Genomic DNA, 56,391 nt, shown 5'->3' on the forward strand with positions numbered 1-56,391 from the left:
CAACGTTCCCACATCAGCGCTTTCTGCGTCTCGCTGTAATAAATCCGGCGTCGCTGTTTCATCTGCAACACTCCCACTGCTTGCGCAGTCTCTAGTGTGTTGCATCCACCGGTTGAATCCGCATCCCTAACCGGCCATTCGGCGATCGACACGTCTAACGGCTGCTTGGGGTCGAACTGAGCCCCTCAAAGTCACTTTGCCGGATCTTCTTTGAGCAGCGATAGTTCAGGGGGTGGAATGACAGGTGCAAGGCCTGTTAGATATGGGCTTCTACCATTGCTGTAGCAATTTTGTAGCAAGTGATTGGCCCCGCACTGGGCAGAAGAATATTGACGCATTGCAGCCCCAGGGCCGACGCGACTGTGCAACAATCGATTGACTCCCGTCTCGACCAGCAAAGTGATCGCTATGACTGCGTCTAACCCAAAGCTCACGCCACCTATCTTTGTCACGAATTCGGCGGTCTTGTTTTCCGCCTACGAATTCGGCTGGGGATATTGCTCGTTCGCAATCGACCCTGACGCGGTTTGCGAAGCGCTCGGTGCCGCAGACAAGACGCAAAAACAGCTGCTACTTGCTTTCGAGCTCAACAAGCGTCGCCTGTTGGAAGCTGTCGAAAAAAAGGCCATCCATGGAACAGGGGAACGAATAAGCCTGTCGGCGACCGATCTCTAGACACTACAAGAACTGAAGACTCGGCTAGACGCCGATGATGCAGCAGTATTTGCTGCCTTCCCGCAAGGAAACGTCACTAGAGAAAAGCCCCGACAAGTCGGGGCTTTTCTCTTCATCAACTACTGGAGGCGCGAGCCGGAGTCGAATCGGCCTAAACGGCTTTGCGGGCCGAATCCACCCATTTAAATTCAATAACTTATAAATATTAACCACTCCGATTAACCACTTCGGGACGCACTGCCTAGGCGCCTATATTAACCAAGCGGCCAATTCAGTATTACAAGCCCGTCGTTGTAGTCGTTGTCAGTCCCATCCTCAGACGCTACGAGCCCGAAATAAGCCTTCTGGAAAATATCGACCTGCCTTGATCCAAGCTTGGACTGCTTCCCGTTAGCTTCGACGATAACCCGGACGTGCCCCTTCCCCGAGTTCAGAATCTGCGTCTGGAGGTTTCGGTCATTCGTGCCCGAACCTGTGAATGTAGCACTGGGCTTGGAGGCGTCATCCACAAAAACGCTAACCGTCTGCACGGCAGCAGAATTCACGAGCACCGTTACACCAAACGCTGTGTTTGGGGGCAGATTGAATATACCGTTGCGCTCACCGCCCGTTCCGTCACCACCCGCCTGTGCTGACGCGATGATGACCTTCCAGGAGGTGGTATGGTAATTACCAACGTATGTTCTCGGGAGCGTCGACGAGGTGAAAACGCAATAAGCCTCGCCCTCAACACCAGCGCGGTCATATGAGTCGAGGTATCCATTGTCCCCACAGTTGAGCAGGTAAATGGTGTCGCCGTCGTTCAGCGGTGTGCCCTCATCATTCAGCGCAGAGCCATCGGCTTTTGTATGTCCGATTTTCCACTTCGATTTCGCATCGATCGAAGTTCCATTTTTTTGAACTGCGCCTACGGGATGGATTTCATTTATTGGAGCATTGCCATCAATAGCGGCAAGGACGACCGCCTCATTGTCTTCCAGCATGCTTCGCAAAATTATTGTGTCGCCCGATTTTACCGGCTTTCCGTTTTTCGTTTGGTCAACAGGCTCTATTTTCCAGGTGACAGATTTTCCGCTTCGCTTCGTGGGTTGCGCGGCGTATACAGCGCCGACTCCGCCATTGGATGGCAGGGGCCCATACACGTCCAAATAATAGCCGGGGGCGTTCGGGTCGTCAAAGGTGGTTTGGTTTGATACATACAGCGTGTCGCCATATAAGAGATTGCCAGACATGTTTGCACCCACAAGGTTGTTAAATGAAGAATGATGTGAACGTTATGGCCTGGTTGATGTTCCTTTCGGACGCCTGTAACTTAGCGTATCGATGCCAATGCCTTGAAAGAAATAGTGCTCGAATCCATATCCATCTCCTGATAAGTGAATACGCGCGGAGGCTGAATTTTTGAGTTGAAAGGAGCTACCGTGCGGTTGCCGTGACGCCATGAATGAAGTTGCAGCCCTTTGATCGCGGAGATTATCGTATTCGTCTGACAAAAAGAGCCTATCTAAATTGATCGCTTGTAATTGCCCAAAAGAGGTATATGGAACCCTCGACAGGGTTCCTGTGATCGTCGTGGCTTAGAAAAGTCCTGCCGGTTGCGCCGCATCATCCCAACTGAAAATAATCACTTCCTTTCGCGACGCATCCCTTCCGCCGCCTCCGACCGTGTACTTGATGTCCACCGCCTCGATGTGAAAACCTTCGAACGCCCGTCGGATGTCCGGATGATCGTTGAGGCTTACGATCGCCCTGCCCTTCAGCGATCGCAGGCGAGCCGCCATCCCGACATATTCGGAAAACGGAAACGGCACGCCATAGCCTTCCGTCTGCCAGTACGGCGGGTCAAGGTAGAACAGCGTGTGCGGCCGGTCGTACTTGTCGATATATGACTTCCAGTCGAGCCGCTCGACGAACGTGTTGGACAGGCGCAGGTGCGCGGCCGACAGCGTCTCCTCGAGCCGCAGCAGGTTCAGGCCCGGCGGTGTTGTCGTCGCCGTGCCGAACGACTGCCCCTCGATCTTGCCGCCAAAGCAGTTCTGCTGCAGGTAGTAGAAGCGGGCCGCTCGCTGGATGTCGGTGAGCGTTTCCGGGATCGTGTCCTGCAGCCACTTGAACACCTGCCGGCTTGTGAGCGCCCATTTGAACTGGCGCACGAACTCCTCGAGGTGGTGCTGCACGACACGGTACAGGTTCACCAGTTCACCGTTGATGTCGTTAATCACCTCGACCTTCGCCGGCGGTCGCATGAAATACAACGCGGCCCCGCCCGCGAAGACCTCGACGTAACAGTCATGTTCAGGAAACCGCGGAATGAGATGGTCCGCGAGCCGACGCTTGCCGCCGATCCAGGGAACGATGGGAGTTGCCATATTTGGAATTGCCTTTTCTTTTTCAGTTAGAATTCGGCCCGCCTACCGGTAGGTGTCAGGGCCTTGGCTAATTCACTGGTGTGTCAGTGGAAAGGCGGCCGGGAGAATGCGCGAACATGCTCCCGGTCGCCCTGTCTTTTCCCGCGCCGCGAAGCACGGTCAAAGTGACTTTGGTGCCGTCCGCAATGGACAGCGATTGATGGCTGGCGCGATCAGCGCCTGGCCGTCGTCAGCGGGTCATGCCGCCATCCGATGCTCGTAGTAAGGTCGCACCCGGTCATCAAGAATGGCGTATTGTTCCGCCAGACTGGAAGGATCAGGGTTAAGCCACGCGTCGACGTTCTCCGGCTTGATCGGAACGATGCAACGGTTGTGGCCGGCCGCTGCGACTTCTGGCGGCGGCTCGTCAGTGATTGCGGCAAATGACCATAGGTCGGGTTCATCCGGTATCGTCGTTCGCGCCCACAGGCGGGCGACCAGCATCGGCTGCGGCGGCGTCGGATCGAACTGCAAAACAACGTTCTTCCCGTTGCGGTCAACGTTCTCGTAGAAACGATTCCCTAACGTTTCGGCCTGTCTGTTGTGACGGGGCCGTTTTTTTGTTAGCCCATTCCGCCAATACGTTGTCCTGCGAAGCAGTTCCCCGTCTGACCGACTATCCATGCCCTATATTCAGTTCACCTCGGACTATGAGGGAACGTGCTGGCGAACTCCCTTTCCCTCAAAAGTCTTTCGGCCCGCCGATCCTCGTACGGCGGGCTTCTTTTTCACTTCCTCAAACTCACACACGCGGCCACCAGCGCCTCAAGCTGCCCCTCCCATTGCTTGCGCTGCAGATGATCCCTCCACACCCGGTCGACAGCCGAGCCGTTTGACGGGGCCAGCAACTCGGTATCGGACAGAAAGGCAGGCGCAATCGGCACTGAATCGATACACGGCACCGGCACCTCAATTTTCGCCTCAACGGTTTCCGTATGAACGACCGGCGAAACTGGCGCCGGCGGCGACGTCCCGCATCCTGGAATAACGAGCAGTGCGCTAGAGAGCGCTACGCAAACGATCGAGTGCCGCATCGCATGTCTCCGACTGATTGGATGGATCCTGAATACGCCTGGAAAGCGCGTCGATCTGATACTGGTACGCCTGCGCCTGCGTTGCGGCCTTCGCCTGCGCGGCGATCGCGGCGGCCCTGACCGCACTCGCCTCGGACGCCGCCTCCGCCACCGAAGCCGAACACGCTCGTGCGCCCGACGCCGCCTGCGCAAGATCCGCCTGCGACGTCGCGAGCTGCGTACGAAGCGTGCCGATCGACTGATCGTCCGCATGCGCCTTCAGCTGAGCCGACGCGTAGTCCGAGCGGACGCTGCGCAGCTCGAAGAACTGCACGGTGCACGCGATCGCGAGCACGACGGCGATGAAGCCCGCGACCACGGTCGCGATACGACTGGTGATTTCTGTCATTGCTTTTCCCCTTGAATGCGGCGCAAGCCAGCATCGAGCGCCTGATCCAGCACGCGCTTGCCGCCCCAGCTCGCCAACGTGATCACGAGCGCGGTAAGCGGCGCTGGCCACCCCCGCCACTCGCAAAAAAAGAACGCCGACAACCCGGCGACGATCGACGCGGTGATCACACTGCCGATCTCGATCGCCGCCGAACGCGCCGGCGGATCACTCGACGCAAAACGCTGGAACGTGCTGGCCGTGCCTCCGATCAACGCCAGGAACACCGCCAGCACCAGCGACGCGGCCGGAATGCCCGCCAGACCCTCGGCAAGCGCAGTCTCGGTCTGTCGCACCATCGCGTACGCCGCTGCGGCCCACAGCAGCGCGCACACTCCCCAACCCCATTGAATCAATCGGCGCACGTTATCCCCCGTTTTGCCTGCGTTTCCCGATAACCGAGCAGCAGCCCGAATAGCGCCATGCCCATGTAAAAAACCAGTTGCGCCGCGTTGATGAAATACGCGCTTGCCGCGAAAATGGGCGTCACGTAACAGGCCGCCGACGTCACATAGAGCCAGTGCCGACGCGACTGCGCCCAATGAAATACATATCTGTCCGGCAACCAGTCGTTGATCGCGACGTCTGCGGCCACGACAAGGGCAAGCGCGGCCGTCCCTGCCGTGACGGCATACCCCCAGAATCCATCGCGCGTGAGCATCACCGACGTCGCCGAGCACGGCGCAGCGAATGCCGATACCGCGATGTAGATCGCCATGTACGCGTAAATGAGCCGGGCGAGAGCATCGTTTTTCATGCGGCGACCCTCGCGTGATTCGCACCGATCTGGAACAGCGCGCGTTCGGCCTCGCGTCGTTTGACGAGTCCCGCCAGCACGACACCTCCCGCCATGTTCCATCGGGCGAATTCAGCAATCGCGCCATCGGTGTCACCGGCATTCAGCTTGCGCAACAGCGTCGACGTGTCGAAGTTGCCACTGCCGATGTTGAACACCAGGTCGACGAGCGCGTCGTATTCCTCCTGGTTCAAAGCAACTTTGACGTCGCGTTTGACCACGGCTTCCGCGCCACGCACATCGGCCCGTAACCAGTCGACCGCCATGTCGCGCGTAATGACCATCCCGTAATGCACATCGGGGCCGGTGTGCCCCCAGCCCCCAGTCCACGGCGCCCCACTCAACGAAAGAAGATCCGCCGGGATCGGCGATCCCTGCAGCGTCCTCTGCCACAGGCCTCTCGACTGCAATGACTTCGCGAGCGGCGACGCGGGATCCGGGTACGCGAACAGCACGAGCGTCTCCGCGTTCTCGGTGAGCGACATGCCCTGGTCCGAATATTTAAGGTTCTCGTTCAAACGATGCCCCCAATAAGAAAGGCCGCGCCGATACGCAATCAGAGCGGCCAAAAAGAAAAAGGGCCGCGATAACGCGGCCCCATGAAGGAGAGAAAAACCTGCACTCAGGTGAATCGGGCACTGTTCACGGCGTAGTCGGCCTGCAGGATCGCCAGGGGATCGACGCCCGTCGAACCCGTATCGTCCAGCCACGTGCGATAGATACTGCCGACCCACCCTTGCCCGGCACCCGCCAGAAAGCCCAGCTCCGGGCATGCCATCTGTGCGGATGCCACCTGATTGAGTGAGAACGTCGAAGCCGCTCCCAGCCCAACATCTGCTCCGTATTGCGCGCCATTCATGTAGGCGCGCAATACCATGTTCGACCCGACCTTCACGACAGCGACTGCGAGCTGCAAGATCGCGCCGTTGGCCGGAAACGGGACCGAAACAGATTGCCCATTCGCGTACATCCGGTAAGTGTTCGATGAATTCTGGCCGATGATTGCATACTGATTGCTTGTGCCGAGCTGATACGAATAGCCGCCCACCGCGCTGACACTCGTCTGATCTGCCTGGGCCAGGTGCTTTAACCATATGCAAAACACGAAGCCCTGGTTATTGGCCGGCAAATTGCCCGAGTTTGGAAGGAGAATCCCTTCGTTTGTTTCAGTATCGAAGCCAATGCCACCTGTTGCGAAAGTCATCGTTGATGGAGCCGCGAGGAACGTAACCGCCGCTGCACCGCCGCTCACCAAATTCGTGAACTGGTCGTTGTTGACGGGTGCCGCCTGCTTCGGCCAGCAATACGGGTCGGCGAAATCAAACAGGAACTTCATGCCCGCGTCGACCAGGCCATCGCGCTGGAGAACCGGGAGGGTTGCATCGGTGAAAGTTGTGTCGGTGATTTTGAGAATCAGACTCATTTTTTACCATCCCTTCGGGGTGATGATGCTGTTGATAATCAGGTTTGCGGTCGCCTGTTTGCCGACCGTTGTTTCATGGATGCCATCGTTCGACCACACGTTATTAAGAACGGTGTACTGGCTTCCGTTGACGGTAGCCGTTTGCCCATACCCCTGCGCGATCATCGCAGCCTGCACGTCGACGAAGTTCGCTCCGTACCTGGCGGCAAGCGCTGCATTGAGCGCCGCGATCTGATCCATAAGCGTCTGTGACGCCGCATCAGTCGCCTGATTCCCACCCTGGCTAATCGGTAGGTCACCGTAGGAACTCGTCACGCCCATGACGAAAAACCATTTGTGATAGGACGCTATCTTTTGCGGGATTGAATCGATGTTCGCAAGCGTAGTCGCCTGGTTGTATCCGACCTTGCCAACATCGTTACGACCAACGCGAATGCTGTGAATGCGCTGCCTTGTAGTGGCGAGCGGCACCGATGCGATCGTGGCCGAATAGAACGTCGTGGTCGGCGTAACCGCTACCGGATTCGTCACGTTGACGGCAGGACCGGTGTAGCTCGCGGCCGGTGTGAACGTGAAGGTGTTGTCGACGTTCGCTTGCGTGTAGTGCTCGGTGATCGTCCCCGGCACGCCGGCAATCACAACATCGACACTGAATTTCGTGTTCAGGATGAAATTGCTAAGGCCGGTGATGGATACCGGGCCGCTCGCCGGAATCTGGCCGCCCGCCACATTACAAGTCAGGTTGAAGCCCGCGGCGCGCGCAGCAATCTGATACGACTGCTGGCCGCCAATGCCCTGGTTAGTGCCCATCCTGCCGGGCAGCAGACCCACGAGCGTGTCGAAGTAGCCAGAGCCTACCGCCGTCATCGAGTCGCCCCAGCCGATCAGGTCAGCATAGGGAATCACGCGATTGGCCGCACCACCTGTCACCGGTGAAAAATACTGCTCAGATGCGCCATTCCTGTCCGTCGAAAAGAGGACGTTTGACTGGTCATTGCTCCACGCCGGATTCACGTTATTCCCGGTGCTCGTCAACTGCACCAGTGCGCCTGTCGCCTTGTTCACTGAAAATAGCTGCGTATGGCTGCTGACCTGCCTGATGAAGACGCCATAGGCCGCGCCGTCGAGCTGCTGCGGAGAGAAGGTGACAGTAGGCGTCGCCGTTTCCAGCGCCGCGATGCGCGCGTTGAGATTGGTGCCCTTGCTGATGAGATTGCCGGAGAAATCGAGGCCAAGCGGAACGCGTCCACTGCTACCGATCACCGCCCATGCATAACCACTGCGCGCGTAAGTCGACGTGAGGGAAACAACGCTGGACAGCCCGGCCGCCGCGACGAGGTTGGCAACGCCTGCGGCATTGATCGCAGTAATGACGCTCGTAACGTTAAGCCCCTTCGACCACAAATTGCCCGCGAAATCGAGGCCGCCCGCGACACGGCTTTGCGAATCCGTCCACGGCCACGCATAGTTCGATCGTCCCTGCGTGAGCATCACGTTCGAAGGGGCGGCCTGCAGCGCGGTCACATCGGCCGTTAGCCTCGGATTCGTTCGTGCGGATCCATTGGCGGTAGCGACTACCGATGATGCGCCCGAGGCCGGCCCCGTTGAGATGCTCGTGTTCTGCGCAACCTTGCCGCCCACATCCTGCACATTGCCGATGTCGATCTTGCCACTCGCCCTCACGCCAAGTGCGATGCGTTTCAGCGAATCAACGATGCCCCCGACGTATCCGCTTCGGGAATAGCTGCTGAAGTCGAAACCCGTATCCAGGTAGCTCTGCGTCGCGAACCGCAACTGCTCGACGGCGGCGCCTGCCTGCCGCTGATACACGATCAGGAAATGATCGTCCGCCGACAACGTGCTGAACGACTGGCCGTCCGCACTTCCCGCGACGCCCGCTGCGACCGTCGCAAAGTAGCGGCCGGACGCGGCCGAGGCGTTCGCGCCCGTCTGTGCGCTCGACGCCGCGGCGGCCGCGCTCAACGCACTTCCCGCAGCAGTGCCTGCATCCGCATTTACATCGGCCGCGACCGCCTGCGTCTGCGCGAGGATGCCATCTGCCGCCTGATTGATCTCGCTACCCTTCTGCGCAATCAGGTCCGTCTTTGCCTGCTCGAACATATTCTGCGCATCGGCGACGACCTTTGCCATCACCGGCAGGGTTCCCGAATCGGTGTCGACAGTGTCCGTTGAACCGCCGTTCGCGAATTTCCGGATGATCGGCCAGTTCACGACGATGCCCGAAATCGCATCCTTCAGATTGTCGATTGCACTCATTGAATCTCCGTCAGGTGTTGATTGCAGTGTCAAGCTGAGCGGACAGCGGCACGAAACTGTCGCCGTAGCTCTGCGCGATGTAGTCAGTGATTTCGGCCCACTCGTCGGGCGTGGCGTACGCGGCGATCTCCGCCGCGCTCGCGGCTTTACCGACATAGCCGAACGAAACCAGCCTGCTATCGAGTTGCCGCACCGCTGCCGTCGTTTCGCCAAGCCGCACGTCGGTGATGCGCTGCGTGCGCGCGGCAGACAACTGGACGACGGCACCGTTACGCGCCGCACGGATGCCGTCCTGTCCATAGCCCAGCACGACCTGCGTGACGACACCCGGCACCGCCGTATCGAGCGCAAATCGGTCTGTGCCGAGATAGGCGAACACGTCACCGTCGACCACTTCAATGCCAAAGCCGACGCCGCCCGCATTGACCTCGATGACCGTGTGCTGACCCGCGCCCGGATACTCGAAGGCAACGATCCAGACCCCTTGCGTCGGGTTGAACCAGTCCGCGTTCAAAGTCACTTTGGTGTCGTCCGCTGCGCGCGCGGAACTGTCCGGATTGGAGCCGGCCGACTCGATCAGCAGGCCGCGCGGCGACTTCGTCGCCGGGTCGTAATCGAAACGCGGCGCGTCGGCTGTTACCTGTTCGGGCTGTCCGTCCGCGTTCGTACGCCACGCAGTGCTAGCTCGCGTAAATGCCACGAGATCGCTGAATGTGGGATCTGCCATCTTTTTGTCCTTGAACCGCCCATAAAAAAACCCGCACGAGGCGGGTCAGGTTTGCGGGATCGACGGCTGCGCGTCGGCAGGATCGGGCCATGAGATCGCGTTGGGCCAGCCTTCACGTTGTGGGAGATCGCGCAACGACTGACGATAGGAGCGTGCCGACGTTTCCAGCGCGGCATTGCCGGTATCGATCGCCATCTCGACCAGATTGTCGGCATCAACAAGTAGCGCGTTGCGTTTTGCGCGCCCATCGGCATCGGCAGCCATCGCCCGGTATTCATCGCCGTGCGCCGTCCAGTGCGCTTCGATTTGTTCTTCAGTGGGTTGAGGCTGATCCAGTTTCCATTCGACGACAAAAGCCGGTCCACTCTGCTGCAGACTCGCGTCAACAGGATGGGCAACCCAATAGTCACTTCCCTGGCGGGTGCCCGGATAGACCTTCTGGATGCAAAAGATCATCTGTTCAAGACTGAGCATTTACTGGTTCCTCAGTTGCATGCCATAGACGCGGATGGCGTTGGCTGTCGCCGCACCACCTCCCGATAGACCACAAACCACGTACGGAGCGGGCAAGGGGTTCGCTCCATTGTCTGAAACGACCCCGAAATCGACGACGCCTGAATCCCACTGCACACGCGCACCGGCGTTTGCCTTGCCTGCAACAGTGTTGTTCGTTACGTTCAGCGCGTCCTGGCTCGCCTTCGTCGCCATCGCCTGGTTGGTGTTGTTCAGATCGCTCTGGTTCGCCTTCGTGTTGAGCGCGTTCGTTGTCGCCGCAGCATCGGCCTTCGTGTTGATGGCGTTCTGTAACGCCGTGGCCTGAGCGCCGAGAGCCGTGTTCAGGTCCGTGTCCGTCACGACCAGGCCGAGATCGGTCGTATTGAGCGTCACGCGGACCCGCGCGGCATTCGTGCGGTCCTGTCCGAAGTAGACCTGCGCATCGGTCTGGTTTGCCCCGCCACCGCTGCGCACCGCACGACGCCACACCATGCCCGATTCGTCGTCGTTGGCAAAAAGCGCAAATCCCGCCTTGCCGACGAGCAAGGGGACGTTGACCGTTGCGGCCCAGTTTTTCGCCTGCGTTGCCGCGAGCTGCGCGTCCTGCCGTGCCGTCTTCGCGTCGCCAGCATCCTGCCTGGTGCTCAACGCGGCGTCTGCCGCTGATGCCTTCGACTGTGCCGCCGAGGCAGCGGCGTCGATCGCCGACTGCGCGGTGTCGACCGTTTCGCCGATCATGGGCAGCAGATGCTCGGCATGGCCTCCGTTGAGCATGTCGTGGTCGCTGCTGCCATCGTCCGAATAGGAATGGCCGGTGAGCGGAAAAGTCACTTTGCTCATGTAATTTCCTCAATCTCGAATGCGTTCGTGTAGGTGCCCAGAAAAGGAAGCAGCAACGGGTTGATCTTGCGCATGCGACCGAGAAACGACCGCCGGATCAGATTGACCGGATCGTCCGCGTCCCAAACGAACAGCAGTTCCTGATCGATGCCGGCGGCCCGCTGGATCTCGAATACGTTGCCGAACGCTTCGTCGCGCGAGAGCCAGTCAAGCCCCAGCGTTTGCACGCGGCGACCGGTCTTGCGATCGAAATACGCTGTACCGTCGACCGCGCGATCCATCGTTGTGTCGAATTCCCAGCCGATGCCCGCGCCATACGTTGCGTTTTTCTTCGGCGACCACGCCTGCGAGATGAAAAGACGCCCGATCTCGATATAGCCGTCGACGTTCTGCTCGTCGAGAAACTCGAACCGGACGTAACGCCCGAACACCGGTTCATCGAGCACGCACATCACGAGACCCGGATAGCCCCTGCGATCCTCTTCCGGCAAGCGGCCATCCCACCAGTTCGGATCCTCCCAGTCGAGCGACGCGGTGTTGAACAGTCTCGGCCACACCTGCGGCCAGATGCGCCCCTGCAGCGTGTACTGCTGCAGCCGGAAGTTCGCTGACACGGATGGCTGCGCCGGAAGCTGCGCGGCGTCATAGATCACATTGGTAAATGCGGCGTCCTGCGCCACCCGGACCCGGTAACGTGCGGTCAGCCCGAGGTTGTGCCGCACAATCGCGAAAACCGAAACCTTGCGCGGTACGCCGAGGTCAACGTCGAATTGCGTCGACGCGCTGTCGGTTGTGCGGGAGCGCGCAACGCGCGACAGCCGCCGGTCCTGCAGGTTGGTGAGCGGCGTTTGCCAGTCACCACCGGTCAACACCGCCTGATCGATCCGGTTCGGAAAACCCAGCAAGATATTCGCCATCCACTACCCCCACAGGACGAGCGCAGCCTTGCCGCTCGCAAAACCACTGTTGATACCAATCACCCGGAACAGACGCCCGGACAGCCCGTAGCGCGGCGTGGTGAGCCCCACGACATCGCCGAGGTCGGTTTCGCCGAGTTCAGCCACTGGCACGTCGATGTCGATCTTCATCCGGCGTGGACCGTACAGGGCCAACCGCCGCCGCGATTCCGCGTCGGCGTCGTTCGCGTCGAGCAGCCCCGTATCGAAGCTCAGCGTCTGCGCGTGTGGCCATGGCACCTTGATGGACGGGTCAGTAGCGGCGGACGTCCTGTATTCCTGCGCAAGCCATGCAGCCCGCGCAGTCCCCGCAGTGCCGGCAACGTTGCTCTGCACCGTGTAGTTGCGCGCGTAGCGCACTGAGATACTCCACGCCGGTACGCCTCCGCTCGACGGCTGCACCGTCTCCTGCACGTCCCGCCCCCACACGGCAACAGGTGTGCCCGCCGGCGCATCAAGTCGCCCCATGCGCAGGCGGCTCAGCCGGTCGAAGCCGTACCACGCCCCAACCGATCCCGCGACCGTATCCATCAACGACTGCGGCGTCGGGTTCGAATCAGCCCACACGCCAATCCGGCCGCCGGCTACTGCATTGAGCGCGTCGACGTCGGCCTGCATGATGTCGGACGCCGGCACACCGGCATCGCCGGCAATCGCGACCAGCAGATCGCCAGCGCGCACGGCCACACCCGCCGCATCGCATGTCACGGTGCCAACTGGCGCACTGCCGAGCCGGAGATAGCCTGCGAAGCACCGGAACTGACCGGCCGCCGGCTCCGTCGCCTGCATGTCGGCGGTGCTGGCGTAGTCAGGGCCACGCGTGAGCGCTGCGCCGTTGTCATACGCCGCTGACACGGCACAGGCCGCATCGCTGACCTGATAGATCAGCTTCGAGGTGTTGACGGCCTTTGGCGTGACATTCAGGACAGCACCGTACACGCGCGGCTTGGGCTGATCCTTCAGATCGGCGGCCGTGCCCTCCAGGCCATTGGGCGCCACGTTGTCGCCGGCATATGTCGGCCAGTCGTTGAGCGTCAGATCCGCGAGCCGGTCCTGAATGATCAGGTCCACTGCGGTGCCGTTGGCCGCGACGTCGGATAGCGTGCCAGTCATCACCACCAGCCACTGCGCGAACGGCGTGCCTACGTCGCCGATGCGCACCGTAAAGCGCCGCCCGTCGAACGCGTAGTCCGTCAGCAGGTAGTCGAGCTCGCCGCCTTCGTTGACGAGCTGCACGTTGCCGATCGTCACTTTCGTGGCCCCGTACGTGCCGGCCGCATCGAACAGAAGACGCGAGAGGGACGGCGCCGTCTTGATGACCGGCTCGAACCACGCATTTGCAGGCGTATCGTCCGGACGCGTGACAAAGCCACTTTCCGAAAAACGAAGCGTATCGACCTGGCCGCCAGCCAGGTGACACGCCTCCACTTCCATCGCAATGATCATGCCTTTTTCCCCGGTCGGGCATTGTTGCGCATCACCGTCGTCTGTTCATCGAGCCGATCGGTCTGCTCCTTGACGAGCGCTGCACGCTGGCTGGCGTGGCCTACATCAGCCTTGCGCCGATCTTCACGCAGCTGCACCACCTCGGCGCGCAGTGCCTTGATCTCCTGCAACAGCGCGTCATTACCTGAAGACTGGTAACGGGCGAAGTCGACCGTCTGCACCGCAGCCCGCTGGGTGTCGAGCGTGCGGGCCTCGCTCGCCGTCAGCACCCGTTCACCCTGGTGCAGCTCAGCGATATAGCCATCGAATGGCACGCGGTACAGACCCTGCGCGTGCGATCCATTCACACTCGTCCATCCCTGCAACTGCGCGATCGCCTCGGCCACCGTTTGCACCGACGTGTTCACGTTGACAATGCCCGTCACCATCGCCTTCAGCTGGTCAAGCTGCGCGTTCGCCGACGAGCTCGCGTAGTCCATCGACTGCATGACTTGCGTCAGATCCGACTGATACTGGCCGGAGCTCGCGTTGTACGCCTTCGACGCATTGAGAAAATCCTGCGCGGCGGATGTCAGGTTCGATTGCGCGGTGGCGTCCCCGCCGATCGCCTTGCTGTACAGATCCTCGAAACGCTGACGTGTATCGCCGTACTGCTGCTCCGGCGATGCGGTTGACAGACTCCCGGTAGTCAGCGACGCACGGAACTGGTCGACCTGATCCTTGAACGACGTCAGCGCCTGCGACTGCGTGCTGTACGCCGACGACACCGCCGACTCATACGACGAGACGACGCTATCAAACGCGGGCGCAAGGGCGAGCAGCGCGACATACGAGCGCTGCCCCGCATCCGTCGACAGGTCCAGCGACTTCACAAGATCCCTGAACTGGTCGCGCGTGTGGATGCCGCTATAGCCGAGAGCCGAGAGCTGGTCCGTGACGGACTTCGCAGCATCGTCAGCCTGTTGCGCGGCCGATGTGAAATGCTGGTAGAAGTACGTCGCGCTCGTGTTGAAAGAATCGACGCCACCGGCGAGATTCAGCACCGCACTCTGCGCATCGACCGACGCGTTCTTCAGATTGACGAAATCGTCGCCCATCTTCTGGATCGAGTCGAACAGCGACTTCAACGAGTTAAGCTCGCTCAGCAGAGACGTGATGTCATTCGCCGACAGCTTCGACGCATCCACGCCCTGCAGCACGGCGGCATACGGCGCATCCAGATTCGCCTTCTGCAACGAGTCGATCACCGAGCGCTGCAGCTGCAGGCTGAAGTCATTCAGCACCGTCGTCGAGTCCTTGACTCCATTGAGATCCTGACGGTTGGGATAGCCGCTCAGATCCCCAAAGCCGGCGGACACGAACGAGTTGCCTTTTTGCGGGCTGATCTCATACGTCGCGGAGTACTGGCCAAGACCGTCGACCGATCCCCCAAGTTGCTTTGCCAGTGAGGTGATCGAGTCATACGTATTCTTGATCGACGACTGCACTTCAGTGGCGGCCGGGTCTCCGCCAGAAGGACCGCGCACCTTGGTAACGTTGTTGTTACTGTCGATCGTATAGTCGGCGCCATAGCGGGTTTCACCGCCACCGATCAATGAGCCGACCAATGCGCCGAGCGCCATGCCGATCACCGCGCCGATCGGACCCGCGAACGAGCCGAGCGACGCGCCCATGGCGGTCCCCGCAACCGCTGACGATGCGCCGACTGCCATACCGCCCATCGCGCCGAGCGAGCCGCCAAGCGACGAGTAACCCTTGTTGCCGAATAGTGCGCCGCCAGCCAGACCGCCCAGCAGGCCAGCGCCGCCATACATCAGGCCGGCCGACGAGCCGAGCGTACTGCCAAGGCCGCCGCCGGCCTCGCCGGCAGTGAATCCGTAAGCATTAGAGCCGAGCGTCGATGCGTACGTGCCGGCACTGGCCGCGACATTCCCGCCAATCCCACTGCCTAGTCCGCCCAACAGGACACCGCCGCCTGACAGTGCGCCAGAGCTTGCCCCTGCAATGGCTGACGAACCGAGCGCGGTCGATGCGCCGCCGTACCCCTGAATCCAGCCCATCACGGTGTTGTAACCGTTCGACAGGTTGTTGTACGTGCCGTACGGGTTCGACAGCAGGTTGCTCACCGTGCCGTTGCCGCCCATGCCGTTGTTCTGCAGGATGGAGTTCTGGACTCCACTGCCACTCGTGATGCCGGCAAGCTGCGCGACGACGCTGATCACGAACGGCTTGGCGAACGACTTGTACAGCTCGTCGACCACTGTCGTCTCAAACGTGTTTTTCAGAAACTTCGTGAAGCTCGACCAGCCGTTCTTCCCATCGGTGAGCATCTGCAGGAAGCCGTTATGGAAGTCGGTGCCAATACCGTCGATCGTGCTCTGCCAGCTTTTGACCAGATCGTCCTGCTGTTTCTTTGCCTGCGCGAGGTTATCGAGCGTGGCCTGATCGTCAGCGACACCGTGCAACGCGGTCGCAAGTGACTTTGCCTTGACGATGGCTTCGTCCCAGGACTTCGTGTCGGCGAGGTTGCCTTGCAGCAAGGCGATTGCCCGGCCCTGCTCAAGCGCTGCAACCGTGTCGTCAGCACGCGATGCCTTCAGGTCATCGATCGCCGACTTCGTCATGCCGAACGTGTCGATCTGGTCCCGCAGCGATTGCCCTTGCTGGTTTGCCGATTCGATCTGCTTCTGCATCGCATCGAGCTGCGACTTGCCGTACTTGTCCCACACCTCGTCTTCCTGCGCGGCCGAGAGCGACACCTTCTGGAAGAATTCCTCCACCGCCTTGCCGCCATCCGCCAGCGCCTTTCTTTCCTGATTGGCCAGCTGCGCACGCTGCACGGCGCTCAGGTTGCGGTTGTTCATGCCCTGCGCGATCAGGGCGGCCTCCTGATTCGCGGCGTCGATATGGTCGCTCGCAGCCTGCGCGAGGAGATTACGATCCAGCGTGTAATAGTCGGTGATGGACACCGCCCCACCCTTGTACTGGGCGTCGAGCACCTTGCGCGCGCTCTCGACGGCCGACACTTCCTCCGCCAGCGCGTCCTTGATGGCCTGCACCTCGCCGGTCAATTGCGTGCGGTCGACCAGTCCGGTGCCGCCCTTGCGCCCGGTCTTATCCTTGTCCTTGTCGTTGATTTTCTGTTCGTCCGCGAGCTGCTGCTCGGGGCTCAGGTTCAACGCGGCTGTCCTGTCGAGATACTCGTTGATCGCCTTGACGCGTTTTTCGGCCGGCGTGGCGAACTGGTCGTTCCACGTCGCATACCAGTGCTTCGCATCGATCAGCTGCTGCTGTTGCTCAGCCTGACGCGCCTTCTCGCGCGCCGCATTGACAGCTGCGTCACGCGCGGCAATCGCCTTCTGCAGATCGGCCTCATCCTGCGCGTCCCATTGCCCGATAGGCTGACGCGCGGACCTGTTTGCCAGCATGCGCGCGACGACCTCAGCCGGCCCGGCAGTTGCACCGAACGATCCCAGCGCCTCGACGGCGCCGTTGATCATGCTCTTGATGTCACGCCAGCCGGCGAGAATGATGCCCTCGTTTTTGGCAATCTCGCCGGTGCGCTCGTCCATCGCACGAGAAAACGCCTCGACGGCGATCTGCGCCGCACCGGTGGCATCGCCCTGCTTCTCGAGTGCCGCGATCTGATCGTACGTCGACGCCGTCAGATAGTGATACTGGTCGTTCAGCGCCACGGACGCCTTGACCGGGTCTTCGGCCAGTCTGGTGAAGTCATCCACCATCTGCTTGACCGAGATCGACGTGTACGTGGCGGCATCCGCCGTCGTGCGGCCGAGATCGGCGATTTCCTGCCCCGTCAGCCGTCCGGTCGCCGCCAGCGCCGTCACCGACTCCGCGGCCGTGTCAAACGTAGCCCCACCGGCCGTCGCCGCAGCCGCCAGGCCGCGAAGCTGCTCGGTCGTGACGCCGGCATAGCCACCAGTCAGAACGAGCGCGTCATTCATCGCGGCGTTCTGCTCCGACACCTTGTACATCGCCGCGCCGGCCGCCACCAGCGGTATGGCGATTGCGGCAACCGCCAAAGCCGCGCCGGAGGTTGCTACCTCCATCAGGTCCATCCGTTCGGCCAGAACCATCATCGAGCCGCCGAAGTTTTTCCAGTTACCTGTCAGCGCCTCATGGGCGAGGACGACGACTTCCCTTCGCGCGCCGGCCGTCTTCAGGCCGAATCCTTCCATCGCCTTGCCGCCCGTTTCCGCCGCCGACGCTACGTCGGTGAGCGCGCTGCGATTGGTGCCAATGTCAGCCAGCGCCTTTTTATAGGCTACCGACGAGATCTCACCCGATTTGAACGCGCGCTCGAGCTGCGCCTCCTGATCTGCAAGCCGACGCAGTTCGACAACGGCCTGATCCGCCTTGATGCCGGCGAGCGCCTGCTGATACTGCGCCGTCGTCACCTGGCCCGCCTTATAGGCATCGTCGAGCAGCGCCTGATCCTGCGCGAGCTTGCGCGTGGCAGCGCCAAGCGGGTCGTACTTCGTCGTGAGCGCATTGAGCGCCTGCAGCCGCTTGTCCTCATCCTTTCCGAGCGCTGCCAGCGTGGCGTCGTATTCCGCCATCGAAAGCTTGCCGGTCGCCATCGCGCGATCGAGCCGGTTGTACTGATCACCAAGCGTCGCGAAGGTCGCATTGCCTTGCGCCATCGTCGTGCGCAATGCCTGCATTTCGTCGTTCATCAGAACGGTCGCGCGCTGCGCGTCGATCATTGCCTGCGTTTGCGCCAGCACGTTCACCCGGATCTGGCCGGCTGACGCGCCCATCGCGTCGACGCCGGCGGCGGCACTCTGAGACGCGGCCGCAACCTGCTGCATCGCCTGCTGTGCCTCCATTGAGCGCGCGACCATATCCTTGATACGGGCGGCGGCCTGCTGTTCGGACTCGGCAAGCGCCGCAGCGCCAGCCGATGCGCGCCCCATCGAGGCCCCGAGATCGTCGTTCGCCGCTGACATATCGCCGACGCTTTTCCTGTACACGCCGAGCGCCCTGGTCACCGCGCGCTCGATGTCGTTACCCATCTTGAGCGACGCCTGACTGGTGCGATCAGCGCCGAGCTCGAAGTCGGCATAGTCGAGCGCAACCTTTGCAACCAGGGAACCAAGTGAAGGCATGGCAGTACCAGAAAAAATGCCCGCATGCGCGGGCGTTGCACAACATCAGGCCGATGCCTCACGCTCGCGAAACACATCGAGCACCTCGGCCTCCATCACACGCAGCAGGCGGAACATTTCACTTCGCTTTTTACGGGGCACATCCATCAGCCGAAGGGTCACGTCGACCGCGACGTAATCGAAGCCGAGCGCGACGGGTGGCCCCGTTCCGCCAGGCAGATATCGCCACTGCCCGGATAAGGCCGCGAACACCTCGAACACCGGCCAGTTGTCAGCCCAGACATAGCAGTCTTCGCGCACGGCCTGCGCACGTGCGCGCTCGATCACCTCGGGCGGCGCACCGGCGGCTTCGAGACCTGCAACAACGGTATCGTCGGCGGCGAAGTCGTCGGGCCGCTCGCCGGCCCAATACCTCGCCACCTCAATCAGTTTTTTTCCTGAGCCACCACGATGCTGTCCCAGAAACCCTTCACCAGCGCGAAGGACACCGCCGGGATCTGCAGCAGTGCCTCGAAATTTTCTTCATTGAACGGCAATGCGCTGCCGTCGTCGTCGGTAATGCCAGACCAGCCGGCCACCACGTCCTGCAGCACTTCGCGCCCGGTCTTTTTGCGCAGTTCGTCAAGCTGCTCGTTCGTGCAGCGGCGAAAAGTAACTTTGAAATTCTCCTTCTCGTGCCTGCCGGACTCCGACACGGTTACCACGTCGATCTGGCGTTGATACGTTTCGGATTTGGAGATCTTGAAAGCCATTTTGATTTTCCAGAAGAAGCGGCCCGCTCGATGGCGGGCCATGGTTTGCATTCAAAAGGATATGCAGTTACGTCAGCAGAATTACCTGACGGTAATCACCAGCTCGTCGTTGCCCTCAACCGGCACAAAAGTCAGGTTCAGCCCGAGCATCGCAGTGCCGCTCTGATCGCTGTACGACAGATTCGACGCCTGCACGCGCGGCGCATCGATCTGCACGATGTTGCCGGCGGTCTTGCCGTGAGTGATCGTCAGCGCTCCGGTGACGGCGTCGCGCACCGCAGCCCACCAGTCCTTCGCTGCAACCGACGTCAGTTGCAACGTCGCGGTGCCGGCAGGTTTGCGATCGGTCAGGTCGACCGACTCCTGATTCACCAGGTTCTGATAGTTGATCGCATTCGCGACATCGATCGTCAGCGCCTGCAGCGGCGAACTCACGCCCTGGAATGAGAAGTTCGGCGTATTCGCCTTGTTCACCACCAGCGGCTTCTGGAAGTCTTCGTAATCGATACCCGCCGGCAAGGCCTGATCGACCACATCGTTGTACAGGCTCGTGAACTTGAACTTCAGCACCGGAATCGACTTCGCCGTCAGGTCCAGCGCGACGGTGCCGCGCGCAGACGTCATCTTGTGAAAGATGCCGTCGAGGAAGTAATACAGCGTGAGCGTCGGCGGGTTGTCGCTGACGGGCCGGTACTTTGCGTCGACCCCATCAGTCAGCGTCTCAGCAAAGCCGCACGCGAGCAACAAGGGCGCCCACTTCGGCGCATGTCCCGCCATGCCGGCGCCGGCGAGCTCCACTTCAAAATCGAGCTCGCTGTGAATGTCGGCCGGCAGTTGCTCGCTGTTGCCGAGGTAAGGTCGCACGACGTCACGCGACGCGTATGTCGCCGCTGCAGGGTTCGGCGTCACGGCGCGGGCCAGAATCGCGTTGAGCGCACCGGTCGGCACCGCATCGGTGCCGGCGACCGCCTCGATCGCGGCCAGTATGATGGTCTTTCGGGTCAGCTTGGACATACGGTTCCTCAAATAAAAACGCCCGCACATGGCGGGCTTCGTGGGTCAAGGTCGGCGCGTTCGCAACTGGATCATGATGAGATACGCGTACACCGCCGCGGCTCCCTCGAAATTGCTGTCGCCTTCGGACTCGACCAGAAGGAAGTCATCCATCTGCTCGAATGCTTCGACAATCTGATCGCGCAACGCGGTGTTTTCATCGGTGTCGCGGCCGAGAATCGCGATCGTCACGGTGTGCAGGTCGTAACCGCCACCCATGACCCAGCCGCTCTCTTCATCGGTATGGGTCGTGTACACAAGAGCGGGCCATGTCGGATCGGGCGGCAATTCGACGTTGTGCGAGTTGGGCAGGATAGCGACGAGCGCAGCGTAGATATCTGCTTTCAGGCTCATGCGGCACCCTTCTGGATGAACTGCGCAACGCGGTCTGCCATGGCGGCCAACGCGTCGTCACTCTTGCGTTCAAATGCCGGGCCAATGAACGGCAACGGCTGGATGCCGGGATTGCGAACCTTCATCGAAAAGACGGGCTTACCCTCCTGTTCGAATGCCAGCCGCCTGCCACCGCCACCGGACTCAACGTGCGGCTTCGTGCCAAACTCCAGATACCACCAGTAGAACGGGTCATCGACGTAGGTTTTCCGGATGCTGCCATCGGCACGCAGCGAGTAAGTGACTTTCGCCTTGCTACCGAGCTCGCGACCATGGCGCACCCCGAGGTTGTACTGCGCAACGCCCAGCGGCGGGTTCTGCTCCCGCTTCACCGCAATGTTGTTGATCAGCGCTCCGGTCTGCTTCAGCCCCCTGGACAGCGCGATCGATTTCGCTTCACGCTTGATCACGTTCGCCCCACTGAGCGCCGCCGAAAACGCCACCTTCCTCTGCATGTCATCCTTCAGCGTCGCAATCGCCGAGTTGAACGCCTGCAGTCCCTGAATCACGTTGCTGGTCGCCATCACAACCCCTCGCTTGCGCCCGTGTCGCACGTGAGGATCAGCGTCTTATGCTGGTCGAGCACGTCGTTCACGAAGCGGATGTTGAACGCCTTGCCGCCGTATAGCACGCGCATCGTCTCGTTGATCCCGGCCCTGTAGCGCATCGTGATCAACGTGCGTGCATCCGCACTCTCGCCACCCTGCCGGGTCGTGGCGCTGCGCTCCGTGCCAGACTGATAATTGATGCCCGCCCATGGCGTGCAGACTGTTGCCCACGTCGCGACCGTGCCGCCGCTGGCATTCTTCGCGTTCAGAAGCCGCTGGATGACAATGCGCCGATCAAGTTTTCCTGCTCGCATGCCGCCCCCTACGCAGACCAGATCCGATACCCATCGAGCAGGCAGTCGAGGTAGCCGATATTGACCGTCGCTGCCCGGTTGTCGGCGATCTCAGTCTCGCGGTTTTCGTAGAAAGTGCCGATGGTCGCGAGGATCCATTGCCGGATCGGTTCCGGTACGCTATCGCCGCTGTCGCCATAACCGGCCTTGTACTGCACCACGACGTCGCCCTTCGGCAAGCCGCCAAGCGAAGCGTTGTCTCCAAGTCGAGCCGTATGGGATGCAAGATCGACACCGCCGACTTTGACCGATTCAATGGACTGAACCGGCCAGCGCGTGAGCTCCACCTCGCGGCATACGCGAACGAAAAGCTCCTCGACAGTCTGAGTAATGAGCGCTCGCCCGGTAATGTCTTCTGCACGCCGGGTTGCCGCCTTCAGATACAACGTGATCAGATCGTCATCGTCGGATCCGTCGACCCGCAGGTGCTCTTTCGCGGTGTCTAGCGATACCGGCGTTTGTGCTGGCGGCGTAATGATTCGAACCATCGTGGCCCTCGCTGCAAAGTGACTTTGGGCGGCCGAAGCCGCCCCATCCCGCCGATCAGGCCGCTGCCTGCTTCAGTGCCTTCCATGCGCCACCGACGTCGATGCTGCCCCCATCGCCGCGATACATGGCCAGGAAGCCGATCTGCCCTTTCATCGTGAAATTCGAATCGGTCATACGGAACAGCAGGACCTGCATCACGTCACGAATGAGGTAGTTCGTGAAGTCACCGAACAGCACCGACTTTGCGTTCGCCGCCGCGACCGGGATGTACTGGTTGATCGTGTACGAGTAACCCAGCAGCGTGTCCGGCTCCTTCACGGCAACACCAGGCAACCACAGCGGGCGGCCGTAGCCATCCTTCAGGCGCTTAAGACCCTTCAGCGTCTGGTCGTGGAACTGCCAGCGAACCTTCGGCGAGCTGCGGTACGCCGGGTCGATCGAGTGTTCGAGCTCGATAAGATCCTCGTATGCGATATCGGTCGCCGCCGCTGCGACATACCCCACCGGCGCAGCGGTCACTGCACCCTGGGGCTCACCCACGCCGGTCCCCACCGCATATTTGCGTTCCGTGATACGTGCAATGCGCGTCGCGAGCGCAGTGCGGATGTATCCTTCCAGGTCGATACGGCTGTCCTGCAGCAGCTCGATCGGCACGGCAACCGCCTTCGAACTGAACTTGTAGGCGTTGATTTCCTTCATGCCGAACTGGAAGTCCTGCGAGCCGGCCTCAGTGTTTTCGCCGAGGATCTCGCCCTCCTGCGCCGTCGCATCGACAGTCGGCCACTGGATCTGCACGCCGTTGCTCGTACCGATCACGTTTGCTACGCTGCGCATGCCGCCGAATGCTTTCAGCGCCTCGATCAGGTTGCTGGCGAAATCAGTCGGAACAAGATAACCACCCGAATTGATGTCGGAACTCATGTCGTTGCGAACGCTCGCCGCACGTTGAGCGACATACTGGCGCTGCTGCTCGTTGAGCGCGTCGCGACCGCCGCGAAGCCACGAGTTGAAGATCGACGTTTCCATCGCAACATTCGCGTGCGCTTCGTCCGTCGACAGGCCTTCGCGTTCGCCGCGAGCCTGTGCACGGCCGAATTCGTGCTGTGCCTCGTCGAGCACACGCTGATTACGCGTGATCTCGGCGTCCGTCGACTCGATGTCGCGTACGAGCTCGTCGTACCGCGACTGTTGATCCGCGCCCCACGCAGCGCCGGTGTGATTTTCAACGAGGTTGCGCAGCTCCTTCGCCATCGCGACGCGACGCTCCCGCAGTGCTTGAATGGATGCAGCCATTGAATGCTCCAGATAAGTAAGAAGCCCACTCACGCAGGCAAAAAAATAGCCGCCTCAGTGGGCGGCCAGACATGCGCGGGAGCGACTCCTACGCAATGCGTTCCAACATACGTGCGCGGCGGGCTCGATCGGCCGCCGCATAGTCAGTCCCGGTTTCAGTGAGCGCACGCGGCGCGTTCCTGTACGCGCCGAGATCCCACCTGTTTTCAGCCGCCTTGCTCGAGACAATGTTGTCGACAAGTCCGACGTCTTTCGCCTCCTGCGCGGTGAACCACGTCTCGGCATCCATCCACGCCTTGACCTCGTTGAGCGACTTGCCCGTCTTCGCCATATAGTCGCCGGCAATGCTCGCGTCGATTTTCTGCAGCATGGCGACCGTGTCCGTGAGCTCGGCCGCGTTGCCGACCGCGATCGTCCAGGCGTTGTGCACCATCATGAATGCGCCGTCGGCGATGTTGACGGTCTTCGCGGCAAGGGCGACATACGTCGCGGCGCTCGCAGCAAGCCCGTCGATGTGTGCGGTCACGTTGCCGTGCTGCTGGATCGCGGTGGCCAGCGCGCGGCCGTCGAACGCGTCGCCGCCGGGCGAATTGATCCGCAGGTTGACCGCGCCCTTCGCGTCCTTCAGTTCCTTGATCACGTCCTGCACGGCGATGCCGTACCAGCCGCCGATCGTGTCGTACAGGTAGATATCGGTGCCTTCTGCCGCATTACTGACCCGGAATTCTGGTTTTTTCGCGTTAAACAGGGAGAAAATTTTGTGCTTCATTCAGGAATCCCCTCAGGATCAGTTGTACCCGGATTCGGTGGCGGATCGCCACCCGTTGGGCCTTTATCGCCATCGCTCGCATTGGTATCGCCGGACGCTGGCGCTTGCGGGAAATACACCTGTGCACACGTCCCGCCCAACGGCGGCAGATTGTTACGCGCACGCACTTCGTCGATCGACATCCACCCAGGCCCCTGCGATCCGCCGATGGCCTGCCGGTAATACGCGGCCTCTGCAGCAGGGTCGCCGCGCGTAAGGCGCGTGACATCGAACTCAGCAAAAAAACGTGCTGTCCGAAACGTCTTCCGATTCGTTTCCGCCTCGTAGCGATTCAGATAGGGGCGAACCGAATACAGCACGAAGCCACGCCCCATCTCGGAAACACCCGAGCCCCAGCTCGTCGTCTTCGACGTCTCGCCGATCATCCACGGCGGCACGCCAAAGGCTCGCGCAATGTCGGCCACCTGGAACGAGCGCGATTCGAGCAGCTGCGCGTCGACGGCCGTCATCTTGAGCTGGGCGACATCACCACCCTCGCCAAGGATCGCCGGTGCACCTACATTGCCGAGACCGCTGTGCTTTCTGACCCAATAGTTACGCAGGTCTTCGCGCTGCTCCTTGGAAAGTTGCTTTGGAAACCTGAGCACAACGTCCGACATGTTGCCTTTCGTGAAGGCCTTGTCTGCCAGTTCTTCAGCATGTTGCGCGATCGGCACCGCCCGACTCGCCGCGTATTTCAGCACTGACATTGAGCGGCCAGTGCGAGGGTTAAAGCCGGGACCGGCGAAGTGCAGGATGTCGTCCTGATCGAATGCCACCGGCAGCATTTCCTCGCCGTAGGTCATCGGCAACGACACGACGTAGTAGTAGCGACCGTCCTTCAGCCACACCCAGACCGAACGCGGATCTAATGGGATGACATCTTCGATCAGGGTCGGGTTGCGGGGATCCCGGAGCAGCAGCGCGAATGCGTCACCGTAGAAACACTGCGATGAGACGAAGTATTCCCACATCATCGGCGCCGTCATCATCGAGCACGGCTCTTCGTTGAATTTCCACCATAGCGGGTGATCGTCGGCGAGCGAGCGTGCTGTCCCGTTGCGCCGGTAGATTTCCATGCGCATCGAGGCGATTGCACCGCCGAGCAGGCGCACGCAGGCGTATACCGCTGACGTTCGCATCGCCTGATCGGCGCTCATGCCCGCAATGCCGGATCCATCCCCTAGCAGCTCGCCGAGCTCTTCGTAGTTGACAATCGTGGTCGCGCCGGTTTCGTTATGCACCTCCGGCACCTGAGATACCTGCAGCGCCGGTTCGGCCCGCGCCGGCGGCGACGCCTGCCCCTGTCGGCTAAAGATTTTGAACATTAGAGCTCCACAAATACTTCGGAGTGTTCGTCGCTTTCGCCTGGCACGATCGCCCGGCCAATTGCCATGATGGCCGCGACGACACCGTCGATCTTGTTTTCCGGCCGCTCTTTGCGCGGATATATGTTGTCTTTCTGATCGCAATGGCACACGACGTTGCTGGCCATCCATGCGAGAACCGGGTCGCCGTTGTGCTCGATGTCACCCTTCAGCACAAGCGCTTCGAGCTGCTTCATCGGCTCGCTGAAATTCAGCACCGTCGCCCGCATTTCCACCATCGGAACGTTTTCGGCAAGCAGGTGACTTGACAGCTGCGTCGCCTGGAACGGATCGAACGGCACCTCGACGACGTCGAAGAGCGCACAGTCCTCGCGCACGCCTTCTTCGATCAGATCGAAGTCAGTCACCTCGCCCTCGGTCACCGTCAGCCATCCACTGCGGCGCCAGCCGTCGTACTGGCTGTTGTGCGCGTTCTCGACGGCTCGCTCCGGCAGGTAGTACGTGCCGAAAATGGCCCACTTCGCTCGCTTGCCGGAGGGTGGAAACAGACGGATCTTCGCCGCAATGTCGACCTTGCTCGCAAGGTCAAGCGCAACGTAGCAGCGCTCGCCGTACAGATCCTCAATACGCAGATCGCTATTTGCGCAGCCGTCCCACGCGCGCATGTCCATCCATGCGCTGTCGGCGTTGACCCAGACGTTAAGCCGCTTCGTCAGAAAGTTACCCACCGCACTGGGCATGGATAGCGCCTTGCGGCACGCCGACTCCATATCGTCGGCCAGTACCGAAACGCCGTAGTTCGGATTGGCCTTGGCCCAGCACGCCGGATCCGCCCAGTCGTCGCCATCGTCAATCGTGAAGATGATGCCGAAGAACGATTCGTCTTCGACGATCCGCTCCAGGATCTTTGTGACGTGCGTGCGCTGCTCGTAGCAGATCCCGGTGCGGTCCGAGCCGGCCGTCGTGATCATCCACAGCAGCGACTGGTCACGGGCACCAGTCGCCGAATCGATCACGTCAAATACGGCACGAGTCTTATGCGCGTGCAGCTCGTCGATGACGCCGCCGTGCACGTTCAGACCATCAAGCGTGCTGCCCTCGGCAGACAACGGCGTGAACTTGCTCGCGTCTTCCGGCACAAGCATCTGGTGCTGCAAGACCTCGATGCCAAGCGTGCGGCACATCTCCGGCTCACGCAGCGCCATGGCCTTCGCATCGTCAAACACGATCTTTGCCTGATCGCGCGTCGTGGCCGCGCTATAGACCTCCGCGCCCGGCTCACCGTCCGCGGCGAACAGATAGAGTGCCACGCCGCAGCTCTTGGTCGACTTGGCGTTCTTCCGCGCGACCTCCTCATAGGCCCGGCGATAGCGGCGAAGCCCGGTGCCGACATGCAGCCAGCCGAAGACGGTCGACAGCACGAAGATCTGCCACGGTTCGAGCACAATCCGCTGCCGCGTTCGAGCCCATTTGCCCTTGATATGCGGCAGCAGCTCAACGAAGCCGCAGATCCGGCTCGCGGCCTCGGTGTCGAAGCGATACGGGAAGTCAGGCGACCGGGCCTCCGCGCGAACGAGATCGTCGCGCTGCCGCTTGCAGGCCAGCTTGACCCACTTGCACGCGACAATCCGTCCGGAGAGCACGTCATCAATGTAGCCGTTCGCGAGCTCAACGTACTCCGGTTCGTCGCGGTGCGCGCTCATTTGGCGAAGCGCCCCCAGCCGCCGCTGGCCGGCTCCACGCCCGGCAGCGACAGCTGATTGGTCGACGGTGTCACGCGCGAGCGGCTCGATGGCGACAACCCGAAGCTCTGCAGGAATTTGTGCACCTGATCCTGCAGCGAGTTGATCAGGCTCAGTTCGACCGCCTGCTGCCGATAGCCGGAAGGTGCTACATCGACGAATGCCTCCGACGATGTTCTGCCCTGCGATGCGAACAGTTCCTGCCGCTTCTGGAACGCCGTCTCAAGCTCGACAAGCCGGCCCCACGCCTGGCAGTACAGCGCCAGCGCAGCCCGGTCGAGCCGGCTGATCAGCCCGAGTTGCTCCAGCTCGGCAGAGACGCGTTTCCATTCCTTGCGTGCCTCCCTGCTCAGGTGGCGCGGAGCGTCGGGAACCGCGACCTCCGGATTGACGCCGTCCGACAGGTTGATCGGACGCTTGCCGGGATTGCCGCGAATGAGTTTGAGCGCCGCCGGCGCTGGTTGCGGACCACGTTGACCCATATGTTCAAGGGGCGCCTGGACACCCCCCCTCGATAACTTGCGCGCGGAAAAATTTGGCTAAACACGCGGTCCTGTCCGCGAGCCGGCCAGACTTTTGGCCACCCCCGGATGCACCGCGTGCGAGCTTCGGTAGGACCCTGCTTCGGTTTGACGATGCCTCGCCGATGGCCTTGCGGCGACGGTGTGCGCCGCGCGAGGCATGACGATGGGGACACAAAGCAGCTTTATCGGAAGGCGCTGACAGCCTTATGTGCCGGAGCGCGCGCGGGCGCTTTCACGCGCCGTCTTTGCTTTGTGGCACTTATCGCAGATGGATTGCAGGTTCGACTCGTCGTCCGTGCCGCCTTCGGCCTTCGAAACAATGTGGTCGACCTGCGTTGCACGCGTCACACGACGCGCACGCAGACACGGCTGACAAAGGCCACCGTCGCGGCGGAGGATGATTGCGCGTAGCTTCGTCCACGCAGTGCCATACCCGCGTTCATGTCGCGTGCCGCGTAGCCTGTCGTTTTGCCAGCCAATGTCATCACGCGCGTGCTCGGCGCAGAAACCGGGCGACGCGACGAGCGCGCGGCAACCCGGATGACGGCACGGCGTCGGTGCCTTACGAGGCATCGCGACCGGGCAGATGTGCCCGCGCCTTCGCGACGAGCTCGCGGATGCGGGCCGCCTTCGTGACGTGAATGAACCACGCAGAGACTTCTTCCTCGATCGCATCGAGCCATTGATGCGACGGATGTACATCGAGCGCCGGTGCAACGGCTGACTGATTCGCAGCCGCATCGCCTGCGCCGTCAGCCACTGGCGGTAACGATGCTGCACCGCCTGATTGCCCATCAACAACGGAAGACTGCAGCGCGAAGGCGCACAAGACAAAGCGTTGGACCGCATGCATAGATGCTCCAGAAATGACAAAGCCCCGAGGGCTTGCGCACTCAGGGCTTGGGTTGAATCCGATGTTTCGTGAAGGCGCACGCCTCCACACGACCTGACGGGATCCGATAATTATTCTTTTGTCGCCGAAAGGTTTGCACGACTAACGCGCGGTGCCAGCGGATATCCAGTGACTCGGTAAAGGATGGCCGAAATATATTCGATCGAATCTTGGATTGCAAGAATTTCATGGTTGCAACTGCCGGCGCATTGTGTCGACAACACTGCCGTCGACCTTGTCGAGTAACGCCAACGTCGCGGTGAAGCGCTCAGCCCAATAGCGCCGATAGATGGGAAGCGACACGCCAAGCGCGTGGGCACGTGCTGACTCATCGACAGGCCGGCGACCATCGCCACCGCAGCACGGACAGATCTGACGGCCGTCGCTTTTCTTCGGCACGGTCAGCACGGTCCCGCGTCCCAGACATCTGGGACAGGACTCGAATTCCCGATAGACGATCGGCCCACGACCACTTCGACTGGCGGCGAATGGTATACGCTCTTCAGAAACACAAATGACCCGCTTGCCATTGCAGTCGGGACACACCGCCGCGACTGGTTGCGGCTTCGGCGTGCGACCAATTGCGCCGCGCCCTTCGCAGCGCGGACACTGATCGTCGACCCACTCGATGATCAGACGCAGGGCGAAGCGCTCAACGATGTCGACTTTCGCCCGCTCGACCGTCTTGCCAGCACGTTGCTCGCGCTTCGCCTGTGCATCAACGCCCGTAAATTTCCCACGATTGAATTTTCCGGATCGTCGGATCATCTGTGCGAGCAGCAATGTCGCACGGCGCACCGCATCAGGTCGTATGTCCTGCCCGCACTTCATTCGCACCAGTGCCCGACCGAGATCATTCGCGAATGCCAATGCACCCAAAGTTACTTTTGGATCGACGATCGGGTCGGAGAACTGCCCCCGCACATTCATCGCAATCCCGGCCTGCTCTTTAAGGTCAATCATCGAAAGCCTCCGTTAATTGTCCCAATGTCCCAATGTCCCAAGGGAAAAGGGTTGTGGGTGCGTGCGCACCCGCGACATGCGCCCCCTCACGTCGCGCACGTCGCCCGCATGCACGCACACGCATGGCAGCCCCTTGGGACGTTGGGACATCGGACGCTTTCGGGACCGCCACGCAGCGCGCCAAAGCTGGCGCGAAAGCGCGCCGGAACCGTGCGAATAGCGCGCCGTGCCCGCACAGATTCAGAGCGGCGCATCATCGTCGGCACCTTCGGTAACGAGTTCTGCGACAGGCGCTGGAGCTTCTTCTTCCTGCACGTAGTACCAGCCCCGTCGCCCCGTCGATTCCCGCTTGCGCACCCAGCCGAGTGACTTCAACGCCTTGCCAATGCGCCGTTGCTCCGGTAGCGTCCACTTGGAAGTGTCGAGCTTGAGAACGTCGCCGAGGATCTCCTCCATCGTGACGCGACCAGTCAGTTCCAGATGGCGCGCGATCCGGTCTTCATAGACGTCACCTTCATAGCGCTCGGTCTGCTCAATCTCAAACAACGGTTTCTCCGCTTCGGTCACGTGCCAGATGACACCCTGCCGGTACAGATGGACGGCCTCCGCCCACAGCTGGTCACGGTCACGCCGCAGCGCGTCGATATGGATCGGGCCGCCAACACGAAGCGGCCAGTAGCGCCGGTTTCCGGATTCGTCCTTGAGGTACGTATCGAAGTTGACCGAGCCGGCGAATACGCCCTGCCGGTGCACGTCCGTTGCGCGCTTGCCGTAGAAGTTGCGAAAGCGGTCTGTCTCGGTGGCGAAGAAGCTCTTTGCGGCCGACGAGTCGCTCTTGTTAAGCGAGTCCAGTTCGGCCAGCTCGATAATCCACTTGCCTGCCATGACCGCGTACGTGTCCTTGTCGCCGATGCGGATCGGCGAGTTCGTGTACCACGGCTTGCCGGCGATCACTTCGAGCGCCGTCGATTTGTACCAGCCCTGCTTTCCTTCCAGAATCAGCACGTTGTCGGCCTTGCAGCCGGGACGCATCACGCGCGCTACCGCCGCGATAAGCCACTTCGTGCCGGCCAGTCGTACATACTCGCTGTCGGCCACCTTCATATAGGTCGTCGGCCACGTACGCACGCGCTCCACGCCATCCCAGACAACACCCTCCAGGTATTCGCGCACGTCGTGAAAATGCGTCGCGTCTGCGACCAGCAACACGGCGTTCATCACTATGTCCTGCCGCACCGAGATCCCGTATTTCTGCGACAACCACAGCACGCAGCGAATGTCGTCCATGTCCGACCATTCGCCGAGCTCGCCTTGCGGAAACGGCGGCTTCCTGCGCTTCACAACGCGGCCGGCGAAATCGTCCTGCGCGATAACGCCCTGCCATTTCTTGTGATTCGAAAGGATCAGGTGGACGTTGCCGAGCGTGGGCAGCAGGTTGCCTTTTTCGCTGCGCGCCAGATCCCGCTCCCACGTGTGCGCTCCGTTCTCGATAACCCGCCCGTCCCATTCCCCGGTTGCAGCGCCAGCGGACGTCGCGGCATCGGCGCCGGCGACGTCGTCTACAGCTCGTGGATCCGTGTCATGCAGATGCGCAAACGGTGGAATATCGGTAGCTGCAGGCGCCAGGGCTGCAAGCAGTGCGGACTGGATCTGCTGTCGCACGAGAGCGAGCCCTTCCTCGCAGTGCAGATCGTTAAAGTCAGTCAGCTTCCGATCGCCGCGATCCGCAAAGCGGGGAAACACCACACTCGCATTGCCAACGGTCGCGACCGCCTCGTGTGCATATTTGAGCCCGGTGTTCTCAAAACGCCTGCGGCGTTCCGGCGAGACATCGTTGCCGTAGATCAGCTCCATAAAGCCAACGCCATGATCATCGCGCCTGAACTCCGCGCGAGCCATGTACCACGTGTTCTTCGCCTGAATGCGCACGGCGTCGCCGCCGATGGTCAATTCGCCCCTGTAGCCGAACTCCTCGGCAAGGCACGCACGCAGACGCTGCTCAATGATCCAGTCGTCGTCGGCGCAGATCAGCAGATGCAGATGCGGATAGGTGTCGCGCAGGTAACGCGCGGCGAACAGGATGCCGGCGGCGTCGAAACACACCGACTGAGGAATGGCTTCATCGATCGCCATCCGGATGGAGCGCCCGGTCGCATAACCTTCGGAGATCATGGCGACCTTGTCGTCGTCGCCGATGTCGCCAAGCAGGAATGCAGCACCCTTCTTTTCCATGCCCTTGTTGAAGCGCTTCGCGCCATCGGGCGTAATCTTTTGCAGGCCGACAAGACGTATGCCATCGGCGTACTGGAACATCGGCACCAAGGTCGTGCCTTCAGCGTCGAACCGGACGCCTTCGGGCGTGATCTGCTTTCTCTTGAGGTACGCTGACGTGCCCTCGTCGTGCGCTTTCTGCCATTGATCGCGAGCCCGGTTTGCAGCCATCTTTGCGGCATGCGCGCGCTTTTCCGCCTCAATACGTTCCGCGGCTTGCTGACGTCGCCGGGCTGCATTGACGTCTTCCTGCGTCAGTGCTTCGCCCTCCCACTGGAAAGCCTGCGCGCCATTATCGTTGCCGGACCAGCGCCCAAACGCGCCGGTGTACCCGATAATCCGGCCGGCACGTTCAATCTGATGCAGCGAGTACCAGTACTTTTTGCCCGCCCCATACCGGTGCGGCTTGCCATCTGCGATCGGGTGCCCTTCGGGTAGCTTTGGGTGACCATCATCCTGCAGTTGCTGGACAATCTGCTCTAGCGAAGACATTCGTTAATCCTCCTTTCGCGTTCGCGCTGATGGGAAAATGCACGCCACACGGCTCGACCGGCGGCGTACGTTTGAGGTCCAGACGGGGAGCGTCTGAAAGATGGGTTGCAGCGGCGAAGCAATGAACTGGCGCCGGTCAAAGTCACTTTGTGGTCTCCGTGATTACTTGCCGCGAAGGCGGTGCCATTCAGCGGACATGAGCTGGTCGAAGCGATCCAGATCAGCAGACGAAAGCCCGCCCTCCAGCTGTCGCCTGAAGCCATGTCGCTCGGTTTTTGTCTTCAGAGCCGCACAGATCGATGCGGCGCGTTCGACGAAGATGGGGATGACCGCCGCCCACAATGCCGCTTCACGGATGAGCGCGAGGTGGTCGGGGAATGTGTTGATGAGGGACGCGATAAACTGCGGCACGAGTTCCGGATTGCGGTCGGCCATCCACTGAAGTGCGGACCTGCCGCACGCGAGTTGCTGGTTCACATCGCAGGACAGTCCAACCTGCTCGCGATGCGGATTGCAGCATGACATTCCGGGGCGAAACTTCATGCTTGCCGGCGACCCAACCTGCTAACAGCCTGTACTGTGCGCAGAAGGCGATCAAGCAGCCGCTGATGGTGACGCGCAGCGAGTGCAATCGCGTCGGCTTCCTGATCGGTGATCCGGCCGTCTGCGATGGCCGTGCGCACTTCACCTGCTACAACACCCGATTGCCGCGCTACCTCCAACGCACCAAGAGCAATGGCGTCGACGCTGTCGGGCGCATCCTGCTCGCTCGCCTCGGTCGCGCGCAAACCGAAGCGTTCGTTAAGCGCGTGGATCGCGTCGAAGCGCTGCGGCTGACGCTTTTCTTCCATCCATTCGATCAGCAGCTCGAACATTTCCATTGAAAGTCGGTTTTCGCCTTCGCCGCGCAAACGCAGGCGCAACGTTTCCGTGCCGATGCTCTTGCCGCGACGATGGGTCAGAAATGTCGCCGCATCTGCTACGCCCCCAGGCGTACCGCGTACCGATGTATAAAGCGCGTCAAGCCAATCCGTGCCGCTATATCTGCAGGTCATTTGAATCCCCGGTGTCTTTGTAGATACGGTTTTTCATGGTGTTTACCGTTGTCAGGCGCTCGTACTATGCGAACCTGATGCGCGAGCGCTGTCGGCCGGTGTCGGCTGTCCTGGTCGACTGGCGAAATAGTCGTGGAGAGCCTGAACCGTTGAGACGCGGGGATCGCCGACTCGACCGAGCGCCACCTTAGTGAGCGTGTCGTATGGAATCCCGGTGGCCGACGAAATCGCCCGCCATTTGCCCTTGGCTTCCTGCAGAGAGCGAACTACGGTCGCCAGCCATGACACCTGTCCTTGCTCCATTGCCTGCTCCGAGGTTTGGTCAGGCCCGATCTTAAGTCTTTTATGGCTATTTTTCAACCACGAGAAATGTGCGCCATGCGACACAAGTGTCTAGCCAGATTTGGCAATATAGACCATATGAAAAAGACCCCTATCCTTACCGTCCTGGCCACGAACCTTCGTCAGGCGATGGCGAGGCACCCGACGCTGGACACGCAGATGCGCCTCGGACAGAGATCTGGCATCTCCCAACGAACTGTCGGCCGAATGCTGAACGGTGAAGTGAATCCACAATTGGGGCACGTCGAAGCGGTCGCGGATGCGCTTGGAGTTACCGTTACCGAACTGCTAACCGACTATTCGTCGGGGGCTCCGGAACTTCGCTACGACCGCCAGAAATTCGCAAAACTATCGCCGGAAGATCGAGCGAAAATCGAGTCCTTCATTGAATTCACGTTTGTGTCGCAGGATAAGGGCTCGTCGAGCGACGCGCCGTTTAAATATTCCGAGGTAATTAAAGCCAGCCCAGCACAAGAAGAGATGGTTAAGCGCGTTGCTCAACGAGACCTATCAAACAAAACGTTGAGCATCGATGAAGACCAAACCAAACCCCATGGTGGAAGGCGCGGACGTCGCTGATTTCACTAGCTACAGAAACAAAAAACTCGCTACTGAGCGTTACGTTCCCGGCAACGAATCAGCTGCGCGCGAGAGAGCACGGCTGGCAAGAACCGAGGCTATTGCTCAATTTGATGCGCAAAGCTCGCCAGCTATCGCATTCGCAGCCGTTCTTTTATCGGAAGACGGCACCATCACACTAGCAGCTAGCGGCATAGAACCCGAGTTCGCGCCGGCGATTAGCGCAGGCCTGCTTCGCCTCAGGAAGCGCATCAATTCGCACGGCGACGGCCACCGCCCGCCTCCACGACGTCTCGGCGGTTTTGCGAGGCTCATCCCCCTATTTTCACTGGCTTGCATGGCGGCAACATATGTCAACACCGTGGCGTGGGTTGATGCCGCGCTGTCTCTCGCTGCCCAAGTCGGCGTTTCATACGCCCTGACCCGCTGGCGAACCCCCAGGTAGGCATCGACGACTTAGCCAAGCATGCGGCCACTGCCGCATGCTGATCTCCACATCGAAAAATAGTCATTTGTGACTTGACTTGATAAGCCACAAAAGACTATCTTTCGTCCTGACGTATTTGCGTCGGAACAGGAGATCACATGAATTCGTTACCTGATGCTGCGGGAGAGGGGCGCCGCGCCTGGCTGCGCGAAATGCAAGGGCCATGCCCACGGCAAAGTGACTTTGAAAAGTCGTTTGCGTGGCGCCTGGCATTTGCCACCGCAGCCATCGTTATCACGATCAACGTCCTCGCACCGCCGCCAGCGGCACCCGAGAAACCGGTCCACGCGACGGTGTAGGTGACGCGATGACAGTCCGAATCCCCGTCAGCGACGACGACATAGCCAGGGAATTCCGTCTCCGTCACTTACGTGGTTCGGCTGTCGATGCCGTCACCAATCCCGCCCTGCGGATCTGCCTCGCCAACTGCGCCGAGCTGCGCAAAAAACAGAAACGAACAGACCAACCCACGTCGGACGGCAAGCGTCTTGCCGCTGGCGATACGGAGTAACGCCAAATGCAAAGACCAAAGTTCAAGGCTCCGACAGAGCCTATCCGCAGAGACACAATCGGCCTGCGCTCGATCGTTCACTACGATCCTATGGCGCCCCGCGCAACGACGCCGATCATGGTCGGCAAGTATGTCGTCGCACGTCGGCCGCTCGCCGACAGCGTTCATACGCTCTACATGATTCTGGACGGCAGCACTGTCGTCAGTACGTCGATCTCCTATCCAAACGAAGACGACTGCGCATCGGCCGTCAGCATGCACCGTCGCAAAGCCGCTGAATCGCTCGCCGCGAAGACCATCGGCAAGGCGAAAAAACGCAAGCCACTCGCGCTGCGCGTGAAGGAGGCAGCGTGAAGCCTCTTACCAAGTTCAAGCGGCCGACGACCTACAAGGAGATCGTCCAGCACGCGTGCGACCAGCATGCCCGCCATCTCGCCGATCTCAAGCGAGCGGAGAGACATATTCGTGCCATCGAGCGGGATCTTTCACTACTGGACGAATCAGGTATCGGATTTGACGTTGGCGGCTATTCGATGCGGCTGCAAGACGTCAGCCGCCCGGACAGCGTCAATCGACGGGCCAAGTGGGCACTGCACATCTCTGTCGGCATCTGGAGCATTAACGAAGACAGGCTGATAGCTGGCTTCATCGCTCTCGGCTGGATCGTCGAGTCGGGTGAGGCAACGGCGCACGGCGGATCGGTTGTGCTTCGTCAGGCCAAAACCCAAATCCGCGTTCACATTTACGGCCGCCCCGAATATCTGCGCAGCATCCTGCCAAAGGAGGACGCGCCGGACGCCACGTTCGCAGACGTCGGTGGCATCCCTTCCACGCAGGAGGCTAGCCATGGCTAAGACCAGCCCTCTCGTTCTCGACGCGATGATCGTCACCGGCAACACGAAATCGGCGGTCAAAGCTGCGGGCGGTGGATCCTCCGACCTTTGGACCGTACCGCCCGACCAGATCCACTTCGATCCCCGCGACAACGTTCGCCCGCTGGATCCGGAACGCGTTCGCCACCTCGCCCAGCTGATGAAGGCTAACGGCTACGACCGCAAGAAACCGCTCGGCTGCTTCGTCCGCAAGGTCGGCGGCGAAGACAGGATTTTCGTGTACGAAGGCCAGCACCGCTACCACGCAGCGCTGCTCGCCATTAAGGAAGGCATGCCGGCCGACAAGATGATCGACCGCCTGCCGATCGTTATCGACGAAGCCAAGTCGGTCAATCGCGTCAATCTGATTTACGCCGGCATCAATAACAACGACGGCGAGAAGCTGACGCCTCTGCAACTGGCTGAGAAAGTCATTGAACTGCAGGAGCTCGGCGAGCCCAATGGCGTAATCTGTGCGCGCCTCCACGTTACCGACCAGACGATCCGCGATGTCCTGCTGCTCGCGAACGCTCCGGCAGCGCTCCACAAACTTGTTCGTGACAAGGTCGTGTCGTCGACGCTCGCCATCGACGAGATACGCACGCACGGCGGAGAAAAGGCGTTGGAGCGCCTGCAGAACGCCGCGCAACAGGCGAAGCTTGGCGGCAAAGCCAAGGTCACGAAGAAGGTGCTCGCCAAGGCCGCCGGCGGCAAGATCACCGACACGCAGGCAAAGCAACTTTTGCAGGCGCTGCAGTCGGTCCTGCACGACCCGGTGTTCGGCAAGCTCTCGCCGGGCACGATCGCGGCTGTGCACGCCGCGCTAACCCCCCATGCGGATCTGCTCGATGCCGTTTCAACGAGGCGCCACAAGCATCCAATCCACACGCCGAACGCGAACGGCGTTTTTGTGAAGTGCGAGACGATCAAATCCCCGGTGAGTAAGCGCACTGGTCTGCCACCGGTTGAGATTCACCTTGCTCACCCCGACGAGACAACGTGGATCTACTCGACGTCGACACGATTTGGCAACGCAATGAGTTCCGGTCTGCCGTCCATGGGTAAATTCATCGAGACATACAAGACGCGCATGCAGGCGATTCGCGCAGCAGTCGGCGAGCTCACGACCTTCATAAATCGCGCAGATATCACCAAGACCAAAGAGGCACCGATTGCCCGCGCGTTCCTCGACAGGCTCTGGACTATGCCTGATCCCGACTGGACAGAAGACATGGCAACGGAGGCAATCAAATGACGATTCGCCCGGCCACTTCTACCCCACGTCCGCTGCCGCGTAAGCGGGAACCAGCGGAAAAACGCCCACGGCTTTCCCTTGCTGGCGGCGTCCCGGCGGGCGCATCGCACCACGACGTCAACAGCAGCGGGCTCGCGCCCGCCAAAGCGATCCAGATGAACGAAGGCCAGTCGGATTCCCGACTGGCCACCCTCGCGCGGATCACCGCCCTTCGCCTCGAGATCCGCCAGCTGGTCGAGGGCATCGCCCTTGGCGCCGACATCGAGCTGCTCGACCTCATGCGCGACGAGGTAGGCAGCTATAGCCGGCACAAAGCTGCGCAGGAGGCACGCACGTGGGCCGAGCAAGCGCGCCTGTCCATCGAAACCGGTTTAATGCAGCTCGACCGCGCGATGCGGCCGACGTCCTAGTAAAGAGCCGACATAGGGTGTCAAATGAATACTGTTTTTCTTCTGATGGCGCAGTTCGGCGCACGTGCGGTCATTCCGATTGACGAGGTGTGCCGCTCGTACTTCCCGCACCTTGAAGTGGACAAGCTGCTTCGCAAGATCACTTATGGAGAAATCAAGCTGCCCCTTGTCCGGATCGAATCATCGCAAAAGAGCGCGAAGGGCGTATACGTGCAGGACCTGGCCAACTACATCGACGAGCGCCGCGCGGCGGCTAGGAAGGAATGCGATCAGCTCTCGGGCATCGCGTAATCCGGCGATGGCGCGATCACGTCCAGCCACTTCCAGTTTTCGTACTTGTCCCCCACCTTACGCACGTGCGTATAGCGCTTCAACGTATTCCAGCTGCGGTGGCCGCTCACGGCCGCCACCCGCTGGATCGTCCATCCCATTTCTGACAGTCGACTCGCGCCCTCGTGCCGCAGGTCATTCAGATGCAGATCGTCGATCCCAAGTAGCTGCACTGCGTTCGTGAACGCGGTGCTCGCCGTGAGAGCGCGGTAGGGAAAGATGCGATCGTCCACTCGCGGCTGCGCCTTGACGATCCGTAATGCCTCCGGCGTCAGATCTACCCAGGTGTCATTTCCCACCTTCGTGTTTGGGTGCTTCAGGTCGCGGACCATGACCCGACATCCGTCTTCATCCAGGTCGTCCCAGCGAAGCCGGCAGATCTCGCTGATTCGGCGCAGCGAAAAAATCGTGAAGGTCGCCAGTACCTGCATTGGAATACTGTCGGGCGTGCCTTCCCGCACCTTGCCGAACTCGGCCATCAAGCGATCCATCTCGTCCAGCGTTGGGCGACGTTCACGATGCTTTGATCGGCCAACTAGCCCCATTCGCGTCAGCGCGATGCGCGCGTCCGCGACAACCGACGCATCCACCGGATAGCCCCAGGCCGGCCGCGCGAGTGTGATCACGCTCGACAGGTGCGCGAGATAGTGCCCGCGCGTCGACGGCGCGACGTCCACCGTGCGCATGTATCCAACGATGTCCGCACTTTCAAGCTGCGCCGCCTTGATGTCGCCCAGCGTCGAGCCCGATATCTGATTGAGGATCATTTTCTTGGTGCGGTCCAGCGGCTTGCCCAGTTCCGCGATGTACTGCTTGATCATTTCCTTGACTGACGGGTTCTCCTGCAGCGCCGCTTTCAGGCCGTCAGCGTGAGACAGCGCTGCCTCGCGCTGCTTGATCCAGATCTGCGCGGCCTGCCGGCGCTCGAACGTCTTGGTTTCCTGGTGCAGCACCTTGCCGCCCTTGCGCACGCGGACTTGTGCCTTGTACGAGGTGCTGCCATCCTTGTTCTCTCTCGGCGTAATTGTGCCCACTCGTGCCTCCTGCTCTGTGTTGTGGTGCCACGGAAAAATGGCACCCATTTTGGAGCCTTGGCACCTCAAAAACAAGGGGAAACGCGGGAAAACCCGAGCAAACAAAAGACGCATCCATCGGCCGCAATCGCCCGCCAGGCGGGACAATCCGCGTCAGACAAAGCCTACGTGGTGTAGCGCACCGGCAACGCCGTCGAATACTTGATCTGCTCCATCGCGAAACTCGAGCTCACGTCGTACAGCGGCACGGCGGCGATCAACTGCTTGTAGATGCGATCGTAGTCGTCGATATCGGACACCACGACGCGCAGCAGGTAATCGGTTTCGCCGCTCATCCGGTATACCTCGACCACTTCCGGAATCTCCCGCACCGCACGCGTGAAAGTCTGCGCCCAGGCCTCGGTGTGCTGGTTGGTCCGCACCGCGACAAAAACGGTCGTGCCCACACCGAGCTTGCGCGCATCGCAAAGCGCCACCTGCGCGCGAATCACGCCCGCCTCTTTCAGACGTTGCAGCCGCTTCCAGCAAGGCGTTTGCGACAGGTTCACGCGCTGCGCCAGCTCGGCAATCGGCATGGTTGCGTCTTCCTGCAACAGCTCAAGCAGCTTCCGATCGATGATATCCATTCCCATCAATCCACCCCCATAGGAAATTATTCTACTTTTACGGATTCGAGGGAAATTATATGGAAACTCTTTCTCCAGGCAAACCGGTATAAATATGGCTATCCAAAAATATTGAGGAGGCAGCCGCCGGCTGCACCGCCATCATGAACCAAGGCCTCCGTCCGACATCCTTCGACCGCCCCTCATCCAGCCACGCGCAGTTAGCCGAGCTCAATGACGCGCCCTTGCCAGGCGGGCAACGAAGCGCGCCGCTCGCGCGCCTGTGCGACGGGCTCGACGCCATGTTCGAAGCCTGCGCCAACTTTCCCGTGCCGTCGGACTCCGCTTTTTTCGCCCGCGCCATGCGCGTAGCGCTCAAGCAAGCCGCGGCGGATCCCGCGCTGCTCACGCCCGCGCAACGCGAAGGGTCAGCTGAAACCTACCGGCGTCATCTGCTGGCCGCCGATCCGCATGGCCGCTACGCCATTGCCGCCCTGATCTGGCTGCCGCAGCAGGCGAGCCCCGTGCATGCGCATCACACGTGGTGCGGCTACGCGGTGCTGGACGGCACGCTGAGCGAAACGGTATTCGAATGGAACGGCGCGCGGCACTGCGCGAGCGCCACGCGCACGCAAGCGCGCAGGAGCGGCGCGGTGTCGTTTGTGCGCGGCGGCCGCGGCGGCATTCATCGGCTGGGCAATTGCAGCAATGAGCCCGCCGTTTCTCTGCATATCTACGGCGTCTCGGGCGCGCAGATCACCACGCATGTCAACGACGTGGTGCGCGCCACCGACACAACCGACGCCCAGGCGTTCGCCTAGGCGCACTCACATATGGCGATGAACGTGGCGATGCGAGCCGAAGCCTTCGCCGTCCCGCCTCGCCCGTCATTCAATCAGCTCTTGCCGCCTGCTTCGCCCGCGGTGGGAATTTGCGGTGGGATCGGCGCGGTCTGTCCCGTCGTCGGCGGCGCGGGACGCGGTTCGTGCGACACATCGCGCGCCACCGCGGCGGAGCCATGAGCGGCCCGCACCGGTGAGGCCATTTCGGCCTGCGCCTGCGCATGGCCATGCGCGTGGAACTCAGGGAACTCGTCGTCCGGCAGGGGTTGCCCTTCGCTATCCTTCGACGACGTATACACGCGCATCTGCGGCACCGGAATCTCGATACCGGCTTCATCCATCTTGCGTTTGAGCCGCAGATTGAAGGCCCGCGCCACGCTCCATTGCTGCAACGGCCGCGTCTTGATCTGTCCTTTCACGACCATCCAGTTCGGATCGAAACGGTCCAGCCCCCACACCTCGACCGGCCCGAGCATTTCGCGCCGGTAGCGGAAGTCGGCCATCAGCTCGGCGCCGACTTCACGGATCAACTGCGTGATCTGATCGACGTCGGTCGAGAACGCCATGCGGACTTCGAATACCGCATACGCAAAATCACGCGACAGGTTCTTCACGATCTTGATCTGCGAAAACGGGATCGCGTGTATCGCGCCCTGCCCGTCGCGCAGCCGCACGGTGCGGATCGACAGATGTTCGACGGTGCCCGCGTGGCCTCCGTCGACGTCGATCCAGTCGCCGACCGAAATCGTGTCTTCGATGATGATGAAAAGGCCCGTGATCAGATCGGTCACGAGCGACTGCGCGCCGAAACCGATCGCCAGACCGATCACGCCCGCGCCCGCCAGAAGCGGCGTCACGTTGATGCCCAGGTTCGCCGCGGTGACGATCCCGGCGATCGTCATGATGGATACCAGCAACACGTTGCGCAGCAGCGGCAGCATGGTGCGCGCGCGCATGCTCGGATTGCGCGACTTGTTGCGCGGGCTGCCCGGGTTGAGCGCTTCGGTAATCGCCGTGTCGACCAGAATCCACAACAGCCACGCGATGAACACGGTCGCGATGATCGCCGTCGCAGCATGGGCAATACCGCGCGCGGCAACGTTCTCCTCGATCACTGCCGCGAGTGACAAACCCCACAAGCGCGCCGCCAGTTCAAAGAAGAACAGCCAGATGAAGAGCGTCAGCAGCGTGCCGAAAAAGCGCAGCAGGCGCGTCAAATACGGCGAGCGGCGCCGCGCGCGAGCGCTGCGCGGGCGCGTCATGCGCAGCACGATGGCCGACAGGAAAAACGCCAGCACCAGCAACAGCGCCGTCACCACCGAAATCTGCAGCACGCTTTCGCTGCTTGCCGAGCCGCCGAGCGTAGCCACGACCGAGGCCGTCGCGAGCACCAGCACCGGCACGTGCCAAAGCGACGCGAGCACGTCGAACGCGTCGGTCGCGGCCTTGTGATCGTTGCGCTGCTGATAGTGCCGGTTGCGGATCAGATGCGCGACCGGGCGGCGGAACGCCAGCGCGAAATACGCAGTCAGCACGGCGGCCGTCATGTTGGCTGCGGTCGAAATCAGGCCAGCCAGGTTCGATCCGAGTTGATGCGCGACGTCGTAATTCACGGCCGCGTCGCCGAGCGCACCGCACACGCCGACCACGAACAGCAAACGCCGCGCGTGATCGATCAGGAGACGCACCGCGATCCGCCGGTGCCCCGAGCCGAACAGCGAAAACATAATCAGACAGATCGCCGAAAACACCGCCCCCGCGACAATCGCATAGGCAACCACCATGCCGAGGGTCCGGCCGAGCGCATCGGGCATCGCGCGCGTGAACAGCAGCGCCGCGAGAAACGCAATGATCCACGGCCCGACGCGGCGCCAGGCGAAAATCAGCAACTCGCGCGTGGTGGGATTCGGATTGAGCCCGATGACAATGCCGAGGCGCCGGTACAAGCGGTGCTGCAGATAGATCAGCGCGCCGGCGCAGCCCCCCCAGCCGGCCAGCATCGCGATCATCGAGAACACGATACTGCCGAGGCTCTCATGCCCCTGGCTCGAAACGATCGTATAAAGCTCGTTGCCGGCCGCAGTAAGGCGTCCGCCCCAATAGCGCACGGGCGTGCGGCCCTGATGCACATTGGCTTCGAACGACGCGATGCCCGAGGCGATCGCGCCCAGCAAGCCGGCACTCGGCTGCGCGGGCGCCGGCGGCACGACGTTCTGCGAAACGTCACGCAGCTTCTTGAGTTGCGCGACCAGCGCGGTACGCTGCCGGTCGTTGTCGAGCGTGGCGATCACGCTGTCGAGCGAGCGCGCCAGTTCCGCCTGGCTGGCGGGCGACGGCGCGGAGGCCGCCTCTGCCGCCGAAGCGCCGGAGGCCGCGGCGGGCGCCACCGTTGCGCTGTTGATCAGGCTCTGCAATGCCGGAATGACCGGCGTGCTGCCGGCGGCGGCCTGGGCATTCGCGGGCAGCCATCCCAGGCACAGGATCAGCGCGAGGCAAACCATCGCCGACCACGCGCCGGGCCACGCGGCGACGTGCGCGCGAACGCGACGGCGAGCGCCGCACAGGCTATGTTCAGAAGGAAAATGAAAGGCGGCGCGAGTCGCCGGCTGCCCGCCGTTGAACGGCGCAGCCCCGGACTCACGCCGCAACAGGCGTGACTGCATGGCAATCCGTAAGAAAACGGGAGACGCCAGTGTAGCCGCAGTTGCACCGCGAGCGACCGAACATGCGTAACCGAATGTTAGGACGCTTGCGCATGTCCGGAATGTGAGGCCGGGCTGGCGCTCACATCCGTGGAGCGCCGGCAGTCACGCGCGTGCGGTGCGCAGGCCGCGTGACAGCGCCCAACTTATGGCAACGGCGACGCTCAATAAGCCACCGTCGCGATCTGACGGACGAAACGGCCCTGCTCCAGTTCATCGACGAACGCGATCGCGTAGTCTTCCGCGGAGATGCGGCTGTTGCCTTCGGCGTCGGCCAGCAGCGTGTTCGCGCCGGTGCGGAATTTGCCGGTGCGCTCGCCCGGCGCGATCAGCGCGGCAGGTGCAAAGAAAGTCCAGTCGAGGTCGGTCACGGTACGGTAGTAGTTGAACGCGTCGCGGTGCGCAAGCGCGACCGCCTTGTAGGCGTCGGGGAAACCTTCCGTATCCACCAGCTGCTTGCCCGGCGCCACTTCGAGCGAACCCGCGCCGCCCACCACCACGAGGCGCTTCAGGCCAGCGGCACGCACGCCTTCGACGAGCGCGTGGGTTGCTTTCGTGAGCGCAGCCACATCGCCGTGCGGCGGCGCGTAGGCGCTTGCCACCACGTCGTGGCCGCGCACCGCGGCGCCGACACTGGCGGCGTCGAGCAGATCCGCCCTGGCGGCTTGCAGATTCGCCACGCCGGCGGGCACGCGCTCCGGATTGCGCGCCAGCGCCGTCACCTGATGGCCGCGCCGCGCGGCTTCCTCAGCGATCCGCGAACCAATCATGCCGGTGGCGCCAAACAATGCGATTTTCAACTGTTTGCTCATTTCGATGCTCCTGTCATTAGCTTATATGTAACCACATCGATTACATATTATGCGGAAAAAAGAGGGGCCACGGCCCCGTGCGTTATCAGACGCGTGTGTCCTGACTACTCGACACGCGCCCTCTCATACAACTACTTTGTCGCGTCACCCATGTGGGCGCCGCTTGCGTTCGCGCGCCCGTTCGGCACGGACTAGGTCGGCGGTGGCATCGGCGAGCGTGCGTGCGCCAAGCGATGCCTCCATGGCCTGCTGTGCTTCGTCGATGATATCGCGCAGCACAACCTGAATATTACGCCCGACCATGCACGCCGGATTCGGCTCCTCGCGATGCAGCGCGAACAATTGCGCGTCGTCCACCGCACGGTACACCTCGCGCAAGGTGATGTCTTCCGGCGCCCGGGCGAGCAGCGCACCGCCGCCCGCGCCGAGCTGCGAAGTGGTGAGACCCGCTTCGGCCAGCATGGTCAACAGCCGCCGGATCAGCGCGGGATTCGTATTCACGCTGCCCGCAATCATCTCAGACGATAGCGGCACGCCTTCCTGCATCGACAGCAGCGCGAGCACGTGCACCGCAAACGCAAACCGGCTACTCGTATTCACAGCAAACCTGCCCGGCGACGACAATATGTAACCATAGTAATTACATTTAATCCGCCTGTCAAATCATGGCCAGACGCTCGAACGTGCTTGTCCCCGCGCATCACTTGTCCATCTGCTTCTGTGCATCGCTGGAATCGCTCGAGGCCGACGAGGACGCCGAAGCGCCGGCCGACCCCGCATTCTGCGCCGACCATTGTTGCAGCTTGCGCCCTGCCGTCTCCAGTCCCTGACCGGTCAGCGCGGCAGCCTTGCCGAGCTGCGCATTGGCCGCGCTCGCCGCGCCCTGCAGATTGGCGTGCGCGCTCGAAGCGAGCGACGCCGGATCGATCGTGATCGACGGCGCGGAAGCCGCCGAGTCGAGGTTTTGCTGAGCGGCGGCTTTGCTCGCGTCGACCTGCTGGCCGACGTAGCTGGCCGCCTGGTCGAGCTTCTGGCCAGCCGCTTGCGCGACGTCGTTGAGCTTGCCGGCAACCTGTCCTGCCGTCGCATCATTCTTCTGACAAGCCGCGAGGCCGCCCAACACGACAACGGCAAACGCGGCACGGCGCAACAACGGCGAACGAATAGATGAAGTCATGTCTGGATGTGAGCCGCGCCAGGCGGCTTCTGCTTGCAAAGAAGCGCCAATGATACGCCGTTGTGCCGTTCGGTCTCGTCGGCGAGCATTGGGAATGCCTGTATGGGAACCTCGCGGCGCCGGCTTGCGCTATCCGGCAGGCGCATTGCACGAGCTATCGAATGAACCGCCGCAGGAAGCGTCGCTGTTCTGTCAAACGCGTTGGGGTAGACTGCCAGAGCGTTCAGTCCGCGTTCAATGAGCGTTCGATGTGTTCCGTTGATCAATTGGAGGCATGCGATGGCAGCAAAGAAGATTCTGTTCCTGACCGGCGACTTCGCCGAGGATTACGAAACGATGGTGCCGTTTCAGGCACTGCAGGCAGTCGGCCATGTGGTCGACGCCGTGTGCCCGAACAAGAAGGCGGGCGATCGCGTCAAGACCGCGATCCATGATTTTGAAGGCGACCAGACCTACACCGAAAAGCCGGGTCATCAATTCACGCTCAACGCATCCTTCGACGACGCCGATGCCCGCCAGTACGACGCGTTGGCGATCGCCGGCGGCCGCGCGCCGGAGTATTTGCGGCTCAACCATAAGGTGATCGAACTCGTGCGGCAATTCGCCGAAGCGGGCAAGCCGATCGCGGCGATCTGTCACGCCGCGCAACTGCTGGCCGCCGCCGACGTGATCCGCGGCAAGCGTATTTCCGCCTATCCGGCCTGCGCGCCCGAGGTGAAGCTGGCGGGCGGCGATTACGCCGACATTCCGGTCGATGCCGCGATCACCGACGCCAACTTCGTCACCGCGCCCGCATGGCCCGCTCATCCCGAGTGGTTGCGCCAATTCCTCGTGCTGCTCGGCACGCGCATCGAACTCTGATCCTGCGGCGGGCGCCTTGTCCTCGCGACAACGCGCGCTCGCCCATCTACTGAATACTGCTGACTGACTACCGCGAATTAATTGCCGCGAATTAACTACCGCGTACTGACGCCATGCGCCGCATTGGCGGTATGCGCAGCAGCCCCGCTGCTCAGGTCGCGGCCATCGCGGCCGCCGTGCATGTCCCTCGCATCGCGAACCTCATGAAGACCGCCCGCTTCAGGCGTGGCATGCGTCGTCTGGGCAGCCAGACGCGCCGCGCGCGCTTCGGCTTCGGGCAACGACAGATAAAAGGTCGTCCCCTCAGCCTCTCTGGACTCCGCCCACACGCGCCCGCCGTGCCGCTCCACCATGCGCCGCACCAGTGCGAGACCGATCCCCTCGCCCGCCGCCACATTTCCGTGCAACCGTTGAAACGCATTGAAAAGCCGCGGCAACGCGACGGCCGGAATGCCCAGACCGTTGTCCCGCACGTAAAAAATCCGTAGCGAGTGCACGCCCGGCGGCGCCGGCGTGGTGCCGATTTCGATGCAGCCTTCACGCGACGGATCCAGATAATTGACCGCATTGCCGATCAGATTCGCGAATACCTGCTCGAGCGCGGTCGGGTCGCCCCACACCGCCGGCAACTCATCGACGATGACGCGCGCGCGGCGCGCCCGGATCGACGCCTGCATCGCGTCGATCACGCGGGGCACGATGTCGCGCACCTCGACCTTCTGCTGCCGGTACTCGACACGGCCGACGCGCGACAGCCGCAACAGCGCGTCGATGATGTGCGACGCGCGCAGCACGGCCGTCTGCAGGTAGTGCAGCGCTTCGCCGATATCCTCGTCGACCACCCGTTCGATGCGCTGCCGGGTCTCGGCCGTGAGCGACGACTGGCGCACCGCCACGCGCAGTTCGTCGCAGGCGCGTGTCAGTTCTTTCGAAAAGCCTTGCAGATTCACCAGCGGCGCACGCAGATCGTGCGACACGCTGTAAATGAACATCTCGTTTTCCTGGGTCTGCTGCCGCAAGGTCTCGTTGATGCGCGCGAGTTCGCGGGCGCGGCCCGCGAGATCGGACTGGAAGCGCGCCTGGATGCGCTCGGCTTCGAGCAGGCGCCGGCTGGTTTCGTGCAAAGTCAGATCGAGCCGGGCGATCTCGTCGCGGCCCGGGCCGAGCGGCGCCAGCGGCTCGTTTCCGGCGAGGCGCCCGGCGTTGTCGGACAGCAGCGCGAGACGGCCGCGCACGCCGCGCGTAAATAGCCAGACCGCGAGCGCGACAAACAGCAAGGAGCCGAACACAGCGGCGACCACCAGCATCTGTTGCCGTTCGCGCGCGGCATCGGCGGCATTCGAGCGCAGCGTGTCGAGGCGCCGCTCTTCGGCCTGAAACGCCACCACCTGCTGACGGAACCGATCGAGCACGTCGCTCGCCGCCAGATCGTGGAACCGCTCGACGACATCGCGCCGCCGCCCCGAGCGCAGCAGGTCCTGCATGCGGTCCGACCACTGGCGATAGGCCTGCACGGTCTGGCGCACCTGAACCACGCGCTCGACTTGCGCCGGATTGTCGGCGACCAGCTCGGCCAACTGATCGATGCGCCGGTCGACGTCCATCCACAGCGAGACAGGCGTGGCAAAGCGGGCGTCGTTGGCGAGCACCGCGCCACGCAGGCGCACCGATTCGCTGAGCACGGGTTCGAGAACCGCGGTGGTCTGGCGCAGCACGTCTTCGCCATGAACGGCCCATTGCTCGGCTTGCGCCGCATCCGCCTGAGCCTTGACCAGTCCGGACAGCAGCGCCAGCTCGAGCAGGGCCGGAATCGCGATCAGCAGCAGGCCTTTGGTAGTCAGTCTCATGCGCGCGCATTGGAGTTCGGTGGCCCGGCAGCGGATGCGCGGGGACGGCACATTATGTCGGCGTTTTAACGCGAAGACAAAGACGGCGCGCGGCGGGACGACAATGCGCCGCTTGATGGAAGATACCGTGCGCCGGAAATGCGCATTGGGTGTCAGGCTTTTGAATTAAAACGTCAATCAAATCGAATAAATTGCCCAAATCCGGATCGTGCGGACGCCCGAGCGCGAGAGCATCGGCTGATTATCGATATCTCCCCGACGCACTACGAGCACACCATCGATGTAGCGGGCATCGCGCCGATGATAGACTTGCGCGCCGGAGCGGCCTGGTTGCGTGTGCATCGACTGCTGCGAGGTCTGCGCCAAGCCAACTGCGGACCGCAGCGAACCACTGCGGGCTAACGGCAGTCCGACCTCGCCTCGCCTGATACCGCTTCACCCCAGCTGGCCGCGCACGCGCCGGCCGGCGCGCTCAACCCGCTCCAACAACCATTCGACACTGCTGCCAGGTCTTATCGATATGTATCTGTCCATTCTCGCAGTCGGCATCGGCGGCGCGCTCGGCTCACTCTTCCGCTGGTTCCTCGGCATCCGTCTGAACGGCCTGTTTGCCGGTTTGCCACTCGGCACCTTCGCCGCCAACGTGATTGCCGGCTACATCATCGGCGTGGCCGTCGCGGGATTCGCGCGGGCGCCGCAAATCGCGCCTGAATGGCGGCTGTTCGTCATTACCGGATTGATGGGCGGCCTGTCGACCTTCTCGACCTTTTCCGCGGAAGTCGTGCAGCGCTTGCAGGACGGCCGACTCGGCTGGGCGGCTGGCGAGATCGTCATTCACGTGGGGGCGTCGCTGGTGATGACCGTGCTCGGCATCGCGACCGTCGCGTTGCTGGCGCGCTGAAAGCCCGGATGTGCCGGATATACCGGATATCCTGCCCGCTATCGAAGTATCGAAGTACGTAATGGAACACAACATAGTTGGTACCAAAATGACCGGCTGAGCCCGTAGCCTTCGCTCATCGTGTTCCTTGCCGAAACTCAGAATGTTGGATTCAGCAGCACATCATCGGTCGCCGGACCACTGAAAAATCACATAAAGCTTGCGTCAAGCCCGAGGGACGCCCCAAGGCGCGATTCTTTAATTAGCTCCGCATGCGATTATTTGTTGCGGTGCCGCAAGGGATGCCACTGCTTGAGCACCGTCAGCTGACGCTCACCAAACCAGTTTTCTAGGCAAAATCTAGTGTCGCACCGTTTTTTTGCGCCATGCTTGAAAGCGTTGCTTGTGCTCCTCTGAGAGTGGAGCGAGTCCCGTTACCTGTAGAGCCCGACTCGAAAGCATGACTCGCTGCGTAACATCAGCGCCTGCACCGTTGGTGCTCAACCACAAGGTTGTAGACTCCACGACGTGCTCGGGCGAAAGCCAGTCACCGGTCAGGTGTTTCGCCAGCAGGTGCGACGAAACAAGATAGGCAAGTAGTTCGGCGCGCGCCCGGAGGTCTAGGTTGAGTGGATTGTTCACGCTTCAACACAATCAGTGGTCGAGGTCTGGGCTCGCCGTCACGCAGCCAGCCGGTGCTCGTAGAAAGGCCGGTCCCTGTCATCAAGTATCGCGTACAAGGCCGCCAGGTCCGATGCATCCGGGTTTAACCATGCATCGACGTTTTCCGGCTTGATAGGGATGATGCATCGGTCATGCCTCAGCCGGTGGCTCATCCGTTATCGCCGCAAATGACAGCAAGTCTGGTTCACCGGGTGCCGACCAGCGCGACCAGAGACAGGCGACCAGCATGTCATGGGGCGGGTTCGGATTGAACTGGAGGACGACATTTTCGTCCTTTTCACCCGGAGCAAGCTCGCGGCCCTCCATCTTTGCGCGGCTGACGTTTTCAAAAAAAAGCGCGTTGACGACAAGGATGCCGTGCGAGTGACCGAAGAGCGGCTTCCAGAAACCCTCGAGTGTTGACGCCGACACAGTATCGACCCACATGCCGACGGCGGACTGACCACTGTTTCCAGGTAGAAAAACGTTTCAGCAGCAACGATTCGCGGCTTTCTCTGGCGGTTCAGCCGAATGTCGGCATCCGGGTCAGACGGGCGTCGGCGGCAACACGCGCGCGCGAAATCGACGGCGGCATCCCCCCCCTCTCCGACCTGACAACGGCATATGGGGAAGCCACCTGACGCACAGACCATCAGAGCCTCAGCAACTCTGCTTTCATCCAGTCGTGGACTGCCCGGCTCAATTCCTGTTGTGAGGTGTCTCGGGGTGAAAATGCGGGACCGACGACCACCCGGATGTGCCCCACCCCGTCAGGCCATCCCTTCGCGGGCCAAACTTTTCCGGCGTTGTGGACGACAGGGACGACCGGAGCGCCGGTCGCGCATGCCAGACGAATGCCACCCGACGTCAGTCTCAATGGTGCCCCGTGCGGCACGCGGGTGCCTTCCGGGAATATGACTACGACGTCGCCCTTTGCCAGCCGCTCGGCACACTCCTGTGTCACTGCCAGATGGGCCTGGCGCGGCGAACCACGATTCAGGCTGACCATGTCGAGGCCACGCAGCACCCATCCGAAGAACGGAATACGCAGAAGGTCTTCCTTGAACACAAAGCTGATGCGTCGTGGAAACAGTGCAAGGAATGCCAGCGTCTCCCACGTGGATTCATGACGGCACAAGATTATTGATGGCCCTGCTGGAAGCCGCTCGAGCCCCTCCACAGAGCATGTGACGCCGGGTAGCCAGCGCATCGCGGCAACCATCGCACGACACCACTGGGCCGCAAGCCAGTAGCGACCGGACCTTCCGACGAAAGGGAATAGCATCAGTATCCCTATCGAGTAGAACGTCCCGCTGCCGAGCAGGCAGACAATGAACAGCCATTTGATGAACGTAGAGCGCATGGTGAGCCGAATGAAATTGGGATGGCGGCGGAAGGCTTTCGCCGCTACCGACAGAGGCTGCGCGGTAAGCGATACGTTGGCGCGTTGGCGTCGCTGCAGTAGCCCGGTGCAGCAGGAAGTGACGAAGCGGCTTAGCCCCGGCAACTGAGCGGCATCGATTCCGCGAGCACCTAAGCAGCCCGTTCGCTAGTTCCACCGGCAGCCAATTTCACGCCCGCTCTACGGCTTCGTCGAACGAAGGTTGCGCTAGGTATTCAAGCGAACGAGTCGCCGTGTTGAAATGCTAGTGACGTTCGCCCTGTGTGGACCTCATGCGAACGATACGTTCTCAACAACGAACGCTGAGAATGGAGGAGACATCACCTTCTTCGAAATACATGCGGTCAAGCGATAGCGCTATCCCGAACATTGAAGCTTGTCGCCGGCCCATGGCTCCCCAGAATTCAACCTGCCCGCGCTGGCCGACAACAATGACTTCGGCGGCACCGCCTTCCAGATAGCTTTTAACCCTTCGGTCTATGTCCTGCGTTCTGTCGCTATCGAGAAGCACCTCAACACAAAGGTCGGGTACGAACGGCACGGGGTAGTCGCGGTCGAAACCTTCCCACTTGTCGCATGGCATCCACACGACGTCCGGGACCCGGATGCCAAAAGAGGGAGTGGCGACGGGTACCGACATGACAGCAAGATGGCCAATCTGCTCGGTCACATGACAGAAAATATCAGTGAGCACTATCTGGCGCCTCGCCGACGGGAGCGAATTCATCACCACCTTACCGCACTCGTCCAACTCGTACGGTTCCCGCTGACCAAATTCCGCCCTCGCAGTCAGGCGACGCCATACCGCCAGCAATCCGTTGCGGTCCAGGAGAGTAGGCACGTCCATGAGCTTCTCGCAGGGAAGGTGCTTAAGCGTATACCCTCTCGCCCCGATTTAACAATTATGTATGTGTGCGCCGCAACATTTAAGCGGCTTTCACGGCCGACGCCGGCATCAGTCTGTTTTGTTCATACGGGATTGCGGCGAACCGACCCACGTTCATTTTCGGACAGGCGACGAATCCGGCTCACCTTTGTCTGATGGGGCGGCCACATCTCGATGAAGCCAAAATGTGACCCCTGCCGCTGGGTTGCCCCCGTCCGGGCATGGGTGTTGCCGTGCTGTTGCTATTTTCATGAACGTGTGCGGTGAAATCGTCCATCTCCTTGCGAGGCAGCCCTTCACAGTCTAAGGTTCAAGTAGTTTCTCAAGTCTGTTGTGCGCTGCGGCAGGAGGAAGGGATGAGAACCACGACGCGACATCTCGTACGGTTGCTGTCCGATATCAAGCGTGCCCATGAATGCAGGACGCTCCGGGCGGTCGCCACCCGCAACACGATGCGCCTGGCGGCGGAGGAAGCCGCCTCTGAGTCGGCCCCGCCGAAAGACATCCGTCGCGACGAGACGCGTCGCTCGTCGGCCGAAATCTACCTCCTGCCCGGTCCCGAAACAGGCTCTCGGCTGCACTAGAAGTGTGCGTGCGAGGACGTTGGCTGAGGCCAGTTCACATCGGCGCGCCAGGCAGCAGGAACCGTAACCGGCGTGTTAGCGCCAGGAAAGCTGATAGAGCGTAGGATTGGGACACGGTCTTGCGGACTAGCGCGGTGCCGGCCCATGCCGGTCCTGCATCGTGTGCCCGCATTCTGGTGAAAGACATCATGAAATTCGTTGCAGCGACAACCGGCATATTCAACGAGCCAGGCAAATGAAGGAGAAACATCGCTTTGGGGCTGGTCGACTCAGGGGGTGCTCCGCCGTCTGGCCACAGGAGGTCCAACATGAAACTAGACGCCGCCATGTTTGTGCGACTGCGCCGTCTCGCTCCGGTTCTCGATGACGTACTCAACGCAGGAGAGGTCGAGCACGCAGACCAGGCCGTGGACCTCGCTTCACTTGCTGAGCTGTGCTCACAGTTGTTCGACGCGTACCACTGCGAACACCCGGGCGAGATTGCGCAAGTGCGACTCGACGCTCTCGAGCCGCAGTAACATACTTCGTCTGGACAAACCCCACACGGGTTACCAAACAACGGGAACGCAGTCCTGAATCATCGGGCGTGCTGGTAACGCGTCTTTTCTTGCATCTCGACACTTTATACGAGACAAGGTGTTGCACCTCACATTTGAGACCGCCGCCCGAATTGACCCGTACTCCGCAATCGGCTACAAATTCGGTGTCGGAGTCTTGGATAGCGGTTTCAACACTGTGGTTGAGCGCCGTGCAGTAACTTCCGCTGTTGCAATATGTACAAGATTCAGGCGTACGGAATTGGGTGCGCTCTTTACACTTTGTTGGATTGAATGATGGAAACAGGCACAGTAAAGTGGTTCAACGACGCGAAAGGCTTCGGCTTTATCACGCCGGACAATGGCGGTGCGGACTTGTTCGCTCACTTCTCGGAAATCAGGGCAGAGGGTTTCAAGTCATTGCAGGAAAACCAGAAGGTCAGCTTCGACGTGAAGATGGGCCCGAAAGGCAAGCAGGCCGCAAACATCACACCGGTCTAAGAGAAAACCTGCGTCACTGCAGCATACGATGCCCGGTTCGCCGGGCATCGTGCTTTTCCGACGAAGCTCAGCCATGAGAGCATCGCTACCGTCCGCGCCGACTCATCCGACGTCAGGTACACGACCGCGCGCGTCATTTCTTCTGGTCGCCTGAAGCGACCCGCTGGCACCTAACCTCCCGCAATCCGCCAAACTGCCCGCAGAATGCCCCTCGTTGCGCCCAATTAGATTTCCATCTGTACTTGTTTCCATGGAGCGACTTGTTGAGCCCATGTACGCGGTCTTCTGACTTCTCTCGCGGTGTCGTTTGAACCGTACCATTGATAGCAATTCAAGCAGTTGTAGTCGAATCGCAGGCAGTTGAAGAATCGAGAGTTGAAATACCGCGTAGTTGAAGCAGTATGCGTTAAAGGCAGTGGGGGTTTGCATCAAGCACGCGTCAGCCTGCAAGGCACCGAAGTTGTGTGTTAGTTGTTGGCACAACTATTTCTCCGCGTGCGCATTGGTGTCAAACAAAAAACAATTCGCAGAAGTCGTTGCGCCGTATTCAGCCCGTGCCTCGCTTTTCTCGGTCGGCAACTGTGTCCCATCGCACAGACGATGCAAAGCCATCATTACGCGACATGGTGAAAACCAGAGCCTGCCTGGATTTCTCCAAATGGACTACCCCAATAGCGGGCGCGGTCGATAGCGTTTCTCGCACGGGCCAGCCTCTTGTTTAAGCTGGGACGGGGGTACTGGAAAATTCGCCGTTGCCTCATCAGAAAAGCGCGAACATTTCTTAACGTGCGCCGGCGTTCGACTGAACCGTTGACGATGGCGTCCCACTGGGTGGACACGCATACGTGCACCGAAGCAACCACTTTGCGCATCGAGTTCGATAGCGCGCCATAACGACTTCAGCCGGTTGACTGCAACCTTTTTTGCGGCGTTGCACACGCCCAAGTAAACGTTCATTTGCTGTCTCCAAGCAAGGCCCTAGGCGTTGACCGGGTTTTCCCTGGAGCACCGCTGTGCGTCAATACCAGCGGGACATTCAGCGTGTCTGGCACACGCCGCTCATCGCCGCAACGCAGCAAACGATTGACATTCGCACACTCAGTCCTAGAATGAATTCCGCTGCACCGCACCAACGTTCCTACTCTGTGGCTCGTCGTTTGTGATGCCGTTCGGCGGTGTTCCGGAGACTCGCCACGTTCACCCTTTTGGAGTTAGTGATGAGCAGTCTCGCCCCTGAACAACTTTTCGCAGCGCAGAAGGTCGGTTTCGAAACGATATCTGGACTCCTGACCAAAGCTTTCGGCGGCGTTGAAAAGCTGATTGAAGTGAACCTGCAAGTGGTCAAATCGACGCTCACCGAAAATCAGGAAATTACGGCCAAGGCGCTTTCGGCCCAAAACCCACAGGACTTGTTCGCTCTGCAGGCCAGCTATACGCAGTCCGTGACAGACAAAGCGCAGTCGTACGGCCGTAAAGTGTACGAAATCATCTCAAGCACGCAAAGTGAATTCGCGGCGGCGGCTGAAGCGCAGTTCCAGAAGTACCATCGCGAGACGCAAGAGTTCGTCGACAAGCTTGCGAAGTACGCACCGGCCGGAAGCGAAACCGCCGTGGCAGCATGGAAGACATTCATCACGACAGCCAGCGAAACGGCCAGCACGACGTATGAAGCTGCCAAAAACGCTACGAAGCAAGCGGTTGAGATTGCCGAAAGCAATGTTAGCGCTGCGTCGTCGGTCTCGGCTAAGCGGACTCGACAGGCCGTCGTACCAGTCGCTGCCGTTGAGAAGTAACAGCGCTTTTGACCTCGGCCACTGCCGTCTAATTCTTCAAGCGAGCCTCTGCTCGCTTTTTTTTGCGCGTGAACTTTTGAAGCACGGCGGCGTCCAGCGCGCCTCGGACGCCGTCATGGAGCAGTGGCCCGAGCTAGAAATTCGCAGGCATGGTTGCGCGGGTAGCCGCCGTTGCTTAGTTGAGTTGCGTCCACTGTCAATCATGCGAATTGACCGGACTCCTTGTGGCCGAAACTTCGTCGTGCCAAGTCCAACGGGGCACGTCCGAACCAACGGGAGCGAGGTTGAAGGAGAAGCGGATGACCACCGCAGAAAAGTCTTTGCGTTTGCTGGTTGAAAAATGGCTGACCCCAACTTCCGCGACACCAGTTCGGGTAACCCGATTCGGTCGCACAGCCTCTAACGGGAGACGTTATGTATGCGTTGAGGCACTGCGACCCGAAGGCCCGGTTGCGCTTTTTTTCTTCCGGCACGATGACGGTAGCTGGCGCGTGTTCCCGCCTGAGAGCAGGAGCTAACATACGTGCTTACGCAAGTGCGGCGTGACGTGGCTACCCGAAAATAGCAGCACCGGGCACGTCAGGCGAAAATCCGGGAGCGGCGCATCTGTCGCAGCCAGTCCGTCGCGAGTTCATCTACTGTTTGCGACGTCCCGCTGCAGGCAGCGGCATAGCCAAGCTTGGCGAAAAGTTCGGCCCACGCATGAAGGACTTCGGCCGGTCAATAGAACGATAATGAAATGCATGCTGACGGTTTCGACTGCACCTGTTGCAACCACCCGCTCGAGCAGGATGCTCAACGCTGGCCTGCAGCAGCAGGAAGTATCACCGCTATCTCCGTCGATGGTGCTGTTGTCACCTTCATGGTCCGACGAATCGGTGGTTTCGCCGA

The 56,391-nt window shown here is 61.2% G+C and carries 57 protein-coding genes and 2 pseudogenes; 16 read left to right on the forward strand and 43 right to left on the reverse strand.

The window, feature by feature from the left end; genetic code table 11:
• Positions 1-408 precede the first annotated feature (408 nt).
• Entirely contained in the window at positions 409-675 is a 267-nt protein-coding gene (locus DLM46_RS16475; RefSeq protein ID WP_165847990.1) for a hypothetical protein, read from the forward strand.
• A gap of 254 nt (positions 676-929) precedes the next feature.
• Here the strand turns inward: DLM46_RS16475 and DLM46_RS16485 are convergent, their stop codons facing one another.
• The 33 genes and pseudogenes from DLM46_RS16485 to DLM46_RS16640 form a co-directional block, all read right to left on the reverse strand.
• Positions 930-1,907, reverse strand: coding sequence for a fucose-binding lectin II (locus DLM46_RS16485; RefSeq protein ID WP_244306247.1), 978 nt, complete (start codon positions 1,905-1,907; stop codon positions 930-932).
• A 345-nt stretch (positions 1,908-2,252) separates the two neighbouring features.
• A complete protein-coding gene (locus tag DLM46_RS16490; RefSeq protein WP_115101825.1) occupies positions 2,253-3,044 on the reverse strand; it encodes a DNA adenine methylase in 792 nt (263 codons plus the stop codon).
• A gap of 237 nt (positions 3,045-3,281) precedes the next feature.
• A pseudogene (locus DLM46_RS16495) lies at positions 3,282-3,608 on the reverse strand (SOS response-associated peptidase family protein); the annotation flags it as partial.
• Between the two features lie 474 nt (positions 3,609-4,082).
• Entirely contained in the window at positions 4,083-4,505 is a 423-nt protein-coding gene (locus tag DLM46_RS16500; protein WP_115101827.1) for a hypothetical protein, read from the reverse strand.
• Positions 4,502-4,909, reverse strand: coding sequence for a phage holin family protein (locus tag DLM46_RS39435; protein ID WP_165847991.1), 408 nt, complete (start codon positions 4,907-4,909; stop codon positions 4,502-4,504). Before DLM46_RS39435 ends, DLM46_RS16500 begins: the two co-directional genes overlap by 4 nt.
• Positions 4,897-5,301, reverse strand: coding sequence for a hypothetical protein (locus DLM46_RS39440; protein WP_165847992.1), 405 nt, complete (start codon positions 5,299-5,301; stop codon positions 4,897-4,899). Before DLM46_RS39440 ends, DLM46_RS39435 begins: the two co-directional genes overlap by 13 nt.
• Positions 5,298-5,858 (reverse strand): lysozyme, encoded by a 561-nt coding sequence (locus tag DLM46_RS16510; protein WP_208866286.1) that lies wholly within the window; start codon positions 5,856-5,858, stop codon positions 5,298-5,300. The genes DLM46_RS39440 and DLM46_RS16510 overlap by 4 nt, the downstream gene beginning before the upstream one ends.
• 104 nt (positions 5,859-5,962) lie before the next feature.
• On the reverse strand, positions 5,963-6,763 hold the full coding sequence (locus DLM46_RS16515; RefSeq protein WP_115101829.1) for a hypothetical protein: 801 nt from the start codon (positions 6,761-6,763) through the stop codon (positions 5,963-5,965).
• A gap of 3 nt (positions 6,764-6,766) precedes the next feature.
• Positions 6,767-9,040, reverse strand: a complete 2,274-nt coding sequence (locus tag DLM46_RS16520) for a TolB family protein (protein ID WP_115101830.1) — start codon at positions 9,038-9,040, stop codon at positions 6,767-6,769.
• A 10-nt stretch (positions 9,041-9,050) separates the two neighbouring features.
• Positions 9,051-9,767 (reverse strand): hypothetical protein, encoded by a 717-nt coding sequence (locus tag DLM46_RS16525; RefSeq protein WP_115101831.1) that lies wholly within the window; start codon positions 9,765-9,767, stop codon positions 9,051-9,053.
• A 45-nt stretch (positions 9,768-9,812) separates the two neighbouring features.
• Positions 9,813-10,241, reverse strand: coding sequence for an XkdW family protein (locus DLM46_RS16530; protein ID WP_115101832.1), 429 nt, complete (start codon positions 10,239-10,241; stop codon positions 9,813-9,815).
• A complete protein-coding gene (locus DLM46_RS40330) occupies positions 10,242-11,102 on the reverse strand; it encodes a hypothetical protein (RefSeq protein ID WP_244306248.1) in 861 nt (286 codons plus the stop codon).
• Complete coding sequence (locus DLM46_RS16540; RefSeq protein WP_115101833.1) at positions 11,099-12,019, reverse strand: hypothetical protein; 921 nt, start codon at positions 12,017-12,019, stop codon at positions 11,099-11,101. The genes DLM46_RS40330 and DLM46_RS16540 overlap by 4 nt, the downstream gene beginning before the upstream one ends.
• A gap of 3 nt (positions 12,020-12,022) precedes the next feature.
• The gene (locus DLM46_RS16545) at positions 12,023-13,504 is read right to left on the reverse strand and encodes a hypothetical protein (RefSeq protein ID WP_115101834.1); all 1,482 of its coding nucleotides are present in this window, start codon (positions 13,502-13,504) and stop codon (positions 12,023-12,025) included.
• Positions 13,501-18,633: a phage tail length tape measure family protein gene (locus DLM46_RS16550; RefSeq protein WP_115101835.1), complete on the reverse strand. Its 5,133-nt coding sequence runs from the start codon at positions 18,631-18,633 to the stop codon at positions 13,501-13,503. The genes DLM46_RS16545 and DLM46_RS16550 overlap by 4 nt, the downstream gene beginning before the upstream one ends.
• A 45-nt stretch (positions 18,634-18,678) precedes the next feature.
• Positions 18,679-19,053, reverse strand: coding sequence for a DUF1799 domain-containing protein (locus tag DLM46_RS16555; RefSeq protein ID WP_165847993.1), 375 nt, complete (start codon positions 19,051-19,053; stop codon positions 18,679-18,681).
• A 5-nt stretch (positions 19,054-19,058) separates the two neighbouring features.
• On the reverse strand, positions 19,059-19,385 hold the full coding sequence (locus DLM46_RS16560; RefSeq protein WP_165847994.1) for a hypothetical protein: 327 nt from the start codon (positions 19,383-19,385) through the stop codon (positions 19,059-19,061).
• Between the two features lie 81 nt (positions 19,386-19,466).
• Entirely contained in the window at positions 19,467-20,399 is a 933-nt protein-coding gene (locus DLM46_RS16565) for a phage tail tube protein (protein WP_115101838.1), read from the reverse strand.
• Positions 20,400-20,444: 45 nt separating this feature from the next.
• Entirely contained in the window at positions 20,445-20,792 is a 348-nt protein-coding gene (locus DLM46_RS16570; protein ID WP_115101839.1) for a hypothetical protein, read from the reverse strand.
• The gene (locus DLM46_RS16575) at positions 20,789-21,355 is read right to left on the reverse strand and encodes an HK97-gp10 family putative phage morphogenesis protein (protein ID WP_115101840.1); all 567 of its coding nucleotides are present in this window, start codon (positions 21,353-21,355) and stop codon (positions 20,789-20,791) included. The genes DLM46_RS16570 and DLM46_RS16575 overlap by 4 nt, the downstream gene beginning before the upstream one ends.
• Positions 21,355-21,693, reverse strand: a complete 339-nt coding sequence (locus DLM46_RS16580) for a phage head closure protein (protein ID WP_115101841.1) — start codon at positions 21,691-21,693, stop codon at positions 21,355-21,357. Before DLM46_RS16580 ends, DLM46_RS16575 begins: the two co-directional genes overlap by 1 nt.
• Positions 21,694-21,701: 8 nt before the next feature.
• Complete coding sequence (locus tag DLM46_RS16585) at positions 21,702-22,220, reverse strand: head-tail connector protein (protein ID WP_115101842.1); 519 nt, start codon at positions 22,218-22,220, stop codon at positions 21,702-21,704.
• 55 nt (positions 22,221-22,275) lie between these two features.
• Positions 22,276-23,514, reverse strand: a complete 1,239-nt coding sequence (locus DLM46_RS16590; protein WP_115101843.1) for a phage major capsid protein — start codon at positions 23,512-23,514, stop codon at positions 22,276-22,278.
• 88 nt (positions 23,515-23,602) lie between these two features.
• Entirely contained in the window at positions 23,603-24,283 is a 681-nt protein-coding gene (locus DLM46_RS16595) for a head maturation protease, ClpP-related (RefSeq protein ID WP_115101844.1), read from the reverse strand.
• Positions 24,280-25,650, reverse strand: coding sequence for a phage portal protein (locus tag DLM46_RS16600; RefSeq protein WP_115101845.1), 1,371 nt, complete (start codon positions 25,648-25,650; stop codon positions 24,280-24,282). The genes DLM46_RS16595 and DLM46_RS16600 overlap by 4 nt, the downstream gene beginning before the upstream one ends.
• Entirely contained in the window at positions 25,650-27,353 is a 1,704-nt protein-coding gene (locus DLM46_RS16605; RefSeq protein ID WP_115101846.1) for a terminase large subunit, read from the reverse strand. Before DLM46_RS16605 ends, DLM46_RS16600 begins: the two co-directional genes overlap by 1 nt.
• Entirely contained in the window at positions 27,350-27,874 is a 525-nt protein-coding gene (locus DLM46_RS16610) for a phage terminase small subunit P27 family (RefSeq protein ID WP_115101847.1), read from the reverse strand. The genes DLM46_RS16605 and DLM46_RS16610 overlap by 4 nt, the downstream gene beginning before the upstream one ends.
• Positions 27,875-28,120: 246 nt before the next feature.
• A complete protein-coding gene (locus tag DLM46_RS16615) occupies positions 28,121-28,489 on the reverse strand; it encodes an HNH endonuclease (protein WP_115101848.1) in 369 nt (122 codons plus the stop codon).
• A complete protein-coding gene (locus tag DLM46_RS16620) occupies positions 28,479-28,676 on the reverse strand; it encodes a hypothetical protein (protein WP_115101849.1) in 198 nt (65 codons plus the stop codon). The genes DLM46_RS16615 and DLM46_RS16620 overlap by 11 nt, the downstream gene beginning before the upstream one ends.
• 318 nt (positions 28,677-28,994) lie before the next feature.
• Positions 28,995-29,771: a zinc finger-like domain-containing protein gene (locus DLM46_RS16625; RefSeq protein WP_115101850.1), complete on the reverse strand. Its 777-nt coding sequence runs from the start codon at positions 29,769-29,771 to the stop codon at positions 28,995-28,997.
• Between the two features lie 240 nt (positions 29,772-30,011).
• On the reverse strand, positions 30,012-32,534 hold the full coding sequence (locus tag DLM46_RS16630) for a VapE domain-containing protein (protein WP_115101851.1): 2,523 nt from the start codon (positions 32,532-32,534) through the stop codon (positions 30,012-30,014).
• 162 nt (positions 32,535-32,696) lie between these two features.
• On the reverse strand, positions 32,697-33,077 hold the full coding sequence (locus tag DLM46_RS16635; protein WP_165847995.1) for a hypothetical protein: 381 nt from the start codon (positions 33,075-33,077) through the stop codon (positions 32,697-32,699).
• On the reverse strand, positions 33,074-33,589 hold the full coding sequence (locus DLM46_RS16640; protein WP_115101853.1) for a phage regulatory CII family protein: 516 nt from the start codon (positions 33,587-33,589) through the stop codon (positions 33,074-33,076). Before DLM46_RS16640 ends, DLM46_RS16635 begins: the two co-directional genes overlap by 4 nt.
• Positions 33,590-34,009: 420 nt before the next feature.
• On the opposite strand from DLM46_RS16640, the gene DLM46_RS16650 reads away from it, so the two are divergent.
• The 8 genes from DLM46_RS16650 to DLM46_RS16680 all read left to right on the forward strand — a co-directional run bounded on the left by DLM46_RS16650 (position 34,010) and on the right by DLM46_RS16680 (position 38,336).
• Complete coding sequence (locus DLM46_RS16650) at positions 34,010-34,510, forward strand: helix-turn-helix domain-containing protein (protein WP_115102041.1); 501 nt, start codon at positions 34,010-34,012, stop codon at positions 34,508-34,510.
• Positions 34,464-34,955 (forward strand): hypothetical protein, encoded by a 492-nt coding sequence (locus DLM46_RS16655; protein ID WP_133300349.1) that lies wholly within the window; start codon positions 34,464-34,466, stop codon positions 34,953-34,955. Before DLM46_RS16650 ends, DLM46_RS16655 begins: the two co-directional genes overlap by 47 nt.
• Before the next feature lie 349 nt (positions 34,956-35,304).
• On the forward strand, positions 35,305-35,508 hold the full coding sequence (locus DLM46_RS39080) for a hypothetical protein (RefSeq protein WP_133300350.1): 204 nt from the start codon (positions 35,305-35,307) through the stop codon (positions 35,506-35,508).
• 90 nt (positions 35,509-35,598) lie between these two features.
• Positions 35,599-35,862 carry a beta-hexosaminidase gene (locus DLM46_RS16660; RefSeq protein WP_341868591.1) on the forward strand — a complete coding sequence of 88 codons (264 nt, stop codon included), beginning with the start codon at positions 35,599-35,601 and terminating at the stop codon, positions 35,860-35,862.
• The gene (locus tag DLM46_RS16665; RefSeq protein ID WP_244306249.1) at positions 35,859-36,362 is read left to right on the forward strand and encodes an ACP synthase; all 504 of its coding nucleotides are present in this window, start codon (positions 35,859-35,861) and stop codon (positions 36,360-36,362) included. Before DLM46_RS16660 ends, DLM46_RS16665 begins: the two co-directional genes overlap by 4 nt.
• Positions 36,355-37,635, forward strand: a complete 1,281-nt coding sequence (locus DLM46_RS16670; RefSeq protein ID WP_115101856.1) for a ParB/RepB/Spo0J family partition protein — start codon at positions 36,355-36,357, stop codon at positions 37,633-37,635. Before DLM46_RS16665 ends, DLM46_RS16670 begins: the two co-directional genes overlap by 8 nt.
• Positions 37,632-38,045 (forward strand): hypothetical protein, encoded by a 414-nt coding sequence (locus DLM46_RS16675; protein ID WP_115101857.1) that lies wholly within the window; start codon positions 37,632-37,634, stop codon positions 38,043-38,045. The genes DLM46_RS16670 and DLM46_RS16675 overlap by 4 nt, the downstream gene beginning before the upstream one ends.
• A gap of 24 nt (positions 38,046-38,069) precedes the next feature.
• Entirely contained in the window at positions 38,070-38,336 is a 267-nt protein-coding gene (locus DLM46_RS16680) for a pyocin activator PrtN family protein (protein ID WP_115101858.1), read from the forward strand.
• Here DLM46_RS16680 and DLM46_RS16685 read toward each other — a convergent pair.
• Together DLM46_RS16685 and DLM46_RS16690 are read right to left on the reverse strand one after the other, a co-directional pair.
• Positions 38,315-39,523, reverse strand: a complete 1,209-nt coding sequence (locus DLM46_RS16685; protein ID WP_208866287.1) for a site-specific integrase — start codon at positions 39,521-39,523, stop codon at positions 38,315-38,317. The two genes, DLM46_RS16680 and DLM46_RS16685, sit on opposite strands and share 22 nt — an antisense overlap.
• A gap of 50 nt (positions 39,524-39,573) precedes the next feature.
• Positions 39,574-40,041, reverse strand: coding sequence for an Lrp/AsnC family transcriptional regulator (locus DLM46_RS16690; RefSeq protein WP_115101859.1), 468 nt, complete (start codon positions 40,039-40,041; stop codon positions 39,574-39,576).
• Positions 40,042-40,316: 275 nt separating this feature from the next.
• On the opposite strand from DLM46_RS16690, the gene DLM46_RS16695 reads away from it, so the two are divergent.
• Complete coding sequence (locus DLM46_RS16695) at positions 40,317-40,835, forward strand: cysteine dioxygenase family protein (RefSeq protein ID WP_425273994.1); 519 nt, start codon at positions 40,317-40,319, stop codon at positions 40,833-40,835.
• Positions 40,836-40,909: 74 nt separating this feature from the next.
• Here DLM46_RS16695 and DLM46_RS16700 read toward each other — a convergent pair whose 3' ends face one another.
• From DLM46_RS16700 to DLM46_RS16715, 4 genes are all read right to left on the reverse strand, one after another.
• Positions 40,910-43,519, reverse strand: a complete 2,610-nt coding sequence (locus DLM46_RS16700) for a mechanosensitive ion channel domain-containing protein (protein ID WP_115101861.1) — start codon at positions 43,517-43,519, stop codon at positions 40,910-40,912.
• Positions 43,520-43,722: 203 nt separating this feature from the next.
• The gene (locus DLM46_RS16705; protein ID WP_115101862.1) at positions 43,723-44,370 is read right to left on the reverse strand and encodes an NAD(P)-dependent oxidoreductase; all 648 of its coding nucleotides are present in this window, start codon (positions 44,368-44,370) and stop codon (positions 43,723-43,725) included.
• 144 nt (positions 44,371-44,514) lie between these two features.
• On the reverse strand, positions 44,515-44,970 hold the full coding sequence (locus DLM46_RS16710) for an Rrf2 family transcriptional regulator (protein ID WP_115101863.1): 456 nt from the start codon (positions 44,968-44,970) through the stop codon (positions 44,515-44,517).
• Between the two features lie 100 nt (positions 44,971-45,070).
• Complete coding sequence (locus DLM46_RS16715) at positions 45,071-45,547, reverse strand: BCAL1086 family glycoprotein (RefSeq protein ID WP_208866288.1); 477 nt, start codon at positions 45,545-45,547, stop codon at positions 45,071-45,073.
• A gap of 279 nt (positions 45,548-45,826) precedes the next feature.
• On the opposite strand from DLM46_RS16715, the gene DLM46_RS16720 reads away from it, so the two are divergent.
• On the forward strand, positions 45,827-46,408 hold the full coding sequence (locus DLM46_RS16720) for a DJ-1/PfpI family protein (protein ID WP_115101864.1): 582 nt from the start codon (positions 45,827-45,829) through the stop codon (positions 46,406-46,408).
• Positions 46,409-46,503: 95 nt separating this feature from the next.
• On the opposite strand, the gene DLM46_RS16725 is transcribed toward DLM46_RS16720, so the two are convergent.
• The gene (locus tag DLM46_RS16725) at positions 46,504-48,255 is read right to left on the reverse strand and encodes a sensor histidine kinase (protein WP_115101865.1); all 1,752 of its coding nucleotides are present in this window, start codon (positions 48,253-48,255) and stop codon (positions 46,504-46,506) included.
• A 520-nt stretch (positions 48,256-48,775) separates the two neighbouring features.
• Here DLM46_RS16725 and crcB point away from each other — a divergent pair.
• A complete protein-coding gene (gene crcB, locus DLM46_RS16735; RefSeq protein WP_115101867.1) occupies positions 48,776-49,156 on the forward strand; it encodes a fluoride efflux transporter CrcB in 381 nt (126 codons plus the stop codon).
• A 659-nt stretch (positions 49,157-49,815) separates the two neighbouring features.
• Here the strand turns inward: crcB and DLM46_RS16740 are convergent.
• From DLM46_RS16740 to DLM46_RS16750, 3 genes and pseudogenes are all read right to left on the reverse strand, one after another.
• Positions 49,816-50,218, reverse strand: a pseudogene (locus DLM46_RS16740) (SOS response-associated peptidase family protein); the annotation flags it as partial.
• Between the two features lie 232 nt (positions 50,219-50,450).
• On the reverse strand, positions 50,451-51,161 hold the full coding sequence (locus DLM46_RS16745) for a lysophospholipid acyltransferase family protein (RefSeq protein WP_115101868.1): 711 nt from the start codon (positions 51,159-51,161) through the stop codon (positions 50,451-50,453).
• Between the two features lie 328 nt (positions 51,162-51,489).
• Positions 51,490-52,047: a Uma2 family endonuclease gene (locus DLM46_RS16750; RefSeq protein WP_244306256.1), complete on the reverse strand. Its 558-nt coding sequence runs from the start codon at positions 52,045-52,047 to the stop codon at positions 51,490-51,492.
• A 395-nt stretch (positions 52,048-52,442) separates the two neighbouring features.
• On the opposite strand from DLM46_RS16750, the gene DLM46_RS16755 reads away from it, so the two are divergent.
• The 4 genes from DLM46_RS16755 to phaP all read left to right on the forward strand — a co-directional run bounded on the left by DLM46_RS16755 (position 52,443) and on the right by phaP (position 55,500).
• The gene (locus DLM46_RS16755; RefSeq protein WP_133300351.1) at positions 52,443-52,670 is read left to right on the forward strand and encodes a hypothetical protein; all 228 of its coding nucleotides are present in this window, start codon (positions 52,443-52,445) and stop codon (positions 52,668-52,670) included.
• A gap of 308 nt (positions 52,671-52,978) precedes the next feature.
• Positions 52,979-53,188 carry a hypothetical protein gene (locus DLM46_RS16760; protein WP_115101870.1) on the forward strand — a complete coding sequence of 70 codons (210 nt, stop codon included), beginning with the start codon at positions 52,979-52,981 and terminating at the stop codon, positions 53,186-53,188.
• A 315-nt stretch (positions 53,189-53,503) separates the two neighbouring features.
• Positions 53,504-53,707 (forward strand): cold-shock protein, encoded by a 204-nt coding sequence (locus tag DLM46_RS16765; RefSeq protein WP_115102045.1) that lies wholly within the window; start codon positions 53,504-53,506, stop codon positions 53,705-53,707.
• A 1,217-nt stretch (positions 53,708-54,924) separates the two neighbouring features.
• Entirely contained in the window at positions 54,925-55,500 is a 576-nt protein-coding gene (gene phaP, locus DLM46_RS16770) for a TIGR01841 family phasin (protein ID WP_115101871.1), read from the forward strand.
• Positions 55,501-56,391: the final 891 nt, after the last annotated feature.

Source organism: Paraburkholderia lacunae (assembly GCF_003353175.1).
Taxonomy (GTDB): domain Bacteria; phylum Pseudomonadota; class Gammaproteobacteria; order Burkholderiales; family Burkholderiaceae; genus Paraburkholderia; species Paraburkholderia lacunae.

Excerpts from the sequence above, each read along its gene's own strand:
- DLM46_RS16685 (WP_208866287.1), bottom strand. The coding sequence starts at position 39,523 with ATGCGTCTTTTGTTTGCTCGGGTTTTCCCGCGTTTCCCCTTGTTTTTG.
- DLM46_RS16580 (WP_115101841.1), bottom strand. The coding sequence starts at position 21,693 with ATGCGAGCAGGAAAACTTGATCGGCGCATTGTCATCCAGCGGCTTCTG.
- DLM46_RS16705 (WP_115101862.1), bottom strand. The coding sequence starts at position 44,370 with ATGAGCAAACAGTTGAAAATCGCATTGTTTGGCGCCACCGGCATGATT.
- DLM46_RS16500 (WP_115101827.1), bottom strand. The coding sequence starts at position 4,505 with ATGACAGAAATCACCAGTCGTATCGCGACCGTGGTCGCGGGCTTCATC.
- DLM46_RS16755 (WP_133300351.1), top strand. The coding sequence starts at position 52,443 with ATGAGAACCACGACGCGACATCTCGTACGGTTGCTGTCCGATATCAAG.
- DLM46_RS16525 (WP_115101831.1), bottom strand. The coding sequence starts at position 9,767 with ATGGCAGATCCCACATTCAGCGATCTCGTGGCATTTACGCGAGCTAGC.
- DLM46_RS16485 (WP_244306247.1), bottom strand. The coding sequence starts at position 1,907 with ATGTCTGGCAATCTCTTATATGGCGACACGCTGTATGTATCAAACCAA.
- DLM46_RS16570 (WP_115101839.1), bottom strand. The coding sequence starts at position 20,792 with ATGAGCCTGAAAGCAGATATCTACGCTGCGCTCGTCGCTATCCTGCCC.
- DLM46_RS16680 (WP_115101858.1), top strand. The coding sequence starts at position 38,070 with ATGAATACTGTTTTTCTTCTGATGGCGCAGTTCGGCGCACGTGCGGTC.
- DLM46_RS16515 (WP_115101829.1), bottom strand. The coding sequence starts at position 6,763 with ATGAGTCTGATTCTCAAAATCACCGACACAACTTTCACCGATGCAACC.
- DLM46_RS16610 (WP_115101847.1), bottom strand. The coding sequence starts at position 27,874 with ATGGGTCAACGTGGTCCGCAACCAGCGCCGGCGGCGCTCAAACTCATT.
- DLM46_RS16520 (WP_115101830.1), bottom strand. The coding sequence starts at position 9,040 with ATGAGTGCAATCGACAATCTGAAGGATGCGATTTCGGGCATCGTCGTG.
- DLM46_RS16600 (WP_115101845.1), bottom strand. The coding sequence starts at position 25,650 with ATGTTCAAAATCTTTAGCCGACAGGGGCAGGCGTCGCCGCCGGCGCGG.
- phaP (WP_115101871.1), top strand. The coding sequence starts at position 54,925 with ATGAGCAGTCTCGCCCCTGAACAACTTTTCGCAGCGCAGAAGGTCGGT.
- crcB (WP_115101867.1), top strand. The coding sequence starts at position 48,776 with ATGTATCTGTCCATTCTCGCAGTCGGCATCGGCGGCGCGCTCGGCTCA.
- DLM46_RS16625 (WP_115101850.1), bottom strand. The coding sequence starts at position 29,771 with ATGATTGACCTTAAAGAGCAGGCCGGGATTGCGATGAATGTGCGGGGG.
- DLM46_RS16635 (WP_165847995.1), bottom strand. The coding sequence starts at position 33,077 with ATGAAGTTTCGCCCCGGAATGTCATGCTGCAATCCGCATCGCGAGCAG.
- DLM46_RS16545 (WP_115101834.1), bottom strand. The coding sequence starts at position 13,504 with ATGATCATTGCGATGGAAGTGGAGGCGTGTCACCTGGCTGGCGGCCAG.
- DLM46_RS16700 (WP_115101861.1), bottom strand. The coding sequence starts at position 43,519 with ATGCAGTCACGCCTGTTGCGGCGTGAGTCCGGGGCTGCGCCGTTCAAC.
- DLM46_RS39440 (WP_165847992.1), bottom strand. The coding sequence starts at position 5,301 with ATGAAAAACGATGCTCTCGCCCGGCTCATTTACGCGTACATGGCGATC.
- DLM46_RS16650 (WP_115102041.1), top strand. The coding sequence starts at position 34,010 with ATGAAAAAGACCCCTATCCTTACCGTCCTGGCCACGAACCTTCGTCAG.
- DLM46_RS16695 (WP_425273994.1), top strand. The coding sequence starts at position 40,317 with ATGTTCGAAGCCTGCGCCAACTTTCCCGTGCCGTCGGACTCCGCTTTT.
- DLM46_RS40330 (WP_244306248.1), bottom strand. The coding sequence starts at position 11,102 with ATGAGCAAAGTGACTTTTCCGCTCACCGGCCATTCCTATTCGGACGAT.
- DLM46_RS16565 (WP_115101838.1), bottom strand. The coding sequence starts at position 20,399 with ATGTCCAAGCTGACCCGAAAGACCATCATACTGGCCGCGATCGAGGCG.
- DLM46_RS16490 (WP_115101825.1), bottom strand. The coding sequence starts at position 3,044 with ATGGCAACTCCCATCGTTCCCTGGATCGGCGGCAAGCGTCGGCTCGCG.
- DLM46_RS16750 (WP_244306256.1), bottom strand. The coding sequence starts at position 52,047 with ATGGACGTGCCTACTCTCCTGGACCGCAACGGATTGCTGGCGGTATGG.
- DLM46_RS16590 (WP_115101843.1), bottom strand. The coding sequence starts at position 23,514 with ATGGCTGCATCCATTCAAGCACTGCGGGAGCGTCGCGTCGCGATGGCG.
- DLM46_RS16575 (WP_115101840.1), bottom strand. The coding sequence starts at position 21,355 with ATGGCGACCAGCAACGTGATTCAGGGACTGCAGGCGTTCAACTCGGCG.
- DLM46_RS16720 (WP_115101864.1), top strand. The coding sequence starts at position 45,827 with ATGGCAGCAAAGAAGATTCTGTTCCTGACCGGCGACTTCGCCGAGGAT.
- DLM46_RS16745 (WP_115101868.1), bottom strand. The coding sequence starts at position 51,161 with ATGCGCTCTACGTTCATCAAATGGCTGTTCATTGTCTGCCTGCTCGGC.
- DLM46_RS16675 (WP_115101857.1), top strand. The coding sequence starts at position 37,632 with ATGACGATTCGCCCGGCCACTTCTACCCCACGTCCGCTGCCGCGTAAG.
- DLM46_RS16585 (WP_115101842.1), bottom strand. The coding sequence starts at position 22,220 with ATGGTTCGAATCATTACGCCGCCAGCACAAACGCCGGTATCGCTAGAC.
- DLM46_RS16615 (WP_115101848.1), bottom strand. The coding sequence starts at position 28,489 with ATGCCTCGTAAGGCACCGACGCCGTGCCGTCATCCGGGTTGCCGCGCG.
- DLM46_RS16715 (WP_208866288.1), bottom strand. The coding sequence starts at position 45,547 with ATGACTTCATCTATTCGTTCGCCGTTGTTGCGCCGTGCCGCGTTTGCC.
- DLM46_RS16630 (WP_115101851.1), bottom strand. The coding sequence starts at position 32,534 with ATGTCTTCGCTAGAGCAGATTGTCCAGCAACTGCAGGATGATGGTCAC.
- DLM46_RS16655 (WP_133300349.1), top strand. The coding sequence starts at position 34,464 with ATGAAGACCAAACCAAACCCCATGGTGGAAGGCGCGGACGTCGCTGAT.
- DLM46_RS16605 (WP_115101846.1), bottom strand. The coding sequence starts at position 27,353 with ATGAGCGCGCACCGCGACGAACCGGAGTACGTTGAGCTCGCGAACGGC.
- DLM46_RS16725 (WP_115101865.1), bottom strand. The coding sequence starts at position 48,255 with ATGAGACTGACTACCAAAGGCCTGCTGCTGATCGCGATTCCGGCCCTG.
- DLM46_RS16550 (WP_115101835.1), bottom strand. The coding sequence starts at position 18,633 with ATGCCTTCACTTGGTTCCCTGGTTGCAAAGGTTGCGCTCGACTATGCC.
- DLM46_RS39080 (WP_133300350.1), top strand. The coding sequence starts at position 35,305 with ATGACAGTCCGAATCCCCGTCAGCGACGACGACATAGCCAGGGAATTC.
- DLM46_RS16760 (WP_115101870.1), top strand. The coding sequence starts at position 52,979 with ATGAAACTAGACGCCGCCATGTTTGTGCGACTGCGCCGTCTCGCTCCG.
- DLM46_RS16560 (WP_165847994.1), bottom strand. The coding sequence starts at position 19,385 with ATGGCTTTCAAGATCTCCAAATCCGAAACGTATCAACGCCAGATCGAC.
- DLM46_RS16595 (WP_115101844.1), bottom strand. The coding sequence starts at position 24,283 with ATGAAGCACAAAATTTTCTCCCTGTTTAACGCGAAAAAACCAGAATTC.
- DLM46_RS16475 (WP_165847990.1), top strand. The coding sequence starts at position 409 with ATGACTGCGTCTAACCCAAAGCTCACGCCACCTATCTTTGTCACGAAT.
- DLM46_RS16530 (WP_115101832.1), bottom strand. The coding sequence starts at position 10,241 with ATGCTCAGTCTTGAACAGATGATCTTTTGCATCCAGAAGGTCTATCCG.
- DLM46_RS16660 (WP_341868591.1), top strand. The coding sequence starts at position 35,599 with ATGGCGCCCCGCGCAACGACGCCGATCATGGTCGGCAAGTATGTCGTC.
- DLM46_RS16640 (WP_115101853.1), bottom strand. The coding sequence starts at position 33,589 with ATGACCTGCAGATATAGCGGCACGGATTGGCTTGACGCGCTTTATACA.
- DLM46_RS16670 (WP_115101856.1), top strand. The coding sequence starts at position 36,355 with ATGGCTAAGACCAGCCCTCTCGTTCTCGACGCGATGATCGTCACCGGC.
- DLM46_RS16765 (WP_115102045.1), top strand. The coding sequence starts at position 53,504 with ATGGAAACAGGCACAGTAAAGTGGTTCAACGACGCGAAAGGCTTCGGC.
- DLM46_RS16690 (WP_115101859.1), bottom strand. The coding sequence starts at position 40,041 with ATGGGAATGGATATCATCGATCGGAAGCTGCTTGAGCTGTTGCAGGAA.
- DLM46_RS16540 (WP_115101833.1), bottom strand. The coding sequence starts at position 12,019 with ATGGCGAATATCTTGCTGGGTTTTCCGAACCGGATCGATCAGGCGGTG.